Source organism: Sphingobium sp. TomMM7A (assembly GCF_055397305.1).
In genome coordinates this window covers 1003810-1060541 of record NZ_AP027311.1, presented here as the reverse complement: position 1 = coordinate 1060541, position 56732 = coordinate 1003810, and the positions used below count along the sequence as shown (strand labels likewise).

49 protein-coding genes and 2 tRNA genes (1 of these 51 running past the window's edge) are annotated in these 56732 nt (G+C 60.8%); 24 read left to right on the top strand and 27 right to left on the bottom strand.

Features of this window, described 5'->3' with window-relative positions:
• Positions 1 to 80 precede the first annotated feature (80 nt).
• The 5 genes from ACZ5ZH_RS05355 (at position 81) to ACZ5ZH_RS05335 (ending at position 5190) form a co-directional block, all read left to right on the top strand.
• Positions 81 to 455, top strand: a complete 375-nt coding sequence (locus tag ACZ5ZH_RS05355; protein ID WP_460985940.1) for a response regulator transcription factor — start codon at positions 81 to 83, stop codon at positions 453 to 455.
• Positions 452 to 1573: a YaiO family outer membrane beta-barrel protein gene (locus tag ACZ5ZH_RS05350; RefSeq protein ID WP_464772408.1), complete on the top strand. Its 1122-nt coding sequence runs from the start codon at positions 452 to 454 to the stop codon at positions 1571 to 1573. Before ACZ5ZH_RS05355 ends, ACZ5ZH_RS05350 begins: the two co-directional genes overlap by 4 nt.
• A 2-nt stretch (positions 1574 to 1575) precedes the next feature.
• Positions 1576 to 2547, top strand: a complete 972-nt coding sequence (locus ACZ5ZH_RS05345) for a HEAT repeat domain-containing protein (protein ID WP_464772407.1) — start codon at positions 1576 to 1578, stop codon at positions 2545 to 2547.
• Positions 2547 to 3986, top strand: coding sequence for a glycosyltransferase family 2 protein (locus ACZ5ZH_RS05340; RefSeq protein WP_464772406.1), 1440 nt, complete (start codon positions 2547 to 2549; stop codon positions 3984 to 3986). The genes ACZ5ZH_RS05345 and ACZ5ZH_RS05340 overlap by 1 nt, the downstream gene beginning before the upstream one ends.
• Positions 3987 to 4152: 166 nt before the next feature.
• Positions 4153 to 5190, top strand: a complete 1038-nt coding sequence (locus ACZ5ZH_RS05335) for a rod shape-determining protein (protein ID WP_460985936.1) — start codon at positions 4153 to 4155, stop codon at positions 5188 to 5190.
• Between the two features lie 204 nt (positions 5191 to 5394).
• Here ACZ5ZH_RS05335 and ACZ5ZH_RS05330 read toward each other — a convergent pair whose 3' ends face one another.
• On the bottom strand, positions 5395 to 7077 hold the full coding sequence (locus ACZ5ZH_RS05330) for a chloride channel protein (RefSeq protein WP_464775218.1): 1683 nt from the start codon (positions 7075 to 7077) through the stop codon (positions 5395 to 5397).
• A gap of 132 nt (positions 7078 to 7209) precedes the next feature.
• On the opposite strand from ACZ5ZH_RS05330, the gene ACZ5ZH_RS05325 reads away from it, so the two are divergent.
• Positions 7210 to 7617 carry a MarR family winged helix-turn-helix transcriptional regulator gene (locus tag ACZ5ZH_RS05325; protein WP_464772404.1) on the top strand — a complete coding sequence of 136 codons (408 nt, stop codon included), beginning with the start codon at positions 7210 to 7212 and terminating at the stop codon, positions 7615 to 7617.
• A gap of 206 nt (positions 7618 to 7823) precedes the next feature.
• Here the strand turns inward: ACZ5ZH_RS05325 and ACZ5ZH_RS05320 are convergent.
• The 6 genes from ACZ5ZH_RS05320 to ACZ5ZH_RS05295 form a co-directional block, all read right to left on the bottom strand.
• Positions 7824 to 7899: transfer RNA gene (locus tag ACZ5ZH_RS05320), tRNA-Lys, on the bottom strand.
• Between the two features lie 124 nt (positions 7900 to 8023).
• On the bottom strand, positions 8024 to 9139 hold the full coding sequence (gene rodA / locus ACZ5ZH_RS05315; RefSeq protein ID WP_464772403.1) for a rod shape-determining protein RodA: 1116 nt from the start codon (positions 9137 to 9139) through the stop codon (positions 8024 to 8026).
• Complete coding sequence (gene mrdA, locus ACZ5ZH_RS05310) at positions 9139 to 11196, bottom strand: penicillin-binding protein 2 (RefSeq protein ID WP_464772604.1); 2058 nt, start codon at positions 11194 to 11196, stop codon at positions 9139 to 9141. The genes rodA and mrdA overlap by 1 nt, the downstream gene beginning before the upstream one ends.
• The gene (gene mreD, locus ACZ5ZH_RS05305; protein ID WP_464772402.1) at positions 11193 to 11720 is read right to left on the bottom strand and encodes a rod shape-determining protein MreD; all 528 of its coding nucleotides are present in this window, start codon (positions 11718 to 11720) and stop codon (positions 11193 to 11195) included. The genes mrdA and mreD overlap by 4 nt, the downstream gene beginning before the upstream one ends.
• Positions 11717 to 12631, bottom strand: a complete 915-nt coding sequence (mreC, locus tag ACZ5ZH_RS05300) for a rod shape-determining protein MreC (protein WP_464772401.1) — start codon at positions 12629 to 12631, stop codon at positions 11717 to 11719. The genes mreD and mreC overlap by 4 nt, the downstream gene beginning before the upstream one ends.
• An 18-nt stretch (positions 12632 to 12649) precedes the next feature.
• A complete protein-coding gene (locus ACZ5ZH_RS05295; RefSeq protein ID WP_007685698.1) occupies positions 12650 to 13696 on the bottom strand; it encodes a rod shape-determining protein in 1047 nt (348 codons plus the stop codon).
• Positions 13697 to 13855: 159 nt separating this feature from the next.
• Here ACZ5ZH_RS05295 and mutL point away from each other — a divergent pair, with 159 nt between their 5' ends.
• Positions 13856 to 15634, top strand: a complete 1779-nt coding sequence (mutL, locus tag ACZ5ZH_RS05290) for a DNA mismatch repair endonuclease MutL (RefSeq protein WP_464772400.1) — start codon at positions 13856 to 13858, stop codon at positions 15632 to 15634.
• Positions 15631 to 16173, top strand: coding sequence for a hypothetical protein (locus ACZ5ZH_RS05285; RefSeq protein WP_464772399.1), 543 nt, complete (start codon positions 15631 to 15633; stop codon positions 16171 to 16173). Before mutL ends, ACZ5ZH_RS05285 begins: the two co-directional genes overlap by 4 nt.
• A gap of 13 nt (positions 16174 to 16186) precedes the next feature.
• On the opposite strand, the gene ACZ5ZH_RS05280 is transcribed toward ACZ5ZH_RS05285, so the two are convergent.
• The 9 genes from ACZ5ZH_RS05280 to ACZ5ZH_RS05240 all read right to left on the bottom strand — a co-directional run bounded on the left by ACZ5ZH_RS05280 (position 16187) and on the right by ACZ5ZH_RS05240 (position 24169).
• The gene (locus ACZ5ZH_RS05280) at positions 16187 to 16648 is read right to left on the bottom strand and encodes a MaoC family dehydratase (protein ID WP_464772398.1); all 462 of its coding nucleotides are present in this window, start codon (positions 16646 to 16648) and stop codon (positions 16187 to 16189) included.
• 57 nt (positions 16649 to 16705) lie between these two features.
• Positions 16706 to 17233: a DNA-deoxyinosine glycosylase gene (locus tag ACZ5ZH_RS05275; RefSeq protein ID WP_464772397.1), complete on the bottom strand. Its 528-nt coding sequence runs from the start codon at positions 17231 to 17233 to the stop codon at positions 16706 to 16708.
• A 4-nt stretch (positions 17234 to 17237) separates the two neighbouring features.
• Positions 17238 to 18338, bottom strand: a complete 1101-nt coding sequence (gene ychF, locus ACZ5ZH_RS05270; RefSeq protein ID WP_464772396.1) for a redox-regulated ATPase YchF — start codon at positions 18336 to 18338, stop codon at positions 17238 to 17240.
• Between the two features lie 69 nt (positions 18339 to 18407).
• A complete protein-coding gene (locus ACZ5ZH_RS05265) occupies positions 18408 to 19052 on the bottom strand; it encodes a DUF2490 domain-containing protein (RefSeq protein WP_464772395.1) in 645 nt (214 codons plus the stop codon).
• 121 nt (positions 19053 to 19173) lie between these two features.
• A complete protein-coding gene (locus ACZ5ZH_RS05260) occupies positions 19174 to 20802 on the bottom strand; it encodes an alpha-D-glucose phosphate-specific phosphoglucomutase (RefSeq protein WP_464772394.1) in 1629 nt (542 codons plus the stop codon).
• Positions 20803 to 20937: 135 nt separating this feature from the next.
• Positions 20938 to 21507 (bottom strand): aminoacyl-tRNA hydrolase, encoded by a 570-nt coding sequence (gene pth / locus ACZ5ZH_RS05255; RefSeq protein WP_464772393.1) that lies wholly within the window; start codon positions 21505 to 21507, stop codon positions 20938 to 20940.
• A gap of 146 nt (positions 21508 to 21653) precedes the next feature.
• Positions 21654 to 22268 (bottom strand): 50S ribosomal protein L25/general stress protein Ctc, encoded by a 615-nt coding sequence (locus ACZ5ZH_RS05250; RefSeq protein WP_449472521.1) that lies wholly within the window; start codon positions 22266 to 22268, stop codon positions 21654 to 21656.
• A 111-nt stretch (positions 22269 to 22379) separates the two neighbouring features.
• A complete protein-coding gene (locus ACZ5ZH_RS05245) occupies positions 22380 to 23219 on the bottom strand; it encodes a TraB/GumN family protein (RefSeq protein WP_464772603.1) in 840 nt (279 codons plus the stop codon).
• Between the two features lie 35 nt (positions 23220 to 23254).
• Positions 23255 to 24169 carry a TraB/GumN family protein gene (locus ACZ5ZH_RS05240; RefSeq protein WP_464772602.1) on the bottom strand — a complete coding sequence of 305 codons (915 nt, stop codon included), beginning with the start codon at positions 24167 to 24169 and terminating at the stop codon, positions 23255 to 23257.
• Positions 24170 to 24332: 163 nt separating this feature from the next.
• On the opposite strand from ACZ5ZH_RS05240, the gene ACZ5ZH_RS05235 reads away from it, so the two are divergent.
• The 3 genes from ACZ5ZH_RS05235 (at position 24333) to ppdK (ending at position 30305) form a co-directional block, all read left to right on the top strand.
• On the top strand, positions 24333 to 25205 hold the full coding sequence (locus ACZ5ZH_RS05235; protein ID WP_464772392.1) for a glycine--tRNA ligase subunit alpha: 873 nt from the start codon (positions 24333 to 24335) through the stop codon (positions 25203 to 25205).
• 109 nt (positions 25206 to 25314) lie between these two features.
• Positions 25315 to 27456, top strand: a complete 2142-nt coding sequence (gene glyS / locus ACZ5ZH_RS05230; protein WP_464772391.1) for a glycine--tRNA ligase subunit beta — start codon at positions 25315 to 25317, stop codon at positions 27454 to 27456.
• 149 nt (positions 27457 to 27605) lie between these two features.
• Entirely contained in the window at positions 27606 to 30305 is a 2700-nt protein-coding gene (gene ppdK / locus ACZ5ZH_RS05225) for a pyruvate, phosphate dikinase (protein ID WP_464772390.1), read from the top strand.
• Positions 30306 to 30350: 45 nt separating this feature from the next.
• Here the strand turns inward: ppdK and ACZ5ZH_RS05220 are convergent, their stop codons facing one another.
• The gene (locus tag ACZ5ZH_RS05220) at positions 30351 to 30794 is read right to left on the bottom strand and encodes a hypothetical protein (protein WP_460985901.1); all 444 of its coding nucleotides are present in this window, start codon (positions 30792 to 30794) and stop codon (positions 30351 to 30353) included.
• Between the two features lie 141 nt (positions 30795 to 30935).
• Here ACZ5ZH_RS05220 and ACZ5ZH_RS05215 point away from each other — a divergent pair.
• Positions 30936 to 31012 (top strand) — tRNA-Arg (locus ACZ5ZH_RS05215).
• Positions 31013 to 31154: 142 nt separating this feature from the next.
• On the opposite strand, the gene ACZ5ZH_RS05210 is transcribed toward ACZ5ZH_RS05215, so the two are convergent.
• From ACZ5ZH_RS05210 to ACZ5ZH_RS05185, 6 genes are all read right to left on the bottom strand, one after another.
• Complete coding sequence (locus ACZ5ZH_RS05210) at positions 31155 to 32609, bottom strand: cobyric acid synthase (protein ID WP_460985900.1); 1455 nt, start codon at positions 32607 to 32609, stop codon at positions 31155 to 31157.
• Positions 32610 to 32670: 61 nt separating this feature from the next.
• A complete protein-coding gene (locus ACZ5ZH_RS05205; protein WP_449472509.1) occupies positions 32671 to 32892 on the bottom strand; it encodes a hypothetical protein in 222 nt (73 codons plus the stop codon).
• A gap of 25 nt (positions 32893 to 32917) precedes the next feature.
• Positions 32918 to 34177, bottom strand: coding sequence for an N-succinylarginine dihydrolase (locus ACZ5ZH_RS05200; RefSeq protein ID WP_464772389.1), 1260 nt, complete (start codon positions 34175 to 34177; stop codon positions 32918 to 32920).
• Entirely contained in the window at positions 34174 to 35190 is a 1017-nt protein-coding gene (locus ACZ5ZH_RS05195) for an arginine N-succinyltransferase (RefSeq protein WP_464772388.1), read from the bottom strand. Before ACZ5ZH_RS05195 ends, ACZ5ZH_RS05200 begins: the two co-directional genes overlap by 4 nt.
• Positions 35187 to 36410, bottom strand: a complete 1224-nt coding sequence (locus ACZ5ZH_RS05190) for a hydrolase (RefSeq protein ID WP_464772387.1) — start codon at positions 36408 to 36410, stop codon at positions 35187 to 35189. The genes ACZ5ZH_RS05195 and ACZ5ZH_RS05190 overlap by 4 nt, the downstream gene beginning before the upstream one ends.
• A 98-nt stretch (positions 36411 to 36508) precedes the next feature.
• A complete protein-coding gene (locus ACZ5ZH_RS05185) occupies positions 36509 to 36994 on the bottom strand; it encodes an RNA pyrophosphohydrolase (RefSeq protein ID WP_464772386.1) in 486 nt (161 codons plus the stop codon).
• 180 nt (positions 36995 to 37174) lie between these two features.
• Here ACZ5ZH_RS05185 and ACZ5ZH_RS05180 point away from each other — a divergent pair, with 180 nt between their 5' ends.
• Both ACZ5ZH_RS05180 and ACZ5ZH_RS05175 read left to right on the top strand, forming a co-directional pair.
• Positions 37175 to 38551, top strand: coding sequence for a cryptochrome/photolyase family protein (locus tag ACZ5ZH_RS05180; RefSeq protein ID WP_464772385.1), 1377 nt, complete (start codon positions 37175 to 37177; stop codon positions 38549 to 38551).
• Positions 38552 to 38587: 36 nt separating this feature from the next.
• A complete protein-coding gene (locus tag ACZ5ZH_RS05175) occupies positions 38588 to 39853 on the top strand; it encodes a class I SAM-dependent methyltransferase (RefSeq protein WP_464772384.1) in 1266 nt (421 codons plus the stop codon).
• Between the two features lie 2 nt (positions 39854 to 39855).
• Here ACZ5ZH_RS05175 and ACZ5ZH_RS05170 read toward each other — a convergent pair whose 3' ends face one another.
• Together ACZ5ZH_RS05170 and purF are read right to left on the bottom strand one after the other, a co-directional pair.
• Positions 39856 to 40566: an SDR family NAD(P)-dependent oxidoreductase gene (locus ACZ5ZH_RS05170; protein ID WP_464772383.1), complete on the bottom strand. Its 711-nt coding sequence runs from the start codon at positions 40564 to 40566 to the stop codon at positions 39856 to 39858.
• Positions 40567 to 40664: 98 nt separating this feature from the next.
• Positions 40665 to 42143, bottom strand: a complete 1479-nt coding sequence (gene purF, locus ACZ5ZH_RS05165) for an amidophosphoribosyltransferase (RefSeq protein WP_449472500.1) — start codon at positions 42141 to 42143, stop codon at positions 40665 to 40667.
• Positions 42144 to 42324: 181 nt separating this feature from the next.
• Here purF and ccmC point away from each other — a divergent pair, with 181 nt between their 5' ends.
• The 7 genes from ccmC (at position 42325) to ACZ5ZH_RS05130 (ending at position 49238) form a co-directional block, all read left to right on the top strand.
• Entirely contained in the window at positions 42325 to 43047 is a 723-nt protein-coding gene (gene ccmC / locus ACZ5ZH_RS05160; RefSeq protein ID WP_464772382.1) for a heme ABC transporter permease CcmC, read from the top strand.
• A 132-nt stretch (positions 43048 to 43179) separates the two neighbouring features.
• Positions 43180 to 43626, top strand: coding sequence for a cytochrome c maturation protein CcmE (gene ccmE / locus ACZ5ZH_RS05155; RefSeq protein ID WP_449472484.1), 447 nt, complete (start codon positions 43180 to 43182; stop codon positions 43624 to 43626).
• Between the two features lie 46 nt (positions 43627 to 43672).
• Positions 43673 to 45604, top strand: coding sequence for a heme lyase CcmF/NrfE family subunit (locus ACZ5ZH_RS05150; RefSeq protein WP_464772381.1), 1932 nt, complete (start codon positions 43673 to 43675; stop codon positions 45602 to 45604).
• Positions 45601 to 46128: a DsbE family thiol:disulfide interchange protein gene (locus ACZ5ZH_RS05145; protein WP_464772380.1), complete on the top strand. Its 528-nt coding sequence runs from the start codon at positions 45601 to 45603 to the stop codon at positions 46126 to 46128. Before ACZ5ZH_RS05150 ends, ACZ5ZH_RS05145 begins: the two co-directional genes overlap by 4 nt.
• Positions 46125 to 46535, top strand: a complete 411-nt coding sequence (locus tag ACZ5ZH_RS05140; RefSeq protein WP_460985889.1) for a cytochrome c-type biogenesis protein — start codon at positions 46125 to 46127, stop codon at positions 46533 to 46535. Before ACZ5ZH_RS05145 ends, ACZ5ZH_RS05140 begins: the two co-directional genes overlap by 4 nt.
• A complete protein-coding gene (locus tag ACZ5ZH_RS05135; protein WP_460985888.1) occupies positions 46532 to 47176 on the top strand; it encodes a tetratricopeptide repeat protein in 645 nt (214 codons plus the stop codon). Before ACZ5ZH_RS05140 ends, ACZ5ZH_RS05135 begins: the two co-directional genes overlap by 4 nt.
• Positions 47177 to 47309: 133 nt before the next feature.
• The gene (locus ACZ5ZH_RS05130; RefSeq protein ID WP_460985887.1) at positions 47310 to 49238 is read left to right on the top strand and encodes a potassium transporter Kup; all 1929 of its coding nucleotides are present in this window, start codon (positions 47310 to 47312) and stop codon (positions 49236 to 49238) included.
• Between the two features lie 47 nt (positions 49239 to 49285).
• On the opposite strand, the gene ACZ5ZH_RS05125 is transcribed toward ACZ5ZH_RS05130, so the two are convergent.
• Positions 49286 to 49750, bottom strand: a complete 465-nt coding sequence (locus tag ACZ5ZH_RS05125; RefSeq protein ID WP_196226014.1) for an Hsp20 family protein — start codon at positions 49748 to 49750, stop codon at positions 49286 to 49288.
• A 459-nt stretch (positions 49751 to 50209) separates the two neighbouring features.
• On the opposite strand from ACZ5ZH_RS05125, the gene ACZ5ZH_RS05120 reads away from it, so the two are divergent.
• Both ACZ5ZH_RS05120 and ACZ5ZH_RS05115 read left to right on the top strand, forming a co-directional pair.
• Positions 50210 to 51460 carry a lipoprotein-releasing ABC transporter permease subunit gene (locus ACZ5ZH_RS05120; protein WP_464772379.1) on the top strand — a complete coding sequence of 417 codons (1251 nt, stop codon included), beginning with the start codon at positions 50210 to 50212 and terminating at the stop codon, positions 51458 to 51460.
• Positions 51453 to 52142 (top strand): ABC transporter ATP-binding protein, encoded by a 690-nt coding sequence (locus ACZ5ZH_RS05115; protein ID WP_464772378.1) that lies wholly within the window; start codon positions 51453 to 51455, stop codon positions 52140 to 52142. Before ACZ5ZH_RS05120 ends, ACZ5ZH_RS05115 begins: the two co-directional genes overlap by 8 nt.
• Here the strand turns inward: ACZ5ZH_RS05115 and ACZ5ZH_RS05110 are convergent.
• Positions 52128 to 53936 (bottom strand): diguanylate cyclase, encoded by a 1809-nt coding sequence (locus ACZ5ZH_RS05110; protein WP_464772377.1) that lies wholly within the window; start codon positions 53934 to 53936, stop codon positions 52128 to 52130. The genes ACZ5ZH_RS05115 and ACZ5ZH_RS05110 overlap by 15 nt on opposite strands.
• A gap of 169 nt (positions 53937 to 54105) precedes the next feature.
• On the opposite strand from ACZ5ZH_RS05110, the gene dnaE reads away from it, so the two are divergent.
• On the top strand, positions 54106 to 56732 hold the 5' portion of the coding sequence (gene dnaE, locus ACZ5ZH_RS05105) for a DNA polymerase III subunit alpha (protein ID WP_464772376.1). Its footprint extends 916 nt past the window's final position; 2627 of the gene's 3543 nt are visible here — the first part of the coding sequence; its start codon is at positions 54106 to 54108; the stop codon falls past the right edge of the window.

The window sequence follows — 56732 nt, the reverse complement described above, 5'->3', positions numbered from 1 at the left end:
ATTGTTAAGAAAAGAAATTTTTCGCACTAGTCGCACGTAGCTGATACTTAAGGGATCGGCGAGAAAGAGGAACAGGTCAGGTGGCGCATATCCTGGTCGCAGACGATGACGATCTGCTGGGCGAACTGGTTCGGTTCAAGCTTGAAGCGGCAGGTCACGATGTGACAATCAGGCAAGATGGCGCATCTGCGCTGCGGGAAGCGCGAGGAGGGGAATACGACCTCCTCGTGCTTGATGCCATGATGCCGGTAATGTCCGGTCCCGATGTACTCAGAGCTTTAGCAGAAGAGCGACCTGGGATGCCGGTTGTCATGCTGACGTCGCGGAAGGCGCAGGCCGACGTATTGGCGGCGCTGACCGCGGGCGCTCGTGACTATTTGACGAAACCGTTCATCCCGGATGAACTTGTCGTGCGGGTAAACGCCATCCTGAAATCTGCGAGGCCCGTTCAATGAGCCTGCTCGTTCTGGCGATTGCAGCGGCATCCGTCACGCCGGATGGCACGATTGTTCCGCAGCGCGCGGAGTTGATCGCACAAGCACGGGCAGCCTTGGCACGGCAAGACTTCGCCGCCGCAATTGGCACGCTGGAGCAGGCGGATGCCCCCAATCCAAATGACGCGGAAATCTTGCGCATGCTTGGCAGTGCCTATGCGTTTGACAAACGCTATCCGCAGGCGATCTCAGCGCTCCGTCGGGCAGAACTGCTGGCACCAGAAGATCTCGACATTCGTGCTGCGCTGGCGCGCGCTTATCTGTGGTCTGGTGACCGGGCAGCGGCAAAGCGGGAGCTTGTCGCCATGGAGCAGCGCTCTCCAGCAAACGCGGACGCTGTTGCCATCAGGCGTCAATTGGACGCTCGCGATGCTGTCAGTGCCGCGCCGGCGTACTGGGGCTTGGCGGCCACGCAGAACGTTTCCCGCGTGTCCTTTGCCAATCGGCCCAGCCAAACCTGGTATGATACGAATGTCGCTCTTTTCGGCGCCATTGACTCCAATACGTCGGCAGCCTTGACCGTGGAAAGAGAAGACCGGCGATCATTTGCTGACACCCGCCTGGAAACCCGCATCGACCATCGGTTTGGCAACACGCTTCGGACCTTCCTCGCTTTAGCCGTGACGCCGAATGCGAATTTCCGGGAAAAATGGGGCGTGACAGCCGGAGTGGAGGCGGACATTGCCTCATTTGCTACGGTGCTGGCTGATTTGCGGCATGCGGAATATCGCGATGCGTCGGTGACCGTCTTTCAGCCCGGCGTTCGGCTTGCGGCGCAAAAGTTGAGACTGGCTGCCACCGTCCGGATGATCAACCTGTGGGATGAAGATGGCACCCACCGGTGGGGCGTGTCCTGTCGGCTCGATCGCACCTTCTCGGGCGGGGCAACACTCTATGCCGGGGCAGCCACCTATCCCGACACGGAAGCAGGGATAACCCGGCAGGTTCATTCCCTGTTCGCGGGCGTGACGGTGCCGATCGCTGACAAGGTCTCACTTCGGGCAGGGGTCGACTATGACCGCCGTCGCGCTACCTACAGGCGAACAGGTGGGACGCTAGGTCTTCAGGTCAGGTTCTGATCGTGCCGGGCTTCCCCATCGCCGATCATGTTGCCCGGATCGCCATATTCATATCCGTCTACGGGGCGCTGGCGATGGCCGCCTGGCTGCTCTTCCTGGTGATGCGCCGTGATCGAAAGGAGCGCGCCAGTATCGCCAAGGCGGAATTGACCCGCGTCCTGACGAGGGAAATCATGGGGGCTGGCCAGAATATCGCCGCGTCGCCCGCTTTCCAGCTCGCCCGCCCAGCTGAAAGGCTGGCGGCGATCAGCCGGATTGTTCAACTACTCAGGGGTGAAGACCGAGAGCGGCTCGTTGCCCTGGTGGAGGAGCAAGGGTTGCTCAAGCAGGCGTTGCTGGCGGCAAGGCGGTCCCGGCCGAGGCGGCAGATCGACGCCCTGCGACTACTCGGCAGCATAGGAGGAGGGCAGGCGATCGATATGCTCTACCTTGTGCTGCGGGAGGATCCGAAACTCGACACCCGGTTGGAGGCCGCGTCGTTGCTTGCTCGGTTGGATGCCTTGCCTCCGCCGAATGAGTTGATTGACCACCTGGACCTGCGAAGCGCGCAAATCACGCCGCTGCATCGAACCTTGTTCAGGTTGATCGCCGCACGCCATCCGTCCGAACTATTCAGCTTGGCTCAGTCCGCCGATTTGCCGCCAGCGGTGCGGGCACTGGTGATTGACGCCCTTGGGTGGACGGAGGATTTCTCTGCGCTTCCACTATTGGAAGCTGCCGCCGCCGATACCCATGCGCCCGTTCGTCTGGCCGCATTGGATTCGGCGGCCAGATTGGGGCACCCCGGCAGCGCCAAATGGATATTGCCGCTTTTGAACGACCCCGTGCCTCCCGTCCGTGCCAGAGCTATCCGCGCCTGTCAGTTGATGAGGCTGAACAGCAGCCTGCCTGCTATCGCGGAACTGCGCAAAGATCCTTCGCCCTGGGTACGCCTTCGCGCGCAGCAGGCTCAACAGGTGCTGGGGACTGCCTGATGGGGGTGGGTTCTATATCCTCGACGTTGGAAAGCGTCGGGCTGGGCACCATGGTCGTGATAGGTATCCTGTGCTTTCTGGTCGTGACCGTCCGCAATCTCGTTTCGACCATCCAGTTGCTGCTTGCTGCGCGAGTCTTTGCCACGCGTGTCAGACCTGCTCAGCGATCCTATGACCTTTGGTCTCGCTATGCCGACCTTGCCCTCCCCGTGTCTGTGATCGCACCCTGCTTCAATGAAGAGTTGTCGATCGCAGACAGCGCGCGCGCCTTGCTGGCGCTGGAATACCCTGACCATGAAGTGATACTGGTGAATGACGGGTCCAGCGACGCGACGCTGTCTGTCCTGATCGAGGAATTTGATCTCCGTCCGATTGAACGGGAACAATTGGCGGTGCTGCAGAAAACTCGCATTTTGGGCATCTATGGTTCTGCGCGCTATCCGAACCTCATTCTGATCGACAAGGAGAATGGGCGGAAGGCGGACGCCGTGAATGCAGGATTGGGCTTTGCCGCTGCCCCGCTGGTTTGCGTCATCGACGCCGATTCCATTATTGAGCCTGATGGCCTGCTGCGCGCTGCAGAGCCTTTCATGACGGATGATGGTTCGTTGATGGCAGTAGGCGGAGCAATTCGCATCGCGAACGGATCAATTGTCGAAGGCGGGCATGTTCGCCAGATTCGGCTGCCGCAGCGCTGGTTGCCGCGCTATCAGATATTGGAGTATCTTCGAGCCTTTCTGACGGCCCGCATCGCCAATGCGCGGCTGGATATGCTGATGCTGATTTCCGGAGCCTTTGGCATATTCCGGCGGGCGCCACTGGTGGAAATAGGCGGGTATCGGCACGATACGGTTGGCGAGGATCTGGAAGTCGTCACCCGCATCCATCGCCGGATGCGGGAGCAGAAGCGGCCCTATCGCATTGCCTTCGTTCCTGAAGTGGTATGCTGGACCGATGCGCCCGAAAGCTGGCGAGGACTGCGTAACCAGCGCGCACGGTGGGAGCAGGGCGCGCTGGAGACGATTGTCGAGCATCGGCGCATGCTGTTCAACCCTCGTTACGGCCGTATCGGGCTGATCGGTATGCCGTTGATCGTGATTGAAGATGTGCTCGGACCGCCTTGCGAACTGTTCGGCTACCTTCTGATCCCCATCCTTTACTTTTTGGGGATCGGATCGGGCACGGTCGTGCTTGCCTTCTTCTCTCTGACGGTGCTGTTCGGAACCGCGCTCAGTCTTGGAACCCTGGCGCTTGAGGAAATGCAGCTCAGACGCACGCCGAGTGCACGCGACCTTTTCATGATCGGCGTCGCTGCCGTTGTTGAAAATCTGGGATATCGCCAGGTGAATTTGGCCTTCCGGACTTACGGCATATGGCGTTTCTACAGAAAGGACAATCGTTGGGCCGCCGCGGGGAGGGCGGGATTCTCCAGAGGATGAGCGTTGTTCCGGGCGAGGGCGGATTTTCGAATGCGCTAGTGCTACGGCTCGGTCTTTCGGTTGGACCCGGTTACCAGACGGGTCGTCGCAGGGCTCTTCTGCTCGCGTAGAGGCATCGGCAGGGCGAGATCAGCTTTTCCCTCCCGCAAAAGATTGCCTTGTTTCGATGAAATTGCCCCGGTTTTTTTCGTCCTCTGCCTTTGACATGGCCATCGACCTTGGCACTGTTAACACGGTTATCCATGTCCGCGACCGGGGGATCGTCCTCAATGAGCCGTCGGTCATCGCCATCGAAACCCGGCAGGGGTTCCGTCGCGTAAAGGTCGTAGGCAATGAAGCCAAGCTGATGATGGGGAAAACGCCCGCCAATATACAGGCGATCAGGCCTTTGCGCGATGGCGTCATCGCGGACATCGACGTCGCCGAACAAATGATCAAGCATTTCATCGACAAGGCGCTGAACGGCAGCCGCTTTGGCCGACGCCATGAGGTTGTCGTGTGCGTTCCGTCTGGGTCGACCATGGTGGAACGGCGCGCGCTACGCGACGCCGCCGCCAATGCCGGGGCCGCCCACGTCCAATTGATCGAGGAACCGATGGCGGCGGCGATCGGCGCGGGATTGCCGGTTACGGAACCGCGCGGCGCGATGGTGGTCGACATCGGCGGCGGAACAACGGAAGTCGCAGTCCTGTCGCTGCGCGGGATCGCCTACAGCAATTCGGCGCGGGTCGGCGGGGACCGGATGGACGATGCGATCGCATCGCATATCCGGCGCAACCACAACCTGCTGATCGGCGAAGCAACGTCTGAACGGGTGAAGTGTGAACTCGGCGCGGCGACGCTACCCGATGGCGAAGGACGGCGGATAGTGGTCAAGGGCCGCGATCTGGTAAATGGCCGCCCTGCCGAAATGACGATCAGCGAGGCGGAAATCGTGGACGCGCTTGCGGAGCCCGTTGGCCAGATCAAGATGGCGGTCAGGACAGCACTGGAGAAGACCGCGCCGGAACTGGCGGCGGACATCATCGAGGAAGGCATCACCCTGACGGGCGGCGGCGCGCTGCTGCGGCGACTAGACCAGGCGCTGATGGAGGAAACCGGCTTGCCAGTGAAGGTCGCGGAAATGCCGCTGATGTGCGTGGCAATGGGAGCGGGCAAGGCTCTGGAAGATCCCGCCTATCAGGGCGTTCTGGCCATTTCCTGATCGTCCGGGGAATCTAGGCACTGAGGCGCGGAGAGGATGGCTCAGATGGTTCCGCCCAACGGGGTGGTCCATCGAGCAATATCGTTTCTGATGATGTCCTGCCCGGATCGCCACGGTGGAGTGCGGCGCGCCTTCCTGACGCGGATCATGCCCCAAATTCCTTCATTGCCTTGATCGTGTATCCCCGCCGACCGAACGGCTCGGTCAACCCCTCGTCCGAGCCACCTCCGCGCCGTGATGGACGGAGCGGAGCTTGAGCAGGTCCTGCCGCGCCACAATGCCGATGACCCTGCTCGATGCGGGCTCGACGATCGGGATGCGGCCGATGCCTGCGTCGACCATCATGTCCGCGATGCGGCTGATCGGATCACTCGGCGTGCCATAGGGCTGCGATGCATCGGACAATACTTCCGCGAGGGTCGCTTGCACGGGCGCGCCGTCCACCTGCCAGCGCAGCGCATCAGAACGGGAAACAAGGCCTATGAGCCGCCCTTCCTTGTCCACCACCGGGTAACTGCGATGGACGGCCTGCCCCGCAAAAAAGGCAATGACCGCACCAATGGACATTGTCCCCTCCAACGTCTGCGGTTCTCGCGTCATCACTTGCCCTGCCTGAAGGAAATCGAACGGATCAACGGTATATTCCTGAAGCACATGCCGCCCGCGCCGTGCGATCTTCTCGGTCAGTATCGAGCGCCGCATCAGCAGTACGCTCACCGCATAGGCTCCCACCGACGCCGCAATGGTCAGCGGCAGCATCGCGAAATCCCCAGTTAGCTCCGCCGCGAACAAGGCGGCGGTCAGCGGCGCGCGCATCGCCCCGCTCATCGTCCCGGCCATCCCGGCCATTGCCCATAGCGCGCTCCCGCCTGGCAGATATTGGCCCAGCAAAAAGCCCAACGCTCCGCCTAACATCAAGAGCGGCGCCAGTACGCCGCCCGACGTTCCGGATCCTAGCGCGATCAGCCACACCGCCGCCTTAACTACCAGCAGCGCCAGCGCCACCCGCACCGCCAACGACCCGTCTAGAAGGCCCCTGATACTCTCATAACCCGCGCCCAGCACGTGCGCGTCCACCAGCCCGCCGATACCGACGGCAAGCCCCCCGATCGCTGGCCACCACATCCAGTGGACGGGCAAACGCCCGAACATATCCTCGATCCGATAGAGCAGCGCAGACAGCAACGTCGCCTGCACCCCTGCGATTGCCCCCATGCTCAGTGCCATTCCGATCAGCACTGGCGTCAGCTCCACCGCATGATGCACGGGAAAGAGCGGCCCGCTTTCGATCAGCACTGGCCGCCACAACAGTGAGATCAGCACTGCAATAACCACTGGCACGAAGCTGCGCGGCTTCCACTCGAACAGCAGAACCTCGACGGCGAGCAGGATAGCGGCCATTGGCGTTCCAAAGATTGCTGTCATACCCGCTGCCGCGCCCGCGACCAGAAGGGTTTTGCGCTCCGCCGCGCTCAGATGAAAGAGTTGAGCGAATAGAGACCCGATCGCTCCGCCGGTCATGATGATCGGCCCCTCGGCGCCGAACGGGCCGCCGCTGCCGATGGAAATGGCAGAGGAGAGGGGCTTCAGCACCGCGACCTTGGGCGACAAGCGGCTTTCGCCATAGAGGATCGCCTCGATCGCTTCTGGAATGCCGTGCCCCCGAATCTTCTCCGACCCGTAACGCGCCATCACGCCCACGATCAGGCTGCCTATGACCGGCACCGCGATGACGCCGATCCCCAACATGTTGTCCGTGATCGCAGCAGGCGCGTCGGAGAGGCGTCCGAACCAGAAGAGATTAGTCGCCACCGCAATCGCCCGAAGCAGCAGCCATGCGCCCAGCGCGCCGCCCGTGCCCACGATCAGTGCGGCGGCGGCCAGCATCATCATGCGTAAGTTGGCGCTATGATCGGCAAGAAGGCTTTGCGATGGAGAGGATGTCGATGATGTCATGCGGGGAGCAACTATATCGCACTACGATATTTATCAATGCCCCTTATCACGCTATGATGTTGCATGGCCGATGAGTTGACCGACAATGACTATGCGGCCCTTGCCGATTTCCGCTTCTCCCTGCGGCAGTTTCAAGCGTTCAGTGAAAGGGAGGCGGCGCAGTGCGGTCTGACGCCCCAGCAGCATCAAGCTCTCCTCGCGATCCGCGCCGCGCCAAGGGGTAAGGCGACGGTCGGGCATGTCGCGGAACGACTGATCCTGAAACCCCATAGCGCGACCGGACTTATCGACCGACTGGAGGCGCTGGGCCTGGTACGGCGGCGTTTATCGGAGCAGGATCGCCGACAGGCGCTGCTCGAACTGACTGAGCAGGCGCACGGGATACTCACCACACTCAGCGCCGCGCATCGGCAGGAAATTGGGCGGCTGCGGCCGCTGTTGATGGAGTTATTGGAAAGGGTTGGGGTTTAGGGGAGAGTCTTGCGCGCTTCGCGTAAATTCTATGCGTATCGCGTGACTTCGTCATTTTTGGAATGGCATCGTGCAGCCGCAGCCCGCTTCTGTGAAGCGAAATCCGGTCGCGGCATTCGGGACGTGGAAGCCCTCACCGCATGTCCATTAGAACAAGGCGCGGCAACGCCATGGCGGGATGAAATGCTGCATTTTCCAGGAAAAAATGGTGGACGCACTAGGGCTCGAACCTAGGACCCGCTGATTAAGAGTCAGCTGCTCTACCAACTGAGCTATGCGTCCACACTCGCTTTCGGATCGCTCCGTTTGGAGCCTCGCCTTGGCGTGGCCGGGCGGTTAGCATTATCCTCCGGCTTTGCAAACAGTAAATCACCGCAGTGCGGAAAATTTTGCGTCGCGGCTGCTTTTAGCCCCAATTTCCAGGCCGTCTCCCGCCCCGTCGGCTGGAGCGGTCAATGGCCATGATGATCCCGATGCACAGCATGACGGTCAACATCGACGACCCGCCATAGGACATGAAGGGCAGGGGAATACCGACGACAGGTGCCAGGCCCATCACCATCATGAGGTTGATCGCGACATAGAAAAAGATCGTCGTGGTCAGGCCCGCCGCGACCAGCCGCGCATATTTGTCCTGCGCGCGCAGCGATACGCCGATGCCCCACCGGAAGAGCAGTAGAAAAGCGCCGATCAGGAATATACCGCCGACAAGACCCCATTCCTCCGCCATGGTGGCGAAGACGAAGTCGGTATGCCCCTCGGGAAGATAGTCTAGGTGACTCTGGGTCCCCTTCAGGAAGCCTTTGCCCCAGATGCCGCCCGACCCGATCGCGATCTTCGACTGGCTGATATGGTAGCCTGCACCCAGCGGATCGCTTTCCGGATCCATGAAGATGAGCACGCGCTTTTGCTGATAGTCGTGCAGGAAGCTAAAGGCGATCGGGATGATCGCCGCCATGACGAGGCCTGATCCCACGAACAGGCGCAGCGGCAATCCGGCCAGGAACATGACCGTCACGCCGCCCGCCGCGATCATCGTCGCTGTCCCTAGGTCTGGTTGTACCAGAACCAACGCCCATGGCACACCGATGAGGACGAGTGCGGGCCATATCGCCGTCCAGCGGCGGATTTCACCTACCGGAAGCAAAGCATAAAAACGCGCGACAGCCAGAACGATGATCGGCTTCATGAATTCCGATGGCTGCAGCTGCATGAAGCCAAGGTTGATCCACCGCTGACTGCCGCCCGCGACGCCGCCGATCAGTTCGACAAGCACCAGCGAGATCAGAATGGCGCCATAGGCCGGAAAGGCGAAGCGCGCGAAAAGCTCCAGCGGCACCCGGCTTATGGTGAAGGCCATCACCGAAAAGATAATGAACCGCACGCCTTGGTTGATCGCCCACGGCGTGATGCTGCCGCCCGCCGCGCTGTAAAGCACGAGGGTGCCGAATCCTGCGATGGCGAGCAGGATCGCCAGCACACGCCATGGGAATTCCGTCAGCGGCTGGGGAATGATGCCCATCAGTCGGCCACCGTGTCGGAGCCGGGCGGCGGCGGCGCATCATCTTCCGCCGCGGGCGATGGCGACGCCGGGGCGGCCGCGTTGACGGAATTCGTTGGTTGGGCGGCCTCTGGCGACGCCTCTCCCTTTTCGATCGCCTTGGCGAGGCGGAACGCGGCCATCTGCCGGGCCATTCGCTCGGCAGGCGGGCCACCCCAGCCTTTTTCCAGCGTCTCCAGCTTTTCCATCGCCTTCGCCTGGTCGAAAAGAAAGGACATGGTGTCGCTGGCAATCATCGGCGCATCCTCTGCTCGGATCGTGTGGCCGCCATGTTCGATGATGCAGGCGATTGCGTAGCGGGGATTGTCGAACGGCGCGAAGCCCTGGAACAGGGCGTGATCGCGTAGCTTAAAGGGCAGGGAGGCGTTGCCGCGCACGCCGCCTGCGCGCTCTGACATGGTGATGCGCCGGACCTGTGCCGTACCGGTCTTTCCTGCCATGAGGACGCCGGGAATGCTCATCCGCGCCGCGCCGCCGGTGCCGCCACCATTGACGACGGCGCTCATGGCATCACGGATAGTGACAAGATGTTGCTCCGCAACGCCGACGGGAGCCGGTTCCGGCCTATGAGCGCCATGGATGAAATTGGGCATCAACTGACGGCCGGTAGCCAGACGTGCCGCCATGACCGCCATCTGGAGCGGATTGATGAGCATATAGCCCTGGCCGATCGTGGCATTCACGGTGTCATAGACCTGCCACTTCTGCCCATATTTTTTTAGCTTCCATGCAGGGTCCGGCACTGTGCCATAGCTTTGGCTGGGGAAGGGCAGGGAAAATTTCTGGCCCATGCCGACCCGGTGCGCCATGCTGGCAATGCGGTCCATCCCGATCTGCTGAGCCATTTGGTAAAAATATATGTCGCAGCTTTGCGCAATGGCGCCCCGCATGTCGAGCGCCCCATGCCCGCGCTTTTTGTGGCAGTGGAACAATGTGTTCCCCACTCTGATCGCTCCGGGGCAGTTCACACGGTCGGCAGGCGAGATGCCCGCCTCCAGAAGGGCGAGCGCGACCATCGGCTTCACCGTTGATCCGGGCGGATACAGGCCTTGCAACGTCTTGTTGCGAAGAGGAATATGATCGTCGCTGGACAGCATTTGCCATTCCAGATGGCTGATACCATCGGAAAAGCTGTTGGGATCGAAACTGGGCATGGAAGCCATGGCCAGCACGTCACCATTCCGGCAATCGATGACGACGACCGACCCACTCTGTGTGGCCAGCCGCCGGCCCGCATATTCCTGCAACCCTGCATCGATCGTCAATTTGATGGATTGACCGGGTGTGTCGGGCCGGGTGGTCAGTTCCCGCACGATCTTGCCCCGCGCGGTGACCTCGACCCGCTTCGCGCCGGGCTTGCCCGTCAGTTCCCTGTCGAACGATTTTTCGAGCCCGTCCTTACCCACCTTGAAGCCGGGCGTAATCAGCAGCGGGTCCCTGCGTTCCTCAAAATCCTTGGCCGATGCCGCACCTACATAGCCCAGCAGATGACCCACGGTCGCACCGGCGGGATAGTAGCGCGAAAAGCCCTGGCTGGGCGCGACGCCCGGCAGGTCGGGCAGACGAACGCTGACCGCCGCGAACTGATCATAGGTGAGTTTCTCGGCCACCTGCACGGGGCGGAAGCCGGGTGCCTTTTCCAGTTCCGTCCGGATGCGCTCCACCTCATCAGGTGGTAGCGAGAGAAGCTGCGTCAGGCTGCGGATGGTGCCTTCCGGATCGGTCACGCGTTCGGGGATCAGATCGACACGAAAGTCCGTCCGGTTATTGGCCAGCGCGCGGCCGTTCCGGTCCAATATCCAGCCACGCCGCGGCGGAATCAGAGTCAGGTTGACCCGATTACTTTCAGAGAGGAGATTGTATTTCTCGTTTTCAGCAACGCTGATCCAGCCCATGCGGCCGATCAGCATGGCGCCCATTCCTGCCTGCAGCCCGCCTACCACCATTGCCCGTCGGGTGAAGGTGAAGGACAAGGATGCTTCGTTAACGGTCTTACGCTTGAGCTTGGGCAGCTTCATGCCATCACGCGCCAGCGATCGATCCGGGCGCATTGCCGCACCACGAAAGGGAAGAGCAGGATCGTCCAGAGCATTTGTGGCGCGACCAATTCCGGCTTGATGTTTCCTCCGCCGGTAATCCGCGCAAAGAACAGGCCACCGGCGATGCAGAAGATAATGGCTGCCGCCGCGATTAGCCAGTCCTGCCGATAGCTGCGCCACACCATGCGATGTTCAACCGCGTCGATGCCGATTAACATCATGGTCCACAGGAACATCGCCGATCCGATCGGCTGCCCGCTCATGATGTCGTCGAACAGGCCGAGCGGAACGCCGATCCAGACGCGCCACAATTCCGGCCGCAGCAACCGCCATGATAGCAGCAGCAGCAGGCCGAAGGGCGGCATGACCGGCGCTTGTGCGATAACCGGCAGGACCGTGATGGACGATCCGAGCATGACCGTGATGACCGGCGTCCCTGTCAGCCGAAAATTGGACGGGGTGCGGCCCAGCTTGGGAACATGCTGGAGGTGTGGGTCGATCATGGCGCGCTGGCGTTCGCCGCCGCTTCTGCTGGTGCCGCTTCAGGCATAGTGGGGCTACCGCGCGTCACGACCTCTTCAAAAGAGCGTTCGACTACCACCGCATCTACCTTCGCCGGATTGGCGAGCGGCACACCGTAGGCGATCTCGCCTGCTATGCGCACGACAACCGCAACCGGAATATTGGGTTGATAAATACCGCCGACACCTGATGTGACGAGGATGTCGCCGGGGCTGAACGGATTTCGGCCCGCCGCCAGCGAACGGATTTCGACGGTGCCATCTCCCAGCCCGGTTGAGATAGCTGCCACGCTGTCCGTAGCGCGGCGAACCGGCACGATGTTGCTGCTGTCGGTCAGCAGCAACACATCAGCCGTATTGGGCGTCACGCTGTGGATGCGGCCCACCAGGCCCTCGGACGCGCGCACGGGCATGCCGGGGCGGACGCCTTGCCACCGGCCGGCGTTCAGGCGGGCGAAACGGCGAGCGCTGGAGGAAGAGGAGGATATGAGCCGCGCCGTGAGCAGATCGCTCTGATCTTCATCGACCAGTTTCAACAGCTTCTTGAGGCGCAGATTTTCTTGCGCGATCGCCTTTGCCTCGATGATGCGGTTACGATCCGCATCCACCTGATGGCGCAGGGCGATATTCTGTGATCCGGCGCGCCAATAGGCTGTCAGCACATCGTCGAGCGAACTTGCCCCGCTCACCATGTTGCGCAGGCCGAGCGACGCGGGGCGGGAGATTTCCGCCGTAACCATACGGATCGCCGCGAATCCTGTGGGATCGAAAATTGCCACGGCGATCAGCAGCAAGCCAGCAGCCGCACCCGTCACCGCCACAACATAGCTGGCAAACAGGCTGTACTGCGCCTTGCGGTTATGGCCGGGACGTCGGCTGGATGGCCGCGCCATGCAGTGGTCCCCCTGACCTTAAGCGGTCTGCAGCACGCCTCGGAAGATCGGGTCCTCCATCGCGCGGCCGGTGCCGATGGCAACACAGGTCAGCGGATCTTCGGCGATCGTGACGGGCAGGCCAGTCTCGTCGCGCAATTCATCGTCCAGGCCCTTCAGCAGCGCGCCGCCGCCAGTCAGAACGATCCCCTGATCGACAATGTCCGCCGCCAGTTCCGGCGCAGTATTTTCCAGAGCGATCCGGACACCCTCGACGATGGTGCTGATCGGTTCCGCCAGCGCGTCGGCGATCTGCCCCTGGTTGATCGAGATTTCCTTGGGAACCCCGTTCACCAGGTCGCGACCCTTGATGTGGATGGTTTCGCCCACGCCGTCTTCGGGGGGCTGAGCCACGCCGAACTGCTTCTTGATGCGCTCGGCGGTGGCCTCACCGATCAGAAGATTGTGGTGGCGGCGGACGAACGAAACGATCGCTTCGTCCATCTTGTCACCGCCGACGCGTACGGAAGTGGTGTAGGCAAGACCGCGAAGAGAAAGCACCGCTACTTCGGTGGTGCCGCCGCCAATGTCCACGACCATCGAACCGATCGGCTCGGTCACCGGCATGTCAGCGCCGATCGCGGCGGCCATTGGCTCCTCGATCAGGAAAACCTGCGAAGCGCCCGCATTGCTCGCCGCATCGCGAATCGCGCGGCGTTCGACGCTGGTGGAGCCTGACGGCACGCAGATCACGATCTCAGGGAAGCGCCAGGGGCGCGACTTGCCGCCATGCACCTTCGTGATGAAGTGCTTGATCATCTGTTCGGCGACATCGATGTCGGCGATCACACCATCACGCAGCGGCCGGATCGCCTCGATCGAATCAGGCGTCTTGCCCATCATCAATTTGGCATCGTCGCCCACGGCCTTGACCCGTTTCACGCCGTTCAGTGTCTCCACCGCCACGACCGATGGCTCATTCAGTACAATCCCGCGGCCCCGCACATAGACGACGGTGTTCGCCGTGCCGAGATCGATAGCCATATCCTGGGAGGAGAGTTTGAAAAGTCGCGAAAAGATCGACATGCTTGTTCCTGTTCAGCCCGCCCTTCCCGGCGACGCGAACCGGGGCGTTCGGAGGTCCCTGCCACGTTCCGCCGCCCCTGTCATCATTCCGTGTGATGAGGCAAAATTTTCGGGGGCAACGGCTCGCGGAAAGCGCTCGCTTGGGCTAGTCACTAATCAATGTCAATACGCCGCCTGCCTGAACATCTGGTCAACCGTATCGCTGCCGGTGAAGTGGTCGAAAGACCCGCCAGCGCGCTCAAGGAAATTGTTGAAAATGCTCTGGATGCCGGGGCAGGACGCATTTTCATAAGGTTAGGCGGCGGCGGGCTCGACCGTATCGAGGTCAGCGACGATGGCTGCGGCATGGCGCCTGACGAGATCGCGCTGGCGCTGGAGCGACATGCGACCTCAAAACTGCCCGACGATGCGATCGAAAATGTATCGACCTTAGGCTTTCGTGGGGAAGCACTGCCATCCATCGCCAGCGTCGCTCGGCTTTCCATCGACAGTCGGCCCAAGGGGCAGGACGGCTGGAACCGCACTGTCGATAATGGTGCGCTACTGTCAGAGGGACCCGCTGCCTTGCCGTCGGGCACCCGCGTGACCATCGAGCAGCTTTTCGCGCGGGTGCCCGCCCGCCGCAAATTCCTCCGGTCAGCCAAGGCGGAATATGCCGCCTGCCTCGATATCGTCCGCCGACTGGCGATGGCCCATCCGTCCGTTGCCTTCACCATGGAGCATGACGGCCGCCGAGCCGTGGCCGTTCAGGCAGGAGAGGCGCGGGAGGATCGGGTGGCGGCGCTCACTGACCGAGCGCTTGCCGAGAATCATATGATCGTCTCGCTCGAACGCGAAGGCGTCCGCTTGTCAGGGGTTGCCTCGCTACCGACCTATAATCGCGGTGTGGGCGACCATCAGTTCCTCTTCGTGAACGGCCGCCCGGTTCGCGATCGATTGCTGATTGGTGCGGTGCGCGGTGCCTATGCCGACATGCTGGCGCGCGACAGGCATCCCGTGGTCGCCCTGTTCCTCGACGTTCCGCCGTTGGAGGTGGACGTCAATGTCCATCCGGCAAAGACCGAGGTCCGCTTCCGTGATCCAGCCATGATCCGGGGCATGATCGTTTCAGGCGTACGGCGCGCACTCGATGCGGAAGGGTTTCGATCCGTGCAGCAGGCCGACCCGGCGAGCCTTTCCGCCTGGCGGGCAGAGCCTGTGTCGCCCACCCCCATCAATGGGCTCCCCATCTTCGAAGCTGCGTCAGCATCTTACACGCCCCCCGCCGCAGCATTCGCCGATCGCCGCCCTTCCTTCTTCGCCCCCCCGCCGCAAGCGCGTGCGGAACCCGCTGCTGCCCCTGCGCCGGAAGGAACCAGCTTCCCCCTTGGCGTGGCGCGTGGGCAGGTCGCCCGCACCTATATCGTCGCAGAGGCTGAGGACGGGCTTGTGATCGTTGATCAGCACGCCGCACATGAACGCCTGACGCTCGAACGCATGCGCCGCGCGATGGAGGGGCAGGGCGTCGCCGCGCAGGCGCTACTGCTGCCCGAAGTAGTCGAACTGGACGAGCCCGCCTGCGACCGCCTCGAAACGCGTATCGATGAGTTGCGCGACTTCGGCCTAGAACTGGAGCGGTTCGGTCCCTCCGCCATGCTCGTGCGCGCGGTCCCGGCGATGCTGGGACAGGGCGATGTGCAGGGGCTCGTCACCGACCTCGCCGATGATCTGGCTGCCTATGACGATGCTCTATCCTTGAAGGAACGGCTCGATCTGGTGGCGGCGACGATGGCTTGCCACGGATCGGTACGCGCCGGTCGTATGCTGAGCGTCACGGAAATGAACGCGCTGCTGCGGGAGATGGAAATCACGCCACGCAGCGGCCAGTGCAACCACGGCCGTCCGACTTGGGTGAAGCTGGGCCATGGCGACATCGAGAAGCTGTTCGGGAGGAAATGACCATGCGCATGATCGCCTGCTTGGCTGCCTTGAGCCTGTCCGCGCCCGCCCTTGCCGCAACGCATGGCGGTGACCCATGCCGCAATGCGCCGCTTCCCCCTGAACCATGGACGAGCTGGAACCAGAGCGGCACGGAGGCAGCGGCGGGCGAAGCAGCTTCCGCGCCTCGACTGATCCTCGGCAAGCCCATCGTCGCAACCTTGCGTCCTTTAGCGCAGGTCCAATATGCTGTGAAGCCGAGGCATCAGCAGCCTAAAAGCTATGGCGGCTTATTCAGCTTGGCGATCAAGGCCCCCGCACGGGTGGGCATAGGCCTGTCCGGTTCCGCGTGGGTCGATATTGTCACCGGCCGCAGCGCAGGTCCCTCTGCCGCCCATGGTCATGGTGCCGCATGTTCGGGCATTGCGAAGATCGTCTGGTTCGATCTGCCGCCGGGCCTGCACCTCATTCAACTGTCGAACTCGTCAGCCAGCCAGATCCGCCTGATGGCTGCGGATGCTCTCGCCAACCAGCCGCTGCCGCCAAAGCGCGACAGATAGGCTGCCGATCCGTTCAGTTCGGACGCGTGCGAAACATCGTGATCGGCATCAGCGTCATGACTGGTTCGTCATACTGGTTGAAGATCGTCACCTTGCTTTTGATGATGCCCATCTCCGGCCTGCTGCGCGAGGCTTTCTTTTCCACAACCTCTGATGCGCCCCGCAGCGTGTCACCCGGTCTGACCGGCCGCAACCAGCGTAGTTCATCTATGCCCATGGCACCCAAGCTTGCATCCTGATGTCCGCCAGCCTGCATTTTCGCCACGAACATCTTCATGAACAGCGCAGTGGTGTGCCATCCGCTGGCCGACAGGCTGCCAAAATGCGTTTCTGCCGCAGCTTCGTCTGAAAGGTGAAAGGGCTGGGCGTCAAATTCCGCTGCAAAGGCGATGATCTCGTCCCGGCTGACGGTGATTGAACCGAACTCCAGCTTGCTGCCGACTTCCACATCTTCGAAATAGACAATCTCGCTCATGGTCCAGCACCTTTCATGTTGCAGACGATCTAGGCGGGCCTTACGTTTACGTCAATGTCAGGATGGCGCGATCCATTGGCGCAGCGTCCGCCATAGCTCTGCCTTCTTGTCGCGGGATAGGATGGCGTTAGCGCCACTGCTGGATGGCAGGTCGATCAAGGATAGCCCCGTGTCGGCGCCGATCTGACGGCGGCCATGCAGGGATGCCGTCTTGCCGTTGAAGGCAATCCCCCGCAGCGCAGGCAGGCGCGCGATAAAAGCGCCTAAATCCCGAAGTTCCGCGCCACGGATCGCGCTGTCGAGGCTGCCTTCCCGGTCTGCGCTCTCGATCACGTCCCACAAACCAACGCCTCGCCCACGTAAACGCTTCAGCCGCATGGCATAGGGCAGGGCGCGCAAATCCTCGCCCAGCACATCGCCCATCAGCGACCAGAAAGCGTTGCCGCGATGGGCATAATATTCGCCCTGTCTGATCGAGGCATCGCCCGGAAGGCTGCCAAGGATCAGCAGCGTCGTGCGTTCATCGACGCTCGGTGGAAAGGCGGCCTTGCGCGGGGCCGGAATCTGGCCGGGCCGCAGCGTCACGGCGTCAGACGTTGAAGCGGAACAGCATGATGTCGCCGTCCTGCGTCACATAATCCTTGCCTTCAGACCGCCACTTGCCTGCTTCCTTGGCTCCGGCCTCGCCATTGAACTGGACATAGTCGGCATAGGCCATGGTTTCGGCGCGGATGAAGCCCTTTTCGAAATCCGTATGGATCGCGCCCGCCGCCTGGGGCGCCTTGGACCCCTTGGTCACGGTCCAGGCGCGTGCTTCCTTCGGTCCCACCGTGAAGAAGGTGATGAGTCCCAGCAATTCATAACCCGCCCGGATGATGCGGGCGAGGCCTGCTTCGGTCAGGCCCAGAGCTTCCAGATATTCGGTACGCTCCTCGACCGGCATGGTGATGAGTTCGGCTTCGATCGCGGCCGATACGATGACCGCCTTGGCCCCCTCGGCCGCAGCCTTCTCGAATACGCGTGCGGAATGAGCATTGCCCTCGGCCGCCGCCTCTTCTTCGACATTGCAGACGTAGAGGACAGGCTTGGCGGTCAGCAGCTGGGCCTGCTGGAAGATGCGGGCTTCCTCGTCGTCGGCGGGCTGCGTCAGCCTCGCGGGCTTGCCGTCACGCAGCTGGTCCAGCGCCTTGCCCAAGACGGATGCGGCCACCTTTGCTTCCTTGTCGCCCTGCGCCGCCTTCTTGGCGAAGTTCGGCACGCGCTTTTCGAGCGATTCCAGGTCCGCTAGCATCAACTCAGTCTCGACGGTCTCCGCGTCGGCAATAGGATCGACCTTACCCTCGACATGGGTGATGTCGCCATCCTCAAAACAGCGCAGCACATGGACGATGGCGTCCGTCTCGCGGATATTGGCAAGGAACTGGTTGCCTAGCCCTTCGCCCTTGGAAGCGCCGCGAACCAGGCCTGCAATATCGACGAAGGACAGCTGCGTTTCGATGATCTTGGCGCTGCCGCCAATCTTGGCGATGGTCTGCAGCCGGTCGTCGGGCACGGCAACGCGGCCTTCATTGGGCTCGATCGTGCAGAAGGGATAGTTCGCCGCCTGCGCCGCCTGCGTTTCAGTCAGCGCATTGAACAGGGTGGACTTGCCCACATTGGGAAGCCCGACGATACCGCAACGAAAACCCATGGAACTGCCTTCATGTCAAAATGATGGCCGGGCCGATAGCCTGTTCCGCGTCCGAAGGCCAGCCTGTGCTCAGCGGCGGAAGAAGAGCGTGACGGATGCGACATGGTTCATGCGCTGGTTTCCGCCTCGCTGGTTGATCAGCTGGTTGAGATAGCCGATCTCGGCCGTGGACTTGCCCATCAGCTTGACCTCCCCGCCGACAAAGCTGCGTAGCTGGTCGAAGCCCGCTCTCTGCCCCCAGTCCGTGCTGTTGAGCGCGGCAAATCCCTCCGCATAGACCAGCGCATTGACGGCCTGACTGTCGGGATTCAGCGGTTTTTCATAACGGAGCATCTCCCGCAGCCGCCACCCCATGCCGCTGCCATCCGAACGCCAGCGTTGCTCCAGCCGCGTGCGGGACGATAGTTCGCCGTCCCACGGCTCGGCGATCGTCCAGTTGATCTGCTGAAAACTGCGCTCTTCATTGACATCGCGTCCGCCTTGCGACGGCAGGACGATATGCGCATAGCCCTGATAGACGGAGAGCTGAGGGGACAGCTTCCATCCCACCGCACCGCGCAGGAGAGTCTGGTCGGCCCGTGAGGCGCCATTGCCGAACCGAGGCTGGATCTCGGCGAAATAGATGAGGTCGCCGCTGACCTGCCCCATCGCAGTCAGATTGAGCCAGACCTGCTCATCTTCGGCCGTCGCCGCATGCGCAGCAGCGCCGGTCATAAGGGTGCAGACGCCTAAAAATGCGCGTAAAGAACGAGCAATAGTGCGGGAGCGAAACATAGCGCGTCCCTAGTCTTTCGCTCTTGCCGTCCCATGTCCCTTGGATAACTTTTTATGTCTGTCAGGTGATCACGCTCGGCCGGTCCATGCTGGTAAATCCTTCGATATCCGCGATTTCTTGCGCGGCTTGGACCAGCGGCGCGAGGGCGTCGGCGGTTTCCATGCCAAGGTTGCCGTCACGATCCACATAGCGTTCAATATAGACGCGCAAGGTAGCCCCTTCGGTGCCGGTGCCGGAGAGACGAAACACGATGCGCGATCCATCCTCGAACAGGATGCGGATACCCTGATTGTGGCTGACGGACTGGTCGGTAGGATCGGTATAGGCGAAATCATCCGCGCTCTTCACTGTCCCGCCGCTGTTGGATGTGCCGGGCAGGGTGGGCAGCTTGTCCCGTAACGCAGCCATCAGCGCATCGGCGCGGTCCTTGGCGATGGCTTCATAGTCATGGCGCGCATAATAGTTGCGGCCGTAAGTAGCCCAATGCGCCTGCATGATCTCCGTCACGCTTTGCCTGCGGGCCGCCAGGATGTTGAGCCACAGCAGCACGGCCCAGATGCCGTCCTTTTCCCGGACATGGTCCGAACCCGTGCCCGCGCTTTCCTCGCCGCAGATCGTCGCCATGCCCGCGTCCAGCAGATTGCCGAAAAATTTCCATCCGGTTGGCGTCTCGTAAAGCGGTATACCCAGCTTTTCCGCGACACGATCGGCAGCGCCGCTGGTCGGCATGGACCGCGCAATGCCCTTGAGGCCTTTTGCATAGCCCGGTGCGAGATGCGCGTTGGCCGCCAGTACCGCGAGCGAGTCCGATGGCGTCACATAGCAGTTACGGCCGATGATCAGGTTTCGATCTCCATCCCCGTCCGACGCCGCGCCGAAGTCGGGCGTGCTTTCACCCATCATGCGGTCATACAATTCCTTTGCGTGGACGAGGTTCGGGTCGGGGTGGTGATGGCCAAAGTCGGGCAGGGGTGTGCCGTTGCGTACGGTTCCCGATGGCGCGCCCAAACGCCGCTCGAAAATCTCTGTGGCATAAGGGCCGGTGACTGCGCTCATCGCGTCAAAGGAGAGGGTGAAGCCTTCGGCGATCATCTCCCGAATGGCTGAAAAGTCGAACAATTGCTCCATCAGATCGGCATAAGCGGCAACCGGGTCGACCACTTCGACCGTCATTCCGCCAAGCTGGGCCTTGCCGATGGTGTCGATATCGATGTCGTCTGCATCGACTATCCGATAGCTGTCGATCGTGAGCGTGCGGGCGTGAATGGCGTCCGTCACTTTCTCCGGCGCGGGGCCACCGTTGCCCACATTATATTTGATGCCGAAATCCTCGTCCGGGCCTCCGGGATTATGGCTGGCCGACAGAACCAGACCACCGAACGCGCCTGACGATCGGATCAGGTGCGATGCCGCAGGGGTCGATAATATGCCGCCTTGGCCGACCAGAACCCGGCCAAAGCCATTTGCCGCCGCCATCTTGAGCACGATCTGGATGACTTCGCGGTTGAGATACCGCCCGTCGCCGCCGACCACCAGAGTCTGTCCTCCGAAGTCGGCCAGGCTGTCGAACACCGACTGCACGAAGTTGGCGGCGTAATGCGGCTGTTGAAAGACGCGGACCTTTTTGCGCAGGCCGGAAGTGCCCGGCTTCTGGTCATTGAAAGGCTTAGTCGAGACGGTCAGTATCACCTGTATCCCTTTGGGAAGTGCAGCAGGCGTCTTCTATGGCCCGGCAATGCTGCACTGCGCAATCCATTCCCCTGATTTCACCGCACGGACAGGGCGGCGGGACGGACTTTCACCTATTAGCGCATTCTCTGCGGATCAGTCCGCCAGCCTGAGCGCAACCTCATTCATGAAGCGTGCGTCGTCGCCCTTGGCCAACCATTCGGCTTCCGCGCCGATCGCGCCCAGCATGTCGGCCAGCGCATCCATCTCGCTTTTGTGATAATTGCCAAGCACATAGCTATGCACCCGGTCCTTGTGCCCAGGATGCCCAATGCCGATCCGCACGCGGCGGAAGTCCGGGCCGATATGCGCATCCGTCGATCGCAGGCCGTTATGCCCCGCATTGCCGCCGCCGCGCTTCACCTTCACCTTCATCGGTGCGAGGTCCAGTTCGTCGTGAAAGACGGTCACATCCTCCGGCGCCAGCTTGTAGAAACGCATCGCGTCCCCGACTGACCGACCACTTTCGTTCATGAAGGTGGCGGGCTTCAGCAGGATGATCTTCTCAGGTCCGATGCGGCCTTCCTGCACCCATCCCTGGAACTGCTTTTTGGGCGGGGAGAAGCGGTGCATGTCGGCGATGACGTCGGCCGCCATGAAGCCGACATTATGCCGGTGCATCGCATATTGGGTGCCCGGATTGCCCAGCCCGACCCAGATCTGCATCCCATGTCTCCAAACAAAGCGAACCCCCGTTCGCCTGAACCTGCCGAAGGGCCTCTCTTCCTATTCCAAGAAAAGGGGCGGGCCTCGACAAGCTCAGCCCGAACGGGGGTGAGCAAACCGGTAATCGGTAAGCCGGGGTGAAAGGCTTATTCGCCTTCCGCCGGAGTTTCGTTGTCGCCCTCGGCGCTCTTCATGGCAGAAGGAGCAACGATGGTCGCGACGGTGAAGTCGCTCTCATCATGCGCAGCCTTCGCGCCCTTGGGCAGCTTCACCGAGCCGATGTGGATCGATTCGCCCACGTCGAGACCCGTCAAGTCAACAACGACGTCGTCGGGGATTTCGGCGGCGTCGACGATAAGTTCGATCTCATGCGCGACGATGTTGAGCACGCCGCCCTTCTTCAGGCCGGGCGAGGCGTCTTCGTTGTCGAAGCGAACCGGCACGTTGACGTGAACGGTGGCATGTTCCGAAACGCGCAGGAAGTCGGCGTGCAGCGGGCGATCGCTCACGGGATGGAAGGCGACGTCCTTGGGCAGGGTGCGAACCTGCTTGCCGCCAACCTCGACCATGACGACCGAGTTGAAGAAGTGGCCGGTGCCGAGCAGCTTGTTGAGGAGCTTTTCCTCGACGTGGATCGACTGCGGTTCTTCGTTGTTACCATAGATGACGGCGGGTACGCGGCCCTCACGGCGGAGAGCGCGGGAGGCTCCCTTGCCTGCCCGATCGCGTGCCTCTGCCGACAGCGTAAGCTGCTCGCTCATTGCGTGTCTCCAAAAGCTGATATGTCAAAACTTCCCGCAACGCCTCCAGGGATGACCATCACGGGAAGGCGGCCCTGTAGCAGAAAGGCGGGCAAAGGCAAGGGCGCGGCGCTATTGCACCCGCGTCACCTTGTAGCCACGCGCCTCAATCAAGCTGATGAGATTGTGCCGCCCGGTAAGATGCCCCGTGCCCACAGCGATGAAGGGGCGCCCCTTCAACTTCGTGATAGCTGCGCTCCAGTTCCGATTGCGGGAAACCAACACCGCCTTTTCAACCACCGGGTCGGGCTGTTCTCCACCCTGATCCTCCCGCGCGATCGCGGCCATGTCACCCTTCAGCCAGGCATGAAGAATGCGCTCATACAGCGCCTCCATCCCCTTGGCCTCCGTCACAGTCTGAATCAGAAGCTGCCGCTGCGAGGTTTCGGGCAAGGTGTCGAAGGCGCCGAACTGCCGCGCCACGGTCTCCAGTCCGCCAATCGGCTTACCCGCTTCCCGAAACGCGGCGATCAGCACCGGCTCGACACCCGCGCTGGCGCTTAGGTGCAGCGACTGCTGCGCCGCCGCCGAAAGCAGCATCGCGGCCGCCCAGCTTTCATATCCGGACAGAAGCTGCATATTAGCGCCCCCGTCGCCAGCAATGCGCCGAAGCTCATCGCGTTTATCCGCAGGCACACGGGCTTCGAGAGTGGGGAGATCGGGGCTGCGGCCCATCTTCTCGAACAGCGCCCTCGTTCGCATCTGATCCTGAATTTCCGCAGTTTCGAGCACCAGCTGGTCCGAAGCGTCCATCGCCTGCTCAATCTTGCCGGTTCGCCAGCCGACCCCCTTGGGCAGCACATGAATGGTCCCGAACAGCCATCCATCGACCCCATGCCCTTGCACCCGCCACAGGGCAGGCCCGCCGCCCTCCGGAGGAGAAACCGGCTCCGGCCCGCACGCTGCGATCATCAGCAGCGCGCACAGGCCCAGCCATCGCAGCAAGTTCACTCGGCGACCCTGGCCGATGCGACGTTCATTCCCTTCAACTGCTCTTGCACGCTACCCTTGCCCGCCAGATGCCCGGCACCGACGGCGATGAACACCGTTCCCGGCCGCGCCAGCCGTTCCTTGATCCACTTGGCCCAATTCATGTTCCGCTGAAGCAGCAGAACCTGAGCCAGTTCCGGCGTCGCTTCGAGCGATTCGTTCATTTCAGCGGCCAGCTTGTCTGGATCGCCCTCCTGCCAATGCGCGATCAGGCTGGAGAACTCCTTGTCCATGTCCGGCAGGCCCTCAACGGTAGCGTTCAGGAACTTCACCTGACTGTCCATCGGCAGCCCGGCAAAATAGCCCAATTGCTGCTCTACTGTCTCCAGAGCGCCTATCTTCTTGCCCGCAGCCTTTGCTGCTGACGTCAGTGTCTTCTCCGCGCCAAGGTCCGCTTCGTATCCCAGTTTTTCGAGCGGCTTCACCGCCAGCGCCATGCCAGCCATCCAGGGGTTGAACGGCTCGAACATCTGCCAGGGCAGGCCGTTCGCTGCCATCGCCGTCTGATATTTGCCCCGCATGTCGGCATCCAGACGATCCGACAGCTTCACCCCGTCACGCGCCAGGCCCGTTTGCGCCATGGAAGCAGCCATCGCCTGCGGATTCTCTGGCTCGACAATCTCCAGAACCAGCTCGTCCGACCCATCAAAGGCCCGCTTGATGCCGCCCTTGAACCACTCCGTTCCCGGTTTCAGCACATGAACCGTGCCAAAGAGATAGAGCGTCGTATCCTCATCCTTCACCTGCCATAGGGCGGGCGTCACATAGGCGGCCCTTGCCGCTGGCGGACGAGCGTTGGCCTGCGGTTCCTGAGTGCAGCCGCTTAGCAGCAGCAAGCCTGCAACCATCAAGCGCGAAAGCGACCATTTCATAACGGCTATCGATCCATTGCGAAGAGTTTCGCCATATCCATGCGGGGCAGGTGGCGTTTGGGCAAGCGGATTAACCGCCTTCAAGCCCGCTTTTCCTTGACCCAAAAGCCCTCCTGCGCCAAGGCGCGCGCGATCAAACCGTCATTTTCGCAAGGGACCGTCCGTGGCGACAGGAAAGCCGCTCTCCTTTCAGGACCTCATCCTGACCCTGCACGCCTATTGGGGAAAGCAGGGCTGCGTCATCCTGCAACCCTATGACATGGAAGTCGGCGCGGGCACGTTCCACCCCGCCACCACCTTGCGTAGCCTTGGCCCGGACGCCTGGAATGCCGCCTATGTGCAGCCCAGCCGCCGCCCGACCGACGGCCGCTATGGCGAAAACCCCAATCGGCTCCAGCATTATTACCAATATCAGGTGATCATGAAGCCGTCCCCGGCGAACCTTCAGGAGCTGTATCTGGGGTCGCTGGTCGAGATCGGTATCGATCCGCTGATCCACGACATTCGCTTCGTCGAGGATGACTGGGAAAGCCCGACGCTGGGCGCCTGGGGCCTTGGCTGGGAAGTCTGGTGCGATGGCATGGAAGTCACCCAGTTCACCTATTTTCAGCAAATGGGCGGCTACGACTGCAAACCCGTCGCGGGCGAGCTGACTTACGGCCTCGAACGCCTCGCCATGTATATTCAGGGCGTCGACAGCGTTTACGACCTGAAGTTCAATGACGCAGGCGTCACCTATGGCGATGTGTTCCTCGCCAACGAACAACAGATGTCGAAATGGAATTTCGAGATCGCCGACACTGAAAAGTTGTTCCGCTGGTTCAAGGATGCCGAAGCCGAGTGCAAGGCGTCGCTGGAGGCAGGCGTCCCGCTCGCCGCCTATGACCAGGCGATCAAAGCAAGCCATGTCTTCAATCTCCTCCAGGCGCGCGGCGTCATCTCCGTTCAGGAACGCGCCAGCTACATCGGCCGCGTCCGCGACCTCGCCAAAGGCTCATGCGAAAAGTGGATGGAAGTAAACGGGTGGGCCGCGTGATGCAGATGTTCAATTCCGTCATCCTAGCGAACGCTGGGATCTCATGCCCCACGCGTTCCATCATTCGGCACGAGGCCCCAGCCTCCGCTGGGGCTGCGGAGAAAATCGCATGACCGATTTCCTCCTCGAACTCCGCTGCGAAGAAATCCCGGCCCGGATGCAGCTCAAGGCATCTGAAGACCTGGCCCGCCTCTTCACCGAGGAACTGGCGAAGGCTGGACTGAAACCCGAGAGCATCGACAGCTTCGTCACGCCTCGCCGCTTGGCGCTAATCGCCCGCAACCTGCCGCTTGAAACCGCCGCCGTCAGCGAGGAATTCAAAGGCCCTCGCACCAGCGCGCCCGCGCAGGCGCTTGAAGGCTTCCTCCGCAAAACCGGCCTGACCCAGAACCAGCTCGAAGACCGCGACGGCGTCTGGTTCGCCACCGTCAACAAGCCCGGCCGCGCCACCGCGCAAGTGCTGGCCGAAGCTGTCCCCGCCATCATCCGCGCCTTCCCCTGGCCCAAGTCCATGCGCTGGGGCACAGCCTCGCAGACGACCGAAAGCCTCCGCTGGGTCCGCCCGTTGCAAGGCATCGTCGCGATCCTCGGCGAAGACCTTGTCGATATCGAGATCGAAGGCACGCGCAGCGGCTACGCCACGCTCGGCCACCGTTTCCACCACCCCGGCGAAATCACCATCGGCGGCGCGCACGACTATGTCGAAAAGTTGCGCGCCTGCCATGTGATCGTCAGCCATCAGGAACGCCAGTCGATCATCGAGGCAAAGGCGAACGAAGCCGCCGCCGCGAAGGGCTACACCGTGATCGAGGACAAGGGCCTCATCGCGGAGAATGCTGGCCTGACCGAATGGCCGGTGCCCTTGCTCGGCGATTTCGACCCAGCCTTCCTTGAGGTGCCACCTGAAGTAATCCAGCTAACCCTACGGATAAATCAGAAATATTTCGTGCTGCGTGACGGTGCGGGCAAACTCGCCCCCGCCTTCATCTGCACGGCAAATATTGAGGCAAAGGACGGCGGCGAAGCAATCATCGCGGGCAACCGCAAGGTCCTCGCCGCGCGCCTGTCCGACGCCCGCTTCTTCTGGGAACAGGACCGCAAGACTAGCCTCGAAGACCATGCCAAGAAGCTCGAACGCATCACCTTCCACGAAAAGCTAGGCACCGTCGCCGACAAGGTGGAACGCGTAGCCAAACTAGCCCGCTGGCTGGTAGAACAAGGCATCGTAACTTCTTCTCCCCTCCCGCAAGCGGGAGGGGCCGGGGGTGGGCAGGCGCCAACGACCGAACAACTCGCAGACCTGGCCCAACAAGCCGCCCGCCTAGCCAAAGCCGACCTGGTCACCGAAATGGTCGGCGAGTTCCCCGAACTCCAAGGCATCATGGGCGGCTACTACGCCCGCGCCGAAGGACTGCCGGATGCCGTGGCCGACGCCATCCGCGATCATTACAAGCCGGTTGGGCAGGGGGACGATGTCCCGACTGCGCCGATTGCGGTGGCTGTGTCATTGGCTGACAAGCTGGATACGTTACTGTCATTTTTCGACATCCAAGAGTATCCAACTGGATCGAAAGATCCGTTCGCCCTCCGGCGCGCTGCGATCGCGATTATTCGCCTGATTCTCGAGAACCGCGTTAAGATGGTGACTGACGCTCCCATCGAGTTCTGGCTCGGCCAATCAGATGAGGGAGCAGTTCTTTCTGAGAACGATCTTGAGCGTCGGCGGTTGCTTACCGTTGGGCTAGACTTCCTTTTGGACCGCCTAGCCGTTCAGCAGCGAGATGCAGGAATTAGGCACGATTTTATTGAAGCATCGCGGCGCTGGAATGCTCGTGATGATGGTCGATTGGACCGTGTTAGCTTGCGCGCGTCGGCCCTCCAATCATTCATCGCTACCGATGACGGCGCCAATCTGCTCGCCGGATACAAACGCGCCGCGAACATCTTGAAGAAGGAAGGCGTGGACACGGCAGAGAAGGTTGAGCTGACCTACACCCCCGAACCCGCCGAAGTCGATCTCATCACCGCCCTCGACACCGCCGAGCCACGCGCAACCGCAGCTGTTCAGGCGGAAGATTTCGAAGGTGCCATGGCCGCACTCGCAACATTGCGCGCGCCGATCGACGCCTTCTTCGATAAGGTGACCGTGAACGACGCTGATCCGGCCAAGCGGTCGGCTCGCCTCGCCGTGCTGGCACGGGTGCGGGACGCCGTGCATGCGGTCGCCGACTTCTCGAAAATTGCAGGATAGTTCGGAAAGGTCCGACGCGTCACAGCGATAGAGGATAGAGAAGAGCAAAGGATCATCGTAAAAGCGGGTGCGTTCATCGCCCCGCCTGTTGTAGGAAAGTTGCTGCAACGCACAAATACACGGCAATCAGTGCAGGGAGAGCCGGGACTATGTTGACAATGGAAGAGGCCAGCATGAGCACGACCGCGACGCGTTATGTCTATCGTTTCGGCGGCGGCGTCGATGATGGTGGCAAGGGTAACAAGAACCTCCTCGGCGGCAAGGGCGCCAATCTGGACGGCATGGCCGCCATCGGCTTGCCCGTGCCCCCCGGTTTCACAATCACGACCGAGATGTGCACCCGCTATTACGAGGATGGCGGCGTATTCCCCGAAAGCCTCAAGGCCGAAGTCGCCAACGGCATCGCCCATATCGAAGGCGTCACGGGCAAGAAGTTCGGCGACGCGGCCGACCCGCTGCTCGTATCCGTCCGCTCCGGCGCGCGCATTTCGATGCCTGGCATGATGGACACGGTCCTCAACCTCGGCCTCAACGACGAAACCGTGATCGGCCTCGCCACCGCGAGCGGCGATGAGCGTTTCGCCTGGGACAGCTATCGTCGCTTCATCCAGATGTATTCGGACGTGGTGCTGGAACTTGACCATGGCGCGTTCGAGGAAGCCCTCGAAATCGCCAAGGAAGATCAGGGCTACACGCTCGATACGCAGATGACCGCCGACGACTGGAAGGCGCTCGTTGCCGAGTATAAAGCCCTCGTTTCAAAGCTCTGGAACAAGCCTTTCCCGCAGGACGTAAACGACCAGCTATGGGGCGCGATCAGCGCCGTCTTCGGCAGCTGGCAGGCCGACCGCGCCAAGGTCTATCGCCGCCTGAACTCGATCCCGCACGATTGGGGCACCGCCGTCAACGTGCAGGCGATGGTGTTCGGCAATATGGGCGACACCTCGGCCACCGGAGTCGCCTTCACCCGCGACCCGGCCACCGGCGAAAACGCCTATTATGGCGAGTACCTCATCAACGCCCAGGGCGAGGACGTGGTGGCGGGCATCCGCACCCCACAGTATCTGACTAAGCAGGCACGCGAGCGGGCAGGGGCCAAGCCGCTGTCGATGGAAGAGGCGATGCCGGAAACCTATGCCGAACTGGCTCGGGTGTTCCAGATCCTCGAAACCCATTATCGCGACATGCAGGACATCGAGTTCACGGTACAGCAGGGCAAGCTCTGGATGCTCCAGACCCGCTCGGGCAAGCGCACCGCCAAGGCCGCGCTCAAGATCGCCGTCGATATGGCGACCGAGGGCCTGATCACCGAGCAGGAAGCCGTCGCCCGCGTCGATCCCGCCGCGCTCGACCAGCTGCTGCACCCGACGCTCGATCCCAAGGCTCCCCGCGACGTGCTGACCAAGGGCCTGCCTGCCTCGCCGGGCGCAGCTTCGGGCGCGATCGTGTTCGATGCCGACACCGCAGAGCGCCGCAACGAGCTGGGCGATTCTGTCATCCTCGTCCGCGTCGAAACCAGCCCTGAAGACATCCACGGCATGCACGCGGCCAAGGGCATCCTGACCGCGCGCGGTGGCATGACGTCACACGCCGCCGTGGTTGCGCGCGGCATGGGCCGTCCCTGCGTGTCCGGCGCGGGCAGCCTGTCGATCGACAATGCCGCCAAGACGCTTCGCATCGAAGGCCGCACCCTCAAGGAAGGCGACATCCTCACCATCGACGGCTCGACCGGCGAGGTGATGGCGGGCGAAGTCCCGACCGTGCAGCCCGAACTGGCGGGCGATTTCGGCGTGCTGATGGCATGGGCCGACAAGGTCCGCCGCTTGCGTGTCCGCGCCAATGCGGAAACCCCTCAGGACTGCCAGGTCGCGCGTGAGTTTGGCGCGGAGGGCGTCGGCCTCTGCCGCACCGAACATATGTTCTTCGACGCGGCCCGCATCACCGCCGTCCGCGAGATGATCCTCGCCGACAGTGAAAAGGGTCGCCGCGTCGCGCTGGACAAGCTGCTTCCCGAACAGCGTGACGACTTCGCACAGATCTTCATGGTCATGGCGGGTCTGCCCGTCACCATCCGCCTGCTCGACCCGCCGCTCCACGAATTCCTGCCGCATGGCGAAGCAGAGTTCGAGGAAGTGGCCAAGGCCGCAGGCGTGGGTGTGGACGCGCTCAAGCGCCGCGCCGCCGAACTGCACGAGTTCAACCCGATGCTCGGCCATCGTGGTTGCCGTCTGGGCGTCACCTACCCCGAAATCTACGAGATGCAGGCCCGCGCCATCTTCGAGGCGGCGCTGCTCGTCAAGCAGCGTAGCGGCGAGGCGCCGATCCCGGAAATCATGATCCCGCTCGTTGCGACCAAGAAAGAGCTGGAACTGATGAAGGCGATCGTCGATCGCGTCGCCAGCGAAGTGTTCGCGGAGCAGGGCGCTTCGGTGGAATATCTCGTCGGCACCATGATCGAACTGCCGCGCGCAGCGCTCAAGGCGGGCGAGATTGCCGAGGTGGGCGAATTCTTCTCCTTCGGCACCAACGACCTCACGCAAACCACCATCGGCATCAGCCGTGACGATGCCGGCCGCTTCCTGACGCAATATGTGGACAAGGGCATCTTCGCCCGCGATCCGTTCGTCAGCATCGATGTGGAGGGCGTGGGCCAGCTTATCGAGCTAGCCGCCGAACGCGGCCGCGCGACCCGTCCCGGGATCAAGCTCGGCATCTGTGGCGAACATGGCGGTGATCCGGCCTCTATCGCCTTCTGCGAGGCTACCGGCCTCGATTATGTCTCGGCCTCGCCCTACCGCGTGCCGATCGCCCGCTTGGCCGCCGCTCAGGCTGCATTGGCAAAGAAGTAACGCTCCAGCCCCTCCCGCAACCGTGGGAGGGGCACCCGGACCTTGTTACGCCTCCAGGTAGCGCCGCTCATGCTCGCGCACCTTGCCCGCTTCGAGCAGCCGCGCCTGCAGGCGCCATTCCTCGCGCTCGATGGTCCCCGGCTCTCGCCCCAGCCTTGATTCCAGCGCAGCCTGCTCCTCACGATCAATCGATCCGAGTTGCGCATAGCTTTGATAGCCCGCAGCCTCCAACTCAGCAGCGTCTTTTGCCGAAATTCCCCTGATCCGCGTCAGGTCATTTCGTTCGCCGGAAATATCTCCAGCCTCCGCTCTACGGTCAGAAGCAGCGGGGAGCCGCGCATCACGCTCCTTGATCGTTTCGCGATGAGCCAACCTCTCATCACGCCACAGCCGCTTATATTTGCCACGACCGCTGATCATCAGGCCGATCATCAATCCAATAACCAGCGCGATCACGAGCAGCGAAATCTCGTTCAAAGTGAAAGCCATGCTTCGCCTCCTTGCCCCTGTTCGCAACGAGCCAGCGCTGCAAAAAGTTGCGCTGGCGAAACTGCCGAGCGGACGCCGTAAAAAAACTGAAAAAAGGGGGTTGCTCAATCTCCCGCCCCCCTCTATCTGCCGCTCCACAACGCGCCCGTAGCTCAGCTGGATAGAGCATCAGACTACGAATCTGAGGGTCGGACGTTCGAATCGTTCCGGGCGCACCATTTTCTTTTCACGGAAAATCAGTGACTTATAAGGCGCCCCTGTGGGATTGCTTTAGCTGTTCCTGTTTACGTGGTTTCAGATCATGCAGGGATTTCGCAGGCCCCTGTATATCCAGCGCTAGTTAAGCACGATCACGATCTTTCAGCCGCAGTTGGCGATCCTGATCATCGCATCGATATCAACATGTCGTTCCAGTTGCTCTGCAATGTCATCCAGCGCCCGATCGACCGATGCGGAATAATCCACGCCTTCAGAATGAACGCCGATCGAGGCTATTAATCCGGCGCGAGCGCCTGTGCTGGCAAACAGGCCATGGACATAGGTGCCGGACACAAGGCCATCCGCGCTGATCGCGCCATCGAGCCGCCCATCGTCCAATCGAGCGAAGGGATGCGCACAGTCCGGCCCTTCGGTTGAGCCGAGATGCATTTCATACCCCTGGAAACTCTGCGCCCAGGCCGTGCCCGCCACTCTTTCCAGCGACTTAGTGCCCGTCAGCCGCGTTTCGATGTCGAGCAGGCCCAGCCCCTCGATGCTGCCGGGTTCACCCTCAATTCCATCCGGATCAGAGATGCGCTTACCAAGCATCTGATAACCACCGCAAATTCCCAATATAGGCTTGCCCTGACGATGATGTGAAAGGATGTCGATGTCCCAACCTTCGGCTCGCATTGCGCGCAGGTCGGCGATCGTCGCCTTGGATCCCGGCAGGATGATCAGGCTGGCTTCGGCTGGAATGGGCTGGCCGGGCGGCACCATCACAAGTGTCACCTCTGGTTCCAGCTTGAATGGGTCCAGATCGTCGAAATTCGCGATGCGGGGCAGGATAGGGCAGGCGATGACGATGCGCTTGCCACCCCCGCGGCTCGGCCGTTCCAGCACGACCGCATCCTCGCTGGGCAACCGTGCGGTAGCGGTAAGCCATGGCACCACGCCAAACCCCCGCCAGCCCGATAATTGCTCGATCTGCCGATAACCGTCTTCGAACAAGGCCGGGTCGCCCCGGAACTTGTTGATCAGGAACCCCCGTATCATCGCCGCGTCCGCCGGATCGATGACAGCTTTCGTGCCTGCGATCGCCGCGATCACGCCGCCCCGGTCTATGTCGCCGACCAGTATGACCGGCACGTTGGCGGCGCGCGCGAACCCCATGTTCGCGATGTCGCCCGCTCGCAGGTTGATCTCCGCCGGGGATCCCGCCCCCTCGACCACGACGATATCGCATTGCTGCTTCAGTCGGTCGTAGCTCTCCAACACCGCGTCCAATAGTTCGGCACGAGCGGTCCGGAAGTTACCGGCGTTCAGCGCGCCGCGAACCTTCCCATGGACCACCAGCTGCGATGTACGATCCGCCTGCGGCTTCAGCAGCACGGGGTTCATGTCGCTGTGCGGCTCTGCGCCAGCGGCCAGCGCCTGTAGAGCCTGCGCCCTGCCAATCTCTCCGCCATCGATGGTGACGGCTGCGTTGTTCGACATATTCTGCGGCTTGAATGGGCGCACACTGTAGCCCCGACGCACCAGCGCCCGGCACAATCCCGCGACGAGTACCGACTTTCCAACGTCGGACCCTGTTCCCTGAAGCATGATAGCGGCCATGATGCCGCTCCTGCATGGCTGTCCGTTGCCGGTCAACCGCCGCTTTGTGGAAGGCAATTATTCAGAAGATCAGGCGCCGCCGCATCTCGACGGCATCGATGATCATACCGCCTGCCATGAACACCGATCCTGTGCACGCCAGGGCAAGCAATTGTCCGCCGAAACCGGGATATTGCTGAAGATAGACGATGCCGCGTTCGGTGGCGCCCAGCGCAAGCGCATAGATGACCAGGAATGCCTCGAACTTCGTCTTGATCGTGAAGAGGCGCTTGATCCGTTCCATCGTCCCACTCGAGCTGTGACTTGCTCTAGGGAATTAAGTCGCCCGAAAGCTGCAAATGGTCAACAAGCATTAACCACGATTGTTCGATCTGGGCGATCAGTCGGGTGTCGGCCAGATCGGCGGGCACGATCCGCTCAGGCCAATAGCGCTCGATTATGCTCGCGATCTCATCTAACCTGGCCTCGTTCACCAGAAAACGGGGATCGACATTGGCGGGATCAGCGACGACCCTCAACCTCAGACAGGCCGGGCCGCCGCCATTCGCCATGGATTGTCGCACATTGACGGTGATCAACTCGCGAATGGGGCCATTGCCCGCAACCAGTTTTTCCAGCCAGTTCCAGACACTCGCAACCCCCTTGGCCTCAGCGGGCAGGATCAACGTCATGCCGCCGTCCGGCAGCGTCACCAGTTGCGCATTAAACAGATAGCTTTGGATGGCATCGGCCAGGCTGATGGCCGCCTCCGGCACCTCGATGATCTGGACCGCGGGCAGCATGGCGCGCAGTTGATCGTAGAAGCGCGCCTTGTCGGCGAAGGCCTGCTCATGGGCGAGAAGCACGGTCTCGTTGGCGACGGCCACGACGTCATTGTGAAAGGCGCCAGCCGCTATCGCCTGCTCGGACTGCATGACGAACAATGTGCGTGCCGGATCAAGGCCATGGAGCCGCGCGACGGCTTTGCTGGCCTCCACATGCTGACGGGCGGGGTAGGGGCCGCCGGATTGGCCATAGACGAATATCTCGACGCCCCGATCCGCATGGCTGTCACATAATCGCATGTGATTGGCCGCGCCTTCATCGCCGTAGGGCGCGGGGATAGGGGGATGAATCGCAAAGGCATCCTTGTCGGAAAAAGCGACCTGCAACTGGGCCAGTGTCTGCTGCCACTCATGGCTTCGGTGCGGCATGGTGACGAGGTTAGCTATAGTCAGGTGCGTGCGTCCGTCGGCCGTATCGGGGCCGGGCGACACGGTCGCCGCGTTCGCCGCCCACATGGAGGACGCGGACATCGCCGCCGCCCGGATATGGGGCTCAGCTTCGCCGATATTTGTGCCCAAGGCGCTTAGCCATCGCCCGTCCGGCCGCCACTGGGGCAGGAATATACCCTGTACTAGTCCCAGGCGCAGGTTCGCGTGCATCTTCTCGATGCCTTCCAACGCCGCGGCCCGGGGATATGACGTCGTTCCCGCGCTTCCTGCCGATGCCAGGTTTCCCAGGCTAAGCCCCGCATAATTGTGGCTTGGCCCGATCAAGCCGTCGAAGTTGATTTCCCTGACCGTCATGCGCGGGACACCATCATGAACTGCTGCCCGGGTTCCAGTCCCAGCCGTTCGGCGCTTTGCCGATCAAGCGACAGGTTATCGCCGTCTTCCTTGACCATTGCATATGTGCAACGAAAATCCGCGCGTTCTCCGGTGGCCACCAGCTGTCTTTCTCCTCCACCGTCATGAACGGCGGACAGGATCACATCCTGCGCATGGGATATGGTTTGCAGTGCGTCTATCTGTCCCACCATCGTCGGGCCGCCGTCGAATATGTCGATATATCCCGGATTCGTAAAACCCTCCGTCTCCAGCATCCGCATGGCAGCCCGGCCATTGGGATGAGGCAGGCCGATCACCGCCTTTGCACTGTCGTTCAGCATGGCGGTGTAGATAGGTGTCTTGGGCATCAGGTCCGCGATGAACTGGTTGCCATGGATCGCATTGAATTCATCCGCTTCCTGAAATGTCATGCCGAAGAAGCGCCCCGCGAGCCCATCCCAGAAAGGCGAGCCTCCTGCCTCATCGATTACGCCGCGCAGCTCGGCTATCACCCGGTCTCCGAAGCGTTCGCGATGACTGCGGATATAGAGATAACGGCTGCGGGCGAGCAGCAGGCCCAGGCCCTCGGCGCGCTCTCGTGGATGCAAAAAGAGGCCGCCGACCTCCGTCGAACCTTCCAGGTCCGTGACGAGCGACAGCATCTCCGCCCGGAATGTGCGGGACAATTCCCGGCTATGCTGGGTCAGGACGCCCAGGCGATAGGAATAGAAGGGCCAGCTTTGCCCTACCTTGCTGAAAATCTGACAAGTACCACGAACTTGTCCCGTGGTGCAGTTTTCAAGCACCATCAGGATAAGCTCATCCTCCACCCCTCCACTCTCCCGAGCGAGCGCCATCTCGGTCCGGATCAGCTTCTGCTCCAGCGCCTTCCGGTCAGCAGGCAGGTTGGTAAATCCGCCCCCCGTTATTTTCGCTAGTTCATACAGGGTTTGCAGATCATCCGCCCGCGCAGTCCGCATGACAAAGCTCAAACCATCTTCTCCTGTCGAAATTTGCCCTCCGCAATCCGCAATAAGGTCAGCGTGGAAAGTTGCGCGCGTTCGGCAAGGCTTTCAACGATCAAATATTCCTCGTCACTATGAATGGCACCGCCCCGAACACCCATCGTGTCCACCACAGGCACGCCGCACGCCGCAATGTTGTTGCCATCACAAACGCCTCCTGTGTTCCGCCAGCTCACGGCCAAGCCTAAATCCGCGCCACATTGCCTGACCAACTGAAAGAGGGCAGCGGCTTTTTCGTCGAGAGGTTTAGGCGGACGGCCGAAGCACCCGTGAACTTTCAAGCTCACATCATGATCGCGAGCAACTTCGCGTACGGAATTACTGATGAGCCGCTTCGCGCTCTCCTCAGCCTCCGCAGTCCGAGGCCGGAAATTCACGCGCAGGATCGCACGGTCGGGCACGACATTATTGGGAGAGCCGCCATCTATCCGCGCGGGATTGCACGTAAAGCCAGCGCCGCTCCCCGCTTTAAGTTTGAGGGCGAGATCGGCTGCTGCGAGCAGAGCGTTGCGGCCCTCTTCCGGGTTGCGCCCGGCGTGGGCGCTCCGGCCACTGACTATGAAGGAGAAATTCCCGCTACCCGGCCGCGCTCCCGCAAGCGTGCCATCGGGAAGCGCCGGTTCATAGGTCAGCGCTGCAACTTTCCCCTTCGCGACTATCATGAGAAGGTCTGCCGAAGAAGGACTGCCAACTTCCTCATCGCTGTTTATGACGACGTCATAACCGATCCGGGCGGCAGCCGGAGACCCCTCGAACGCTTCGAGTGCCGATAGCATCACGGCTAGACCGCCTTTCATATCGGCTACGCCGGGACCGTTCAGACTGCCGGGGTCGATCCATCGAAGCGACTGGAATCCATGATCCGCCGGAAAGACCGTGTCCATGTGTCCAGTCAGGAGGAGCCTGATCGCGGCGTCGGGTCGCACCGAAAGCAGCAGATTCTGTCCATGTTGGACCAGTTGGATGCGTCCTTCGGAATCAACAGCATCGACTTTCGTGCCTTCGATCAGGCGAATGTCGCCGGGTAGCGTGGAGAATGCATCTGCCAGCATCGAAGCAGTCATCGCCAAACCGGGCAGGTTCCGCGATCCGCTATTAATAGCGGCCCATTTCTGAACCTGATCCAGCATCGGGGCGGCTGCGGCGCGATCCAAGAGTTCGCGGTCTGACGACGAAAGGCCGTTCATGCGCCGGAGCTTATCAGACGAAGTTGATGGCCTCCAGTCTTGCGATACCGCAATTTATTCCCGATCGCGCTAGTGGGCCTAAAGGATCAGTGATCCGGTCAGATGAGAGCCTTGAATTCCTGCAAAATGTCCCGGTACAGCTTCCGCTTGAACGGAACGATCACGTCAGGAAGGGCTTCCGGCTCGATCCATTTCCACTCTGAGAATTCGGCATCATCAGTAGCGATGTTGATATCCTCGTCGCTGCCGAGGAAGCGCGCGAGGAACCATATCTGGCGCTGACCGCGATATTTGCCGCCCCATAATTTTCCGACAAGTTCAGGCGGTAAATCGTAAAAATGTTCGTCCCGCGCTTTCGCGATGATCTCTACATGATGCTGGCCGATGCCGGTTTCCTCGCCCAGTTCGCGCAGCGCGGCAGTCCTTTCCTCCTCCCCATGATCGATTCCACCCTGAGGCATTTGCCAAGCTTCCACCTGGCTATCGATCCGCTGGCCGACAAAGACCTTGCCCTCCATGCTGACAAGCATCACGCCGACGCAGGGCCGATATGCGAGTTCCGAATCATTTGGCGCCGATGCCATGATGTCCCCTGATCATTGTCCTGGCCGCAAGCCATTGGCCCGCTTTGTGCAGTGCAATGATAAAGGGCGAAGCAGCGGTCGTCCATGCGCTAAAACGCCCAGCACCATATCCGGACAGCTTTTCGCGTCGAAATGGGAGAGGGGATTGGAAGCTCGGCCTGGCAATGGCAAAGCTGGCTAATGTCCAATCCCGTGATCCTTTGGTTTCGCCAAGACCTCCGCTTATCTGATCAAGCAGCTCTGGCGGCGGCAGTGAAGGAAGGGCCGGTGATCCCGGTCTATATCCTGGACGATACATCCCCAAAGCAATGGAAGATGGGCAGCGCGCAGCGATGGTGGCTTCATCACAGCCTGAAATCCCTGGACGACCGCCTTCGTCGCAAGGGGTCTCGCCTCATCCTGCGCAAAGGGGAGAGCGCCGAGCAGCTAGAGAGGCTCGCCCGCGAAACCGGTGCCAAGCGGGTGCATGCACTGGCTCATTATGAGCCATGGTGGCGGAATGCCGAAAAGGCAGCAGCGAAGCAGATCGATCTTCAGCTTCACGACGGTATGCTGTTGTTGCCGCCTGGGAGTGTCCGCGCGTCGGGCGGCAATCTTTATCAGATATACACGCCGTTCGCCCGGGCAACGATGCTTCACATGCCACCGGCCGAACCCGTCGCGACCCCGTCAAAGATCGACGCGCCAGCAAAATGGCCCGCGAGCGATTCGCTCGACGATTGGGAACTATGCCCTCGTCGTCCCAACTGGGCAGCAGCTTTTGCCGAGGACTGGTCGCCTGGTGAAGATGGGGCGCGCCACCGCGTCGCCTCATTTCTCGATGAGGCGGATGAATATGATGTGGCGCGTAACCTTCCATCCGTGGAAGGAACTTCGCGGCTTTCTCCTCATCTCCATTTCGGCGAAGTCTCTCCCGCCTATGTCTGGCATCGGGTGAGCGAGGCGGCGGCAGATGCGGCCACCTTTCTTAAGGAACTGATCTGGCGGGACTATGCGCATACGCAGATTTGGGCATTGCCGACCTATGGGTCACAAAACGCCCGCTCCGATTTCGATCGGTTTGCTTGGCGCAGCTTGCGCGAAGCAGTCGATGATTTTGCCGCCTGGAAAACAGGACGAACGGGCTACCCGATAGTGGATGCCGGTATGCGCCAGCTTTGGACGACCGGATGGATGCACAACCGGGTTCGCATGATCGCCGCGAGCTTCCTCATCAAACATCTTCTGATAGATTGGCGACACGGGGCGCAATGGTTCTGGGACACATTGGTGGACGCGGATTACGCCAACAATAGCGTGAATTGGCAATGGGTGGCGGGCAGTGGCGTTGACGCAAACCTGTTTTCCCGGATCATGGCACCGCTGACCCAGTCTCCAAAATTCGAAGCGGGTGATTATATCAGGCAGTGGGTGCCCGAATTGGCTCATCTCGATGACACGGCGATTCACGATCCTGAAGCCTATGATGCACGACCGGCCTCATATCCTGCCAAGCGCGTTGGTCATCGCGAGGCACGCGAACGCGCGCTTGCAACCTACCGACAAAGCAGGGCCTAAGGACGGACGCATGGACGAGGGAACAGGGGTGAAGGGATGAACGCGATCGATCCCGGGCATGGCAGACGAGCGCCGACCGTGCGGCGCCTGGACGGGGAAAATACGCGCGGATGGGCGTCGCGCTTGGTCGCCCCTCACTTCCACCGTTTGCTGGACCGTATCGATTCGGGCCTTCTGAAAGGAAGGCTTGAGGCCACGCTGCCGGATGGAACCGCGAGAATATTGGGGGGGCGTGGAACGGGGCCGGTCTGCGAAGTCCGGCTGGTCCGCTGGCGCGCTCTGTTGCGGCTGGTCGTCGGGGGATCGGCCGGATGGTATCGGGCATGGGCTGCGGGTGAATGGAGTAGTCCGGACCCGGTCCCCTTGTTCGAGTTGTTCATGGCGAACGCCGCGACACTGGGTAATGTGGCTCGCCCAAATGGCCCGGCCCGATGGATTGCCCGGTTCGGGCATTGGGTGCGTCGCAACGACCGGAAGGGGTCGCGTCGTAACATCGCCTATCATTATGATCTTGGGAACGACTTCTACCGCCTATGGCTGGACCGGGACATGCATTATTCCAGTGCTTTGTTCCGTGATCCCGATGACCGGATCGAGAGCCTTGAACGAGCGCAGCAGCGCAAGGTGGACGCTATCCTCGACCGGCTCGACCTCAAGGAAGGCAGCACACTGCTTGAGATAGGCTGCGGGTGGGGAGGTTTGGCTGAGCAGGCGCTGCAACGTTGCGCCATCCGCTATTACGGACTGACCCTGTCGACCGAGCAGGCCGACTATGCGCGAGATCGGCTTGGTGCTGGCGCAAGCATCCTGCTGACGGATTATCGGGACGCTCAAGGACAGTATGACGCGATCGCAAGCGTCGAAATGGTCGAAGCGGTGGGCCAGGAATATTGGCCCGCTTATGTCGCTGCCATAGAGAGGTTGCTGAAACCTGGCGGGAAGGCGGCAATCCAATATATCCTCATCGACGACGCCATATTTGAAAAATATGCGCGTGGCGCCGATTTTATCCAGACTTACATTTTCCCCGGCGGAATGCTGCTGTCCGAAAGCCGCTTCAGGGCTTTGTCGGAAGCCAATGGGCTGGAATGGAGGGAGGTACGCCATTTTGGCGTCCACTATGCGGAAACTCTTCGGCGCTGGCGGGAAAGGTTCGACCGAGCCGTCGACCGCGGTCTTTTACCTCCCAGTTTCGACCAGCATTTCGTCGCGCTCTGGCGCTATTATCTGATGTATTGCGAAGGCGGCTTTCGCGGCGGCACGATCGATGTCGCTCAGGTAACGCTGGTCAAGCCGGGCTAAGATCAATCCAAACGCTGGTGATAGCCGTTTGGCCGATCCGAAAGGACGAGATCAGCTATGGCTTGGCCCACGACCTCGGGGTCTTTCACCGTCGCGGGATCTTCTCCCGGATAGGCTCTGGCGCGCATCGCCGTCCGGGTCGCGCCCGGGTCAACGATATGAGTGCGTATGGCCGAGATATTTTTCACTTCCTCGCCATACGTGCTTACGAGCGTTTCCAGCGCTGCCTTCGACGCGCCGTAGGCCCCCCAATAAGCGCGCGGCGCGGTAGCGACCGATGATGTGATAGCAATGACACGCGCGTCGGAACTTGCGCGGAGCATTCTGTCGAAAGCTGCGATCAAAGCCTGCGGTGCGGCTATGTTCAGCGTCAGCAGTCGAGCGAATTCCTTCACGTCGATCGCGGGCACCGCAGCCAGGCTGCCTAGGGTCGCTGCGTTCAAAACCAGAATGTCCAGCGCCTCCCACCGGCCCGAAACCGCCTGAGCAAGCCGCCCGATGCTTTCGCCATCGACCAAGTCGAGCGGCGCTATGGTGGCGCTGCCTCCGGCGCCGTGGATATATTCTTCTACCTCCTCAAGACCGCCGGCAGTTCTGGCTGTCAGAATGACATGAGCACCAGCAGCGCCGAGGGCCTTGGCAGTGGCGGCGCCGATACCACGGCTCGCGCCGGTCACCAGGGCAAGCTTACCGGAAAGAGGAAGAGTGGACATGAAGCATCCTGTTCGCCCTTCCGGATGGAGAGGGCCGGTTTAGTGGGAAAGGTAGTGGTTGCCCATGACCGGGCAGCCATCCTGAAATGACCTGTCGATCAGACGACCCGTTCAGCGAGCAATTCAAGCTGGTTCTTCACCACGACGTCGTCCTGATCGGTAAGCGTGGTCGGATAGTCGCCGGTAAAGCAGGCGTCGCAATATTGAGGGCGGATGTCGGCCCGTTTCGTTTCGCCCAGCGCCTTGTAGAGGCCGTCGATCGAAATGAAGGAAAGGCTGTCGGCATGGATGAAGTCCTGCATGCCGCCAATGTCCAGGCGATGCGCCAGCAACTTCGTGCGTTCAGGCGTATCGACGCCGTAAAAGCAGCTATGTTTTGTCGGCGGGCTGGCAATGCGCATATGCACTTCCTTGGCGCCTGCCTCACGCATCATCTGCACGATTTTGAGGCTGGTCGTTCCCCGCACGATAGAATCATCGATAAGAACGACGCGCTTCCCGGCGATTAGGGCGCGATTGGCGTTGTGCTTGAGCTTGACGCCAAGGTGGCGGACCTTGTCGCCTGGCTGGATGAACGTCCGTCCGATATAGTGGGAACGGATGATGCCCAGTTCGAAGGGAAGCCCTGACTGCTGGGCATAGCCGATGGCTGCAGGCACGCCGCTGTCGGGAACGGGAATAACCAGGTCGGCATCGACAGGATTTTCGATTGCCAATTGAGCGCCGATCGCCTTGCGAACCGAATAGACGCTTGAACCATCCACGATCGAATCGGGGCGGCTGAAATAGACATGTTCGAAAATGCAGGGGCGCGGATGCACATCGCCGAAGGGGCGATGGCTGCGCATCTCCCCATCATGAGTGACGATGACTAGCTCACCCGGATCGATGGAGCGAATATGGTCGGCGCCTACTACGTCAAAGGCGACGGTTTCCGACGCGAAAATGGTGGCGTCGCCCAATTTCCCCATGACCAGCGGCCGGATGCCCAGCGGGTCGCGGCACGCGATCATGCCCTCGGGTGTAGTCACGATCAGCGAATAGGCGCCCTCGATCTGCTTGAGCGCATCGATGAACTTGTCGAGCAGAGTCCGATAGGTCGAAGTCGCGACCAGGTGGATGATCACTTCGGTGTCGGAGGTCGACTGAAAGATTGAGCCGCGACGAATCAGCTCGCGGCGGAGCTTCATCGCATTGGAGATATTGCCGTTATGCGCGATGGCGAAGCCGCCGGAGTTAAGCTCGGCATAGAGGGGCTGTACGTTGCGGAGGGACGTTTCGCCCGTGGTCGAGTAACGGACGTGCCCGGATGCCGTGTGGCCCGGCAGGCCGCGAATCACTTCATCGCGGTCGAAATTGCCCGCCACATGCCCCATGGCGCGGTGGGTATGGAAATCGTGACCGTCCCAGCTGGTGATGCCGGCGGCCTCCTGTCCACGGTGTTGAAGCGCATGAAGGCCAAGCGCGACGATCGCCGAAGCGGTCTCGGCTTGAATGACGCCGAAAATGCCGCATTCTTCACGCAGCTTGTCGTCGTCGAACGGGTTTGTCGTAAACATGGGTGCGAGCGGATCCATAGCCGATGCTGTGCGCCTCAAATGGCTGCTGCGCGCGCATATAGTGGTTCGATCCTGATTTGTCGCCTGTCTGAAACAAAAAAGGCTGTTTGGGACGCCGTGGCAGCGACATTATGTCCTATGCGCAACAGAAAAGGGCCACTGGCTTTGCGCGTTCGGCGCAGCTAAAGAGCCTGTCCAAATGCATCGCTTCGCCAATCCTGCCCGTTTCCTGAAGATCGCTCGGCCGCTGACCATTTGGCTGTTCTGGCCAGGGTTGGTTCTGCTTCTGGTGGGTGCGGGCTGCGGGCTGTTCATTACCCCGGCTGACTATCTCCAGGGTGAGACGGTTCGTATACTCTATATCCATGTGCCCGCGGCATGGCTTGGAATGGCCGGATGGACAGGAATTGCTGTGGCGGCGCTGATGCAGCTGGTCTGGCGGCATCCGCTGGCCGCTGTTGCGGGACGCGCGATTGCGGTCCCGGGCGCGCTGTTTACGGCCATTTGCCTTGCGACAGGGTCCATTTGGGGGCGTCCCACCTGGGGGACATGGTGGGAGTGGGACGGGCGGATGACGTCCATGCTCGTGCTCCTTTTCCTTTATCTTGGATATATCGCGCTGGCGAATGCCAGTGCGCGTCAGGAACAGGGCGGCGTCAGTGCGGCTACAGCCATTTTTGGCTTGGTCGGGGCGGTCAATATACCGATCATAAATCGCTCCGTCGTGTGGTGGAACAGTCTCCATCAGGGACCCAGCATCACGATGCGCGGATCGAGTATCGACACGTCGATTCTTTGGCCGCTGGGGCTTACCCTTATCGGTTTTTCCCTTTTGTTCGGGGCGATCGTGTTGATGCGGATGCGCACGATATTGGCGCGCAACAAGGTGGAAGCGCGCATGCAGCGGCTGGCGCGGGGATAATGGCATGAACCAATGGGCTTTCGTCGTCGGCGCTTATGTGCTGACCTTTTCGGGCACCTTGGCCCTCTGCCTTGCATGCTGGCGCTCCATGCGTGATGCAGAGTCGGCTGCACAGAGATTGTCAGACCGGCCATGAAAGCGAAACATCAGCGCCTCATTCTAGCGATCGTCGCATTGTTCGCCTTGATCGGTGCGGGTTTGCTCGCGGCATCGGCATTGCGCGACGAAGCTGCCTATTTCTACGCGCCCGCCGACGTTCGTGCCAAAGGTGTCGAACCGGGCAAATCCATTCGTCTGGGCGGCATGGTGGTGAAAGGCAGTCTCAAGCGAGCCGCCGACGGCGTGACAATGCATTTTGACGTGACCGACGGAAAAGCGACCGTTCCTGCCGTTTTCAAGGGCATCGCTCCAGATTTGTTCAAGGAAGGATCCGGCGTGGTCGCGGAAGGATCGTTCGATGGCACGGGTACATTCATCGCCACCAACCTTCTGGCCAAGCATGATGAACGGTACATGCCTCGGGAACTCGAAGGCATTCAGTATAATGAGACGACCCACGAGATGAAGGCAGGCCAGTGAACGTTGTTAGGGTGGCCATAGGGCGGGAACGAGCGGAGAAGGCGGCATGATCGCCGAAGCGGGCTTGGCCGCGCTATGGCTTGCGGCGGCGCTGGCGTTTCTACAACTGAGCCTGGTGGCTTTCGGGCTGGCGGGAAAAAAGAGCGAATTGCTCCAGGCGGTCCGACCAGTAGCCGTTGCCCAAGGCGCTCTCACCGCCATTGCCTTTGTGGCGCTGATAACGCTTTTCATGCGGTCGGATATGTCGGTGCTGTTGGTCGCCACCAACAGCCATTCCATGAAGCCGTGGCTTTACAAGTTCGCGGGAACTTGGGGCAACCATGAAGGCTCTATGCTGCTCTGGGTAACGGTCATGGGCGTCGCGGGGTCTGCCGTTGCCCTGTTTGAACGGGCGCTACGGCGGGACACGCATATGGCGACGCTGGGCGGTCAAGCGGCTATCAGCCTGGGGTTTTATGCCTTCCTGCTCTTCGCATCCAACCCCTTCGCGCGGATCACTCCTCCCGCAGCGGATGGTCAAGGACTCAATCCTCTGTTGCAGGATCCCGGCCTCGCGTTCCATCCGCCGACTCTTTATCTTGGATATGTCGGCCTCTCCGTCGCCTTCTCCTTTGCCATTGGCGCGCTGCTGACGCGGCGGGTTGATGCAGATTTCGCTAAGGCGATGCGTCCTTGGGTGCTGGCAGCATGGATACTTCTGACGCTCGGAATCACGGCTGGCAGCTACTGGGCCTATTATGAGCTGGGCTGGGGAGGCTGGTGGTTCTGGGATCCTGTGGAAAACGCTTCGTTGATGCCTTGGCTCGCGGCCACGGCCTTGCTGCACAGCGTGACAGTACTCGCCACGCGCGATGCCTTGCGGGCCTGGACAGTGATGCTGGCCGTCATCGCGTTTTCTATGTCGATGGTTGGGACCTTCCTGGTCCGCTCGGGCATATTGACGAGCGTCCACGCCTTCGCCGTTGATCCGGAACGAGGCAGCTTCATCCTGATCCTCCTGGGCCTTTATATCGGAGGCGCGCTGGCGTTGTTCGGATGGCGGGTCGGGGCGGTTCGTGAAGGCGCGCCGTTCGAGCTTGTCAGCCGCGAAACCATGCTGGTGATCAACAATCTGCTGCTGACGGTGATACTGGGCCTGGTGCTGATCGGCACCCTCTATCCGCTGCTGACCGAGGCGTTCGGGCATAAGGTATCGGTTGGTGCTCCTTATTTCGACAGGATAGCTGGCCCGATTGCGCTCATCCTGATGATCGTCATGGTGGCGGGACCATTGACCCGCTGGCGCCGGGACAAGCTGGCAGAGGTTGCCGGGCGCATGATGATTCCGGCAGTCATCGCCTTGATCGCTCTTGCCGTCATGGCAATGCTCGCCTGGGGACGGATTGGCGTGCTGCCGTTCCTTGGGCTGGTCATCGCCTTGGCCGTTGCAGCGGGCAGCGTCGCCCCGTTGTGGAAGCGCAACTTGCGCCGTACGCCGCTGTTTACCTGGGGCATGGTCATCGCTCACCTCGGATGCGCTGTCAGCCTCGCGGGCATGGCTTGCGATTCTGCGTTTACCGTTGAAAAGCTGGCGGCCGTCCGCCCCGGCGACGTCGTCGAAGCTGCCGATTGGAAACTCCGCCTGGTGCAGATTTCGCCGATCGCCGGAGACAATTGGACAGCCTTACAGGCTGACATGGAGGCGAGCCGGGGGAATGAGGCACCGGTTGCCCTGCATCCACAATCTCGTTTCTTCCCTTCTCCCCCCACGACCACCACTGAAGCGGCCCTGCTGACCCGCTGGAACGGGCAGCTTTATGTGGTGCTCGGCCAAGAGGCGACCGAGGGACGTTGGCAACTGCGGGTCTGGTGGAAGCCTTTTGTCACGCTGATCTGGTTTGGCGGCGGGCTGATTGCCCTTGGTGGCGCATTGGCATTGGTAGGGCGCGAGCGCCGAGGATGGCTTCTTAAATGGCGCAGCAGGACGCTTGCGACATGAAGAAGCTCTTGATTTGGCTACCTCTTGTGTTCTTTGCGGGTTTCTTCATCCTGTTTGCGAGCGGCTTGCTTAAGCCGGACGACCGGGTCATCACCTCCAAGCTCGTCGGCAAGACATTGCCCGAATTCACCTTGCCAGCAGCGGCCAGCGATCGCCCCGCCTTGGCCAGCGCGGAACTGGCAACGGGCAAGCCCCGGCTGTTGAACATCTTCGCCAGTTGGTGCGTGCCGTGCGCTGCGGAAGCTCCGCAGCTTATGGCGCTGAAGCAAGCAGGTGTGGAAATTGACGGGGTCGCGATCCGTGATGCCCGGTCTGATGTCGACCGCTTCCTTCAGCGCTATGGGAATCCATATGGCCGTATCGGCCTTGATGCGCGCAGTAGCGTGCAGATCGCGATTGGCTCCTCCGGCGTGCCGGAAAGCTTCATCATCGATGGAAAGGGGCGCATCGCCTACCAGCATGTCGGTGACATAAGGGCGGATGACATCCCGATGATTCTCCAGCGTTTGGAGGCTGCGAGATGACACGGCTGCTGACATTGCTTGCATTGCTGATGAGTTCGCCGGTGCTGGCGCAGTCGGCGCTTCCTCCGGCTCCCTATGCAGACCGGCAAATCGATGATCCGGCGCTCGAGCGAAAGGCGAAGGCGCTGATGGAGACGATTCGCTGCCTCACTTGCCAGAGCCAATCTATCGCTGACAGCAACGCCAGTCTGGCAGGTGATATGCGTTCCCAGATCAGGGAGCGGATCATGGCGGGGGAACAACCCGAGCATATCCGGAGCTGGCTCATTGAACGTTACGGCGATTGGGTAAGTTATGAGCCTACGGCGGACCCGGTTCTTTGGCCGCTTTGGGGCGCGCCATTACTGCTGATCGGCCTTGGGCTGTTGCTTGTGCGCGGCCGGATTAAGCGGGGAGGACCGCGATGACAGGATGGGTCATAGCGGCTGCGTTTGCTATTTGCCTGATGGCGCTTCTGGTAGCCGTCGGCCGTATTCCGCGCGTTTCATGGGAGTTGACGGCTGCCGCTCTGCTACTCGGCCTTGCCGGTTATGCATGGCAGGGAAATCCTGGCTTGGCGGGAGCGCCCAGAAATGCTGCTGCTTCGAACGGCAAGCAGTTTGATGAGCAAGTCGCCCAACTACGCCGCGGCATGGCGGAGCGCTATGGTCCGGCAGGGCAGTGGCTGATGCTCTCAGACGGCCTTGGCAGGCAGGGCAAGACGAAAGAATCGGCGAACGTGCTGCTTGCGGGCATCAAACAATCGCCCGGTGATCCCAACCTGTGGTTGGGTCTGGGCAATGCGCTTGTGGCACATGCCGACGGTGTGGTGTCGCCGAGCGCTGACTTTGCTTACCGGCGCGCCATGTCGCTTGACCCACAAGCGCCTGCTCCGCCCTATTTCTACGGCCTGGCTCTCGTTCGAGCGGGCCAGTTACAGGCCGCCCGCGATCTTTGGGCGCCTTTGGCTGCAAGGGCGCCTGAAGGCTCGAAAATCAAGGCGGAACTGGAGCTTAACATTGAGCGTATCGACGCGATGCTGGCTGACAGCCCGCCTGCGGTTCAATGACATGGCTCGTCAATTGCGCTGCTCAGGGAGGCGTGATAGGGCGCGCGCCATCCTTGTGAGTTAAGCGGGATTGTCCCCGTGCGCATGCCTTGGCTTGAGTGTCGTATGATCATGACCATCTGGCGTTTCCTTCATGGCTGATCAACTGGCGAGCGCCGTCGCGAGCGCGCAGGACGACGAGTCCGAAGGACATAGCCACGCGGGCCAGAAAGCGACGGCCAAGCTTGTCGTCGGGGCGATCGGCATCGTGTTCGGCGACATCGGCACCAGCCCGCTCTACGCTTTTCGTGAAACTTTCGCGGGCCATCATCATCTGGCACTCGATCCCGATCACATCCTTGGCGTCATCAGCCTGATGTTCTGGTCGATGATGCTGGTCGTGACGCTGAAATATGTCTCGATCATCATGCGCGCCGACAACAAGGGCGAAGGTGGCAGCCTTGCGCTGCTCGCGCTGATCAACGGACAGACAAAGACTCAGCGATGGTCGCGCGGCATCGTCCTTTTGGGCGTGTTCGCGACCTCGCTTTTCTACGGCGATTCCATGATCACCCCCGCGGTGTCAGTGTTGTCGGCTGTGGAAGGCCTCGCCGTTTATAACTCTGAACTGGCGCCCGCGATTCTACCTGCCGCAGTGATCATATTGGTGTGCCTGTTTTGGATTCAGGGCTTTGGGACCAATCGCGTCGCTGCCCTATTCGGCCCCATCATGCTGCTGTATTTCGTCACGATCGCGGCCCTGGGCATCATCAGCATAATCAAGACGCCTGGCATTCTCCTGGCGTTCAATCCCTATTGGGCGTTCATGTTCTTCATGACCGATCCGTTGCCGGCCTTCCTCGCCTTGGGCGCGGTCGTCCTTGCGGTGACCGGGGCGGAAGCGCTGTATGCCGATATGGGTCATTTCGGGCGCAGCCCGATCCGCGTGTCCTGGCTTTGCTTCGTCCTCCCGGCGTTGATGATGAACTATATGGGGCAGGGGGCTCTGTTGTTTCGCGAGGGCGCGGCTGCGCTCCACAGCCCCTTCTATCATCTGGCACCCCAATGGGCGCAGTTGCCTCTGATCGGCCTCGCGACTCTGGCAGCGATAATCGCCAGCCAGGCAGTCATTTCCGGCGCATTTTCAGTGACGCAGCAGGCGATCCAACTGGGCTTCATGCCCCGCTTGCGGATCGCGCATACCAGTGCCTCGACCGCGGGGCAGATATATATCCCCCTCATCAATTGGGGATTGATGGTGATGGTCATCCTGCTGGTGCTGGTGTTCCAGACATCGTCCAATCTGACTGCCGCCTATGGCATCGCCGTCACCGGAGCGATGTTCATCGACAATCTGCTGCTAACCGTGCTGCTCTATCGGCTGTGGAAGTGGCGCTGGTATTATTCCGCACCCTTGCTTGCGGTATTCTTCATTGTGGACGGCGCATATCTCGCGGCCAACTTTACCAAGGTTCCGGATGGCGGCTGGTTCCCGCTGCTAATCGGGTTCGTCGTATTCACGCTGCTGACCACATGGTCGCGTGGACGTCGGTTGGTGCAGGATCGCTTGCGCGAAGGCGCGATGCCAATCCCTGTGTTCGTAGCCTCGGCCGCTAACAGCGCCGTGCGCGTTCCGGGGACGGCCGTGTTCATGACATCCACGCCAAACGGCGTTCCCCATGCCTTGCTCCACAATCTGAAACATAACAAGGTGTTGCATGAGCGGGTCATCCTGCTGACTGTGAAGATCAAGGACGTTCCAGTCGTTGAGGATGATGGCCGATGCAGGCTGGAGGATCTCGGGAAAGGATTCTTCCGCCTTGTTCTGGAATATGGGTTCATGCAGGAACCGGACGTTCCAGCGGCCCTTAAGAATGTCACCGGATGTGGTCAGGCATTTAGGATGATGGAGACCAGTTTCTTCCTGGCACGCCAAACGCTGTTGCCGTCTGCCAATCCAGGAATGCCCCTGTGGCGAGAAAAAATCTTCGCCTGGATGCTGCGAAACGCGGAAAGCGCGATGGAGTTCTTCCGCCTTCCGACCAACCGCGTTGTCGAACTGGGTAGCCAGGTAGAGATTTAAGATGCGAACAGGGCGCGACCTTCAGGCCGCGCCCCATGAACATCCGATCAGGCTGCGTCGCGATCCTTGTTGATATCGACCAGCTGCCCGCCATTCACAGCGATCTTCTTTGGCTTCATCGCTTCAGGAATTTCGCGGACGAGTTCGATCGTCAGCAGGCCGTCCGCAAGATCGGCTTTTTCCACCCGCACGAAGTCGGCCAGCTCGAAACGCCGCTCGAAACTGCGATTGGCGATGCCGACATGCAGGAATTTGGAGCGATCAGAGTTCGGGCTATCTTCCTTGCGTCCGACAACCTGCAACAGATTTTGTTGAGCAGTGATGTCGATTTCGTCAGGCCGAAAGCCCGCCACCGCAAGCGTAACTCGATATCGGTCCTCCGAAAGACGCTCGATATTGAAAGGGGGATAATTGTCGCCCTGCTGCAGGCGGGCATTGTTTTCGATCAGATCGAAAAGTCGGTCAAAACCCACGGTGGAGCGGCGATAGGGGGTAAGGTCAAAACCACGCATGTCATAATCTCCATCAGAGCAAAATGATCATACCGGACCCATGCTGGCGTCCGGCGATACGATGCGCGACCCCATCAGGCGGCCGTGCGTCGTTGATATGGTTGAACGAAATCGGGTTTCAAGAGGCCTGTTTCGGCCGGAATCAAAAGTGCCCGGATCGTGTTTCCACGATCCGGGCACTAATGGACGATTGCTCGTCTCCCCCTTGGTCTGCCTCAACCACTTCTCAGCCCCCTAAGCTTGAAGCGGGAAGCAGTATCCCTGAACCACGGCCATTAACCTGTGCTTCGATGACTTTGCTATGGCTCCGAAGGCCCGCTGTCACGGGCTATTTCCGTACGGGAAGATTTTAGCTTCACGCCTGTGGCTGAGGTGCAACAATCTGCGATGCTTGCCGTTAGTTGAGACCCTGCTAGACGGGCAGTAATTAACATCACGCAAAGGGCCGTTCGCGCCACCATGATCTTGTCACGCTACGAACGTATGATTGCCAAGCGCTATCTGCTGCCTGGGAAGGGGGAGGGATTCATTTTCCTCGTCGCTGGGATAAGCCTCGCCGCCGTGATGTTGGGGGTGGCCGCGCTCATCATCGTGATGAGTGTGATGAACGGGTTCCGCGCTGAGTTGTTCGACAAAATTGTGGGACTGAATGGCCATGCGGTGGTGCAGGGCTATGGTGGACGGTTGCCCGATTGGCGATACATATTGAAAGAAGCAAAGGCGACGCCCGGCGTCACCAGCGCAACGCCGCTTATCGAACAGCCGCTGCTCGGCAGCTTTCAGGGACGGGTCGAAGCGGTCCTCGTCCGGGGCATGACCGTCAAGGACATCCGGAACAATGCGACACTGAAGGCGAAGGTGCTGGCAGGGAGCATGGATAACCTCACCGCCAACGCGGGCAAGGTTGGCATAGGATCGCGACTGGCTGAAAATCTGGGCCTTCAGCTTGGCGACAGCATCACCATAATCAATCCCGCAGGGCGATCGACGCCGTTCGGTACTGTACCGCGCCAGATTTCTTATCAGGTGGCGGCGATCTTTGAGGTGGGTGTCTACGACTACGACAAGGCGTTCGTCGTGATGCCGGTGGAAGATGCGCAGACCCTATTGTTGCTCGGCGACGTGGTCGGCATGATCGAGATCGAGACTGTGGACGCTGATCGGGTGGGAACGATCTTGGAACCGCTGGCTGGAAAGGTTGCCGGTCGGGCTGTCGTGACCGATTGGCGCCAGATGAACGCCTCCCTCTTTGAAGCACTGGCCGTTGAACGGGTCGCGATGTTCGTGGTGCTTTCGATCATCGTGCTGGTCGCGGTTTTCAACATCCTTTCCTCGCTGATCATGCTGGTGCGAGCGAAAACGCGTGACATTGCGATCTTGCGAACAATGGGCGCAAGTCGGGTTGGGCTCGTCAAGATATTCATGACCGTGGGCGTGACCATCGGATCGTTGGGCATGGTGGCCGGGATGGTGCTGGGCTTCACCTTCCTCTTTTTCCGGCAGAGTGTGGTGAATGCGATCCAGTTCATGACCGGGCAGAATTTGTGGGATCCCTCGATCCGTTTTCTGACCGAACTGCCGGCCAAGCCAGATCCCATCGAAATCACGATCATCTGCTTGATGGCGTTGATTTTCAGTTTCCTTGCTACGCTCTATCCAGCCTTCAAGGCTGCCAATACCGATCCCGTTCAGGTGCTGCGCTATGAATGACATATTGAAGGTTGCGGGCCTGAAGCGCAGCTTCACTCAAGGAGGGGTCACGATAGAGGTCCTGCGCGGCGTCGACCTGACCGTCGGAGAGGGAGAGATCGTGGCGCTGCTCGGGCCGTCAGGGTCCGGCAAATCGACCCTGTTGCAGGCGGTCGGTCTGTTGGAAGGCGGATTCGACGGGTCCATCCGCATCGATGGTGAGGAAGCTGCGCGCCTCGATAATGACGGGCGGACGCGTTTGCGCAGGGATGCATTGGGCTTCGTCTATCAATTCCACCATCTGCTGCCGGATTTCAACGCGGCCGAAAATGTCATCCTCCCCCAGGTTATCCGCGACAAGGAGTTCCATGCGGCACGTGCACGTGCTGAGTCGCTCCTGACATCCTTGGGCCTTGGTCATCGTCTGGATCATCGGCCGAGCCAACTTTCTGGTGGCGAGCAGCAACGCGTGGCGGTGGCTCGGGCACTCGCAAACCGGCCTGCCTTGATCCTGGCCGATGAACCCACGGGGAATCTGGATGAACGGACAGCCGATATCGTGCTGGCCGAATTTCTCCGCCTTGTGCGGGAGGAAGGCTCCGCCGCTCTGGTCGCGACCCATAATGAAAGGCTCGCGGAAAAGATGGATCGCGTCGTCCGTCTTCATGAAGGGTTGCTGGAGGAAGATTCAGGCCTGAACTGAGGCATCTTCACGGACAGTGGCTACCACGATCTGGTCTCGTCCTTGCGCCTTTGCGCGAAGGAGCGCGGCGTCGGCGGTTTGGACGAGTTGTCCGGGTTTGCCATGATCGGGATAGGCGGCGAGCCCGAATGAAGCCGTGATAGGGCCAAGCTCTTGATGGCCATGCTGCACGCGCAGATTTTGAATCCTCGCTTGGACATGCCGCGCACGATCGATCGCCTGATCCAGCGAAAATCCGGGCATCAACAGCACGAACTCTTCACCACCCAAGCGGAAGGCGACACCGTCTTCACGGAGCGAGTCATCGAGCACACCGCCCACGGCCCGCAGCACCGCATCTCCGGCATCATGGCCATATGCGTCATTGAAGCGTTTGAAGTGATCGATGTCGATCATAAGGCAAGCGAGAGGGGAGCGATCGCGCGTGCTGACCGCCACTGCGTCTTCAAGCGCGGTGTCGAACCGCCGCCTGTTGGCGAGGCCGGTCAATGCATCAACCATTGCCATTTCGCGCAGCGCGTCGCGCAGGCGAAGGTTCGCCAGCGCCAGCCCGATATTTTCGGCCAGCATCTCCAGATATTTTTCAGTCCTTTCGATCTGGTCGGCGGTCAGATTTCCGGGCTCCTCGAAATAGAGCAGGCCAATTGTTTCACCCTGCGCCGCGAGCGGGATGCAAATGGTTGAAGCCGAACATTGCCCGCCCAGATGTTCGCAAGGGATGTCGATGATGTTTCCCGCAGGCCGGTGCGTCTGGCCGCGACGCAATCCCCAGCAACTTGAAGGGGGAAATTCCTCGTTCGACCATAGTGGCGACAACCAGTCGCAAGCCTGGCGCATCGCATTCCGGCGGGCGTCGTGGATGTATAGCCTACCCGCGAAGCCGGGTGCGATCTCCGGCGCGAACCGTCGCACGACGTCGATCAGATCGGAGCTGTTGTCACAACCCTGAAGGCGCTGCGTCATGCGGGAAAGAAGGTCCTGCATGATCCGGTCAGCGTCGCGTTCCTTCTCCAGCCGTTGCCGCTCCAGGCCATTTTCGCGGAAGATCCGGATCGCCTGAGCCATATCTCCGATTTCGTCGACATGCGAAAATTCCGGCGGGATTGCTGCGAAGTCCTGTGCGGCCAAACGGGTAACTACATCGCTCAGGCGAACGACGGGGTGCAGGATGCGCTGTTTGAGAATGAAATAGAGAACACAGAGAAAAAGGAGCGCCGTGGCGCCGAGCATGATTTCGGACATGCTTCGCCATTGCCGCGCAGTCGTTGTGGCACGGGCGATCATCGTTTCGGTACGTTGATCCAGCATGTACTGAAACTTGCCGATCTGGGCACCGATGCGGTCGAGTTCGCGGCCATATTCATCGCCGAACAATATCGTCTGTGCAGTGTCGCGATTGCCTGTCTCGACGGCGCGTAAGGCCGCTTCCTGCTCATCGGTGAGAGCGTCGGTCCAATGTAGGGCGTCGCGAAGAGCACGAAGTTCGGCCTCCGTCGCACCCGCATCACGCAACCTGTCGATACGCTGTTCGACCGAGCGCAGTGCAGCTTTCTCGCGCCGGTACGCAATGACGTGAGTGGGATCTCCGGTAATCGAGAATGCCCGCGCCTGCTCCGTCTGTCGGTAGCTGTCTTCGAGCAACGCGGCCGTCAGCTGATCAAAGACCGCGCGTTGCTCGACTGCGGTGCGTTCCGCCTTTTCAGCGCCTGATGCCATGAGCATCGTCGTGCCGGAAGCGAGCGTCAGGAGTACGGTGGCGCCATAAGCCCAGTTGGTGATCGTGGATAAACGCATATACGTGCAATTATGTGTGAGAAGTTGGAGAATGCTTAATCATGGGGCAAGCGGCCCGGAGATTGCGCCACATTGGCGCAGCTTGCGAGCAGACGGACGCCGCCGTTTATCCACAGCATTTCTCAAGAAGGACTGGCGCCCGAGGTGGTAGCGGCGCTATCAATGCCGAATGCCTCATGCCGGTTTTGTACCCCTTCGCATTTTTTCCTCTTTCACCATGTTGGAAGGCGCGATCGAGCCGAAGAAGATCGCGAAGCAAGCGCGAACGCTGGGCTTTCCGGCAGCAGCGATCACTGACCGCAATGGCCTTTATGGGTCGATGGCTTTTTCAGATGCCTGCAAGGGCGAGGGCGTTCAGCCGATAATCGGAGCCATGCTGGGCATATTGCGGCCGGGGCGCCCTGCCAATGCCGCTGCCGTGCATGATTGGCTGGCGCTTTATGCCCAGGATGAGGCGGGATATGATAATCTTTGCGCGCTGGTTTCGATGGCTCACCTCGACCGTCCGGTCGAAGAAGTCCCCCACGTTACCCTGGATGCGCTGGTCGGCAGGACGGAAGGGCTTATCGCTCTGACCGCTGGAGCGGAGGGAGCGCTTGCTCGATTGTTCGCGGAGGACCAGCCCGACGCTGCGTTTGCCTATGCTGACCGGCTTCAGACCCTCTTTCCGGATCGCTTATATGTCGAAATTTGCCGGAGGCTCGATCCTGTCGAGGGCAGGGCGGAAGCTGAATTGCTTGAACTTGCCTATTCGCGTGATCTGCCGCTGATCGCTACCAATCCGACCTGCTTTGCTGAGCCTCACTTTCACGAGGCGCATGATGTGATGCTCTGCATCGCCGACGGGGCCTATGTTGAAACTCCCGACCGGCGGACGAGTTCGCCTGACGCCTGGATGAAACCGGCCGCAGAGATGAAGCGGCTGTTCGAGGATTTGCCGGAGGCGTTAGCCAACACGCTTGTAGTCGCCCAACGCTGCGCGGTCGCTGCACCAAAACGCAAGCCTATCCTGCCGAGTCTCGCTGGCGACATCGAAGGCGAAGCGCAGATGTTGCGGGAGCAGGCAACGGCAGGACTGGAGTGGCGGCTGGAAAAGGCGGGGATTGAGGGAGATGAGGCCCGCCAGCCCTATTTCGACCGGCTGAAATTCGAAACCGACATCATCATTCAGATGGGTTTCCCCGGCTACTTCCTGATCGTTGCCGACTTCATCAAATGGGCGAAGGAACAGGATATTCCCGTGGGTCCGGGCCGCGGTTCGGGCGCTGGCTCGGTGGTTGCCTGGGCGCTCACCATTACCGATCTTGATCCCCTGCAACTGGGGTTGCTGTTCGAACGATTCCTCAACCCCGAACGCGTTTCCATGCCGGACTTCGACATCGATTTCTGCGAAACGCGACGCGGTGAAGTGATCCGCTATGTTCAGCAGAAATATGGCTCCGACCATGTGGCGCAGATCATCACCTTCGGTAAGTTGAAGGCGCGCGCGGTGCTGAAGGATACCGGACGCGTTCTGCAGATGAGCTATGGCCATGTCGATCGGCTCGCCAAGCTGGTGCCCAATCATCCGACTGATCCCTGGACGCTGGAACGGTCCTTGAACGGCGTGGCTGAGTTCAAGGCCGAATATGACAATGACAATCAGGTCAAAAGGCTGATCGACTATGCGATGAAGCTGGAGGGCTTTCCCCGGCATAGTTCGACCCATGCTGCAGGCGTCGTGATCGGCGATCGGCCCTTGTCACAGCTCGTGCCTCTCTATCGCGATCCGCGGTCGGACATGCCGGTGACCCAGTTCGACATGAAATATGTCGAAGGCGCGGGATTGGTAAAGTTCGACTTCCTGGGTCTCAAAACGCTGTCTGTTCTGCAAAAGGCGGTCCAGCTGCTGGCCGGGCGCGGCGTCGAGATCGATTTGAGCATCCTCAGTTGGGACGATCCGGCAGTCTATGACCTTCTTCAGCGGGGCGACACGGTCGGCGTGTTCCAGCTGGAATCGGAAGGCATGCGCAAGACGCTGGCCGCCGTTCGGCCCACTAATTTCGGCGACATCATTGCGCTCGTTTCGCTCTATCGGCCCGGTCCGATGGACAATATTCCTATGTTCGGGCGCCGTAAAAATGGCCAGGAAGATATTGAATATCCTCATATTCTCCTGAAGCCTATCCTCGAAGAGACATACGGCATCTTCGTTTATCAGGAACAGGTGATGCAGGCCGCCCAGATCTTGGCGGGCTATTCCCTGGGGGACGCTGACCTTCTTCGTCGCGCCATGGGCAAGAAGATCAAGGCGGAAATGGATGCTCAGCGCGCGCGGTTCGTGGAAGGTTGCGCCGGGAGCGAAATTCCGGCCGCCAAAGCCAATGAGCTGTTCGATTTGATCGACAAGTTCGCGGGCTATGGCTTCAACAAGTCCCATGCTGCCGCCTACGCGCTGCTTGCCTATCAGACGGCGTGGTTGAAAGCGCATTATCCAGCGGAATTCTATGCCGCCTCGATGGCGTTCGATATCCATCTCACGGATAAGCTGACCATCTTTGTCGATGACATGCGGCGCATGGGCCTCAGCTGCCTTGCGCCCGACATCAATCGCAGCCTTGCCGACTTCTCCGTTGAACCGATCCAGCATGAGGGTGAGGATGCGCGCCTTGGTTTCGCGGTGCGCTATGCCTTGGGGGGGCTAAAGGGCGTCGGCGAAAAGGCGATGGAGCAGCTGGTTGCCGAGCGGGATGCGGGTGGGTCGTTCAAGTCCCTCGATGACTTTGCAGACCGGATAGAGCCGCGATTATTGAACCG

What these genes read in the sequence shown, in the direction of transcription:
- ACZ5ZH_RS05240 (WP_464772602.1), bottom strand. Translation starts at nt 24,169, where the DNA reads ATGAAATGGTCGCTTTCGCGCTTGATGGTTGCAGGCTTGCTGCTGCTA.
- ACZ5ZH_RS05245 (WP_464772603.1), bottom strand. Translation starts at nt 23,219, where the DNA reads ATGATCGCAGCGTGCGGGCCGGAGCCGGTTTCTCCTCCGGAGGGCGGC.
- ACZ5ZH_RS05330 (WP_464775218.1), bottom strand. Translation starts at nt 7,077, where the DNA reads ATGCTGGCCGCCGCCGCACTGATCGTGGGCACGGGCGGCGCGCTGGGC.
- glyS (WP_464772391.1), top strand. Translation starts at nt 25,315, where the DNA reads ATGACCGATTTCCTCCTCGAACTCCGCTGCGAAGAAATCCCGGCCCGG.
- purF (WP_449472500.1), bottom strand. Translation starts at nt 42,143, where the DNA reads ATGGATCCGCTCGCACCCATGTTTACGACAAACCCGTTCGACGACGAC.
- ACZ5ZH_RS05335 (WP_460985936.1), top strand. Translation starts at nt 4,153, where the DNA reads ATGAAATTGCCCCGGTTTTTTTCGTCCTCTGCCTTTGACATGGCCATC.
- ACZ5ZH_RS05120 (WP_464772379.1), top strand. Translation starts at nt 50,210, where the DNA reads ATGATCTTGTCACGCTACGAACGTATGATTGCCAAGCGCTATCTGCTG.
- ACZ5ZH_RS05280 (WP_464772398.1), bottom strand. Translation starts at nt 16,648, where the DNA reads ATGAGCGAGATTGTCTATTTCGAAGATGTGGAAGTCGGCAGCAAGCTG.
- ACZ5ZH_RS05265 (WP_464772395.1), bottom strand. Translation starts at nt 19,052, where the DNA reads ATGACCGGCGCTGCTGCGCATGCGGCGACGGCCGAAGATGAGCAGGTC.
- ACZ5ZH_RS05145 (WP_464772380.1), top strand. Translation starts at nt 45,601, where the DNA reads ATGAAGAAGCTCTTGATTTGGCTACCTCTTGTGTTCTTTGCGGGTTTC.
- ACZ5ZH_RS05140 (WP_460985889.1), top strand. Translation starts at nt 46,125, where the DNA reads ATGACACGGCTGCTGACATTGCTTGCATTGCTGATGAGTTCGCCGGTG.
- ACZ5ZH_RS05115 (WP_464772378.1), top strand. Translation starts at nt 51,453, where the DNA reads ATGAATGACATATTGAAGGTTGCGGGCCTGAAGCGCAGCTTCACTCAA.
- mreC (WP_464772401.1), bottom strand. Translation starts at nt 12,631, where the DNA reads ATGGCGCGGCCATCCAGCCGACGTCCCGGCCATAACCGCAAGGCGCAG.
- ACZ5ZH_RS05210 (WP_460985900.1), bottom strand. Translation starts at nt 32,609, where the DNA reads ATGGCCGCTATCATGCTTCAGGGAACAGGGTCCGACGTTGGAAAGTCG.
- ACZ5ZH_RS05180 (WP_464772385.1), top strand. Translation starts at nt 37,175, where the DNA reads ATGTCCAATCCCGTGATCCTTTGGTTTCGCCAAGACCTCCGCTTATCT.
- ACZ5ZH_RS05350 (WP_464772408.1), top strand. Translation starts at nt 452, where the DNA reads ATGAGCCTGCTCGTTCTGGCGATTGCAGCGGCATCCGTCACGCCGGAT.
- ACZ5ZH_RS05250 (WP_449472521.1), bottom strand. Translation starts at nt 22,268, where the DNA reads ATGAGCGAGCAGCTTACGCTGTCGGCAGAGGCACGCGATCGGGCAGGC.
- ACZ5ZH_RS05340 (WP_464772406.1), top strand. Translation starts at nt 2,547, where the DNA reads ATGGGGGTGGGTTCTATATCCTCGACGTTGGAAAGCGTCGGGCTGGGC.
- rodA (WP_464772403.1), bottom strand. Translation starts at nt 9,139, where the DNA reads ATGGGCATCATTCCCCAGCCGCTGACGGAATTCCCATGGCGTGTGCTG.
- mrdA (WP_464772604.1), bottom strand. Translation starts at nt 11,196, where the DNA reads ATGAAGCTGCCCAAGCTCAAGCGTAAGACCGTTAACGAAGCATCCTTG.
- ACZ5ZH_RS05325 (WP_464772404.1), top strand. Translation starts at nt 7,210, where the DNA reads ATGGCCGATGAGTTGACCGACAATGACTATGCGGCCCTTGCCGATTTC.
- ACZ5ZH_RS05190 (WP_464772387.1), bottom strand. Translation starts at nt 36,410, where the DNA reads ATGAACGGCCTTTCGTCGTCAGACCGCGAACTCTTGGATCGCGCCGCA.
- ACZ5ZH_RS05135 (WP_460985888.1), top strand. Translation starts at nt 46,532, where the DNA reads ATGACAGGATGGGTCATAGCGGCTGCGTTTGCTATTTGCCTGATGGCG.
- mutL (WP_464772400.1), top strand. Translation starts at nt 13,856, where the DNA reads ATGTCAATACGCCGCCTGCCTGAACATCTGGTCAACCGTATCGCTGCC.
- ACZ5ZH_RS05130 (WP_460985887.1), top strand. Translation starts at nt 47,310, where the DNA reads ATGGCTGATCAACTGGCGAGCGCCGTCGCGAGCGCGCAGGACGACGAG.
- ACZ5ZH_RS05170 (WP_464772383.1), bottom strand. Translation starts at nt 40,566, where the DNA reads ATGTCCACTCTTCCTCTTTCCGGTAAGCTTGCCCTGGTGACCGGCGCG.
- ACZ5ZH_RS05150 (WP_464772381.1), top strand. Translation starts at nt 43,673, where the DNA reads ATGATCGCCGAAGCGGGCTTGGCCGCGCTATGGCTTGCGGCGGCGCTG.
- ACZ5ZH_RS05205 (WP_449472509.1), bottom strand. Translation starts at nt 32,892, where the DNA reads ATGGAACGGATCAAGCGCCTCTTCACGATCAAGACGAAGTTCGAGGCA.
- ACZ5ZH_RS05175 (WP_464772384.1), top strand. Translation starts at nt 38,588, where the DNA reads ATGAACGCGATCGATCCCGGGCATGGCAGACGAGCGCCGACCGTGCGG.
- ACZ5ZH_RS05285 (WP_464772399.1), top strand. Translation starts at nt 15,631, where the DNA reads ATGACCATGCGCATGATCGCCTGCTTGGCTGCCTTGAGCCTGTCCGCG.
- ccmC (WP_464772382.1), top strand. Translation starts at nt 42,325, where the DNA reads ATGCATCGCTTCGCCAATCCTGCCCGTTTCCTGAAGATCGCTCGGCCG.
- ACZ5ZH_RS05200 (WP_464772389.1), bottom strand. Translation starts at nt 34,177, where the DNA reads ATGACGGTCAGGGAAATCAACTTCGACGGCTTGATCGGGCCAAGCCAC.
- ACZ5ZH_RS05185 (WP_464772386.1), bottom strand. Translation starts at nt 36,994, where the DNA reads ATGGCATCGGCGCCAAATGATTCGGAACTCGCATATCGGCCCTGCGTC.
- ccmE (WP_449472484.1), top strand. Translation starts at nt 43,180, where the DNA reads ATGAAAGCGAAACATCAGCGCCTCATTCTAGCGATCGTCGCATTGTTC.
- ACZ5ZH_RS05125 (WP_196226014.1), bottom strand. Translation starts at nt 49,750, where the DNA reads ATGCGTGGTTTTGACCTTACCCCCTATCGCCGCTCCACCGTGGGTTTT.
- ACZ5ZH_RS05110 (WP_464772377.1), bottom strand. Translation starts at nt 53,936, where the DNA reads ATGCGTTTATCCACGATCACCAACTGGGCTTATGGCGCCACCGTACTC.
- mreD (WP_464772402.1), bottom strand. Translation starts at nt 11,720, where the DNA reads ATGATCGACCCACACCTCCAGCATGTTCCCAAGCTGGGCCGCACCCCG.
- ACZ5ZH_RS05295 (WP_007685698.1), bottom strand. Translation starts at nt 13,696, where the DNA reads ATGTCGATCTTTTCGCGACTTTTCAAACTCTCCTCCCAGGATATGGCT.
- ACZ5ZH_RS05220 (WP_460985901.1), bottom strand. Translation starts at nt 30,794, where the DNA reads ATGGCTTTCACTTTGAACGAGATTTCGCTGCTCGTGATCGCGCTGGTT.
- pth (WP_464772393.1), bottom strand. Translation starts at nt 21,507, where the DNA reads ATGCAGATCTGGGTCGGGCTGGGCAATCCGGGCACCCAATATGCGATG.
- ychF (WP_464772396.1), bottom strand. Translation starts at nt 18,338, where the DNA reads ATGGGTTTTCGTTGCGGTATCGTCGGGCTTCCCAATGTGGGCAAGTCC.
- ppdK (WP_464772390.1), top strand. Translation starts at nt 27,606, where the DNA reads ATGTTGACAATGGAAGAGGCCAGCATGAGCACGACCGCGACGCGTTAT.